At 64.0% G+C, this 55,905-nt stretch carries 56 protein-coding genes and 1 pseudogene (1 of these 57 only partly in view); 32 read left to right on the top strand and 25 right to left on the bottom strand.

Annotated elements, in window-relative coordinates:
- Positions 1–389, top strand: the 3' portion of a protein-coding gene (locus GHK24_RS13690; protein WP_340666188.1) for a pseudouridine synthase. It extends 406 nt beyond the left edge of the window; the window shows 389 of its 795 coding nt (coding positions 407–795); its start codon lies off the left edge, out of view; it ends in the stop codon at positions 387–389.
- Here the strand turns inward: GHK24_RS13690 and GHK24_RS12790 are convergent.
- Both GHK24_RS12790 and pyrF read right to left on the bottom strand, forming a co-directional pair.
- Positions 386–619: a hypothetical protein gene (locus GHK24_RS12790; protein WP_153473273.1), complete on the bottom strand. Its 234-nt coding sequence runs from the start codon at positions 617–619 to the stop codon at positions 386–388. The genes GHK24_RS13690 and GHK24_RS12790 overlap by 4 nt on opposite strands.
- On the bottom strand, positions 616–1,521 hold the full coding sequence (pyrF, locus tag GHK24_RS12785) for an orotidine-5'-phosphate decarboxylase (RefSeq protein WP_153473272.1): 906 nt from the start codon (positions 1,519–1,521) through the stop codon (positions 616–618). Before pyrF ends, GHK24_RS12790 begins: the two co-directional genes overlap by 4 nt.
- A gap of 132 nt (positions 1,522–1,653) precedes the next feature.
- On the opposite strand from pyrF, the gene GHK24_RS12780 reads away from it, so the two are divergent.
- A complete protein-coding gene (locus GHK24_RS12780) occupies positions 1,654–2,823 on the top strand; it encodes a phospholipase A (RefSeq protein ID WP_153473271.1) in 1,170 nt (389 codons plus the stop codon).
- 89 nt (positions 2,824–2,912) lie between these two features.
- Here GHK24_RS12780 and GHK24_RS12775 read toward each other — a convergent pair whose 3' ends face one another.
- Both GHK24_RS12775 and GHK24_RS12770 read right to left on the bottom strand, forming a co-directional pair.
- Complete coding sequence (locus GHK24_RS12775) at positions 2,913–4,082, bottom strand: radical SAM/SPASM domain-containing protein (protein ID WP_153473270.1); 1,170 nt, start codon at positions 4,080–4,082, stop codon at positions 2,913–2,915.
- Between the two features lie 111 nt (positions 4,083–4,193).
- On the bottom strand, positions 4,194–6,074 hold the full coding sequence (locus GHK24_RS12770; RefSeq protein WP_422917826.1) for a glutamine--tRNA ligase/YqeY domain fusion protein: 1,881 nt from the start codon (positions 6,072–6,074) through the stop codon (positions 4,194–4,196).
- 165 nt (positions 6,075–6,239) lie between these two features.
- Here GHK24_RS12770 and GHK24_RS12765 point away from each other — a divergent pair, with 165 nt between their 5' ends.
- The 4 genes from GHK24_RS12765 (at position 6,240) to GHK24_RS12750 (ending at position 13,830) form a co-directional block, all read left to right on the top strand.
- Positions 6,240–7,856 carry a methyl-accepting chemotaxis protein gene (locus tag GHK24_RS12765; RefSeq protein ID WP_153473268.1) on the top strand — a complete coding sequence of 539 codons (1,617 nt, stop codon included), beginning with the start codon at positions 6,240–6,242 and terminating at the stop codon, positions 7,854–7,856.
- Between the two features lie 74 nt (positions 7,857–7,930).
- Positions 7,931–12,265: an ATP-dependent RNA helicase HrpA gene (gene hrpA, locus GHK24_RS13685; protein ID WP_153473267.1), complete on the top strand. Its 4,335-nt coding sequence runs from the start codon at positions 7,931–7,933 to the stop codon at positions 12,263–12,265.
- Positions 12,266–13,051: an EI24 domain-containing protein gene (locus tag GHK24_RS12755; RefSeq protein WP_340666187.1), complete on the top strand. Its 786-nt coding sequence runs from the start codon at positions 12,266–12,268 to the stop codon at positions 13,049–13,051.
- Positions 13,048–13,830, top strand: coding sequence for a competence/damage-inducible protein A (locus GHK24_RS12750; protein WP_153473266.1), 783 nt, complete (start codon positions 13,048–13,050; stop codon positions 13,828–13,830). The genes GHK24_RS12755 and GHK24_RS12750 overlap by 4 nt, the downstream gene beginning before the upstream one ends.
- A gap of 61 nt (positions 13,831–13,891) precedes the next feature.
- Here GHK24_RS12750 and GHK24_RS12745 read toward each other — a convergent pair whose 3' ends face one another.
- The gene (locus GHK24_RS12745) at positions 13,892–14,464 is read right to left on the bottom strand and encodes a phasin family protein (RefSeq protein WP_153473265.1); all 573 of its coding nucleotides are present in this window, start codon (positions 14,462–14,464) and stop codon (positions 13,892–13,894) included.
- A gap of 509 nt (positions 14,465–14,973) precedes the next feature.
- On the opposite strand from GHK24_RS12745, the gene GHK24_RS12740 reads away from it, so the two are divergent.
- Positions 14,974–15,867, top strand: coding sequence for a methyltransferase domain-containing protein (locus tag GHK24_RS12740; protein WP_153473264.1), 894 nt, complete (start codon positions 14,974–14,976; stop codon positions 15,865–15,867).
- A gap of 124 nt (positions 15,868–15,991) precedes the next feature.
- Here the strand turns inward: GHK24_RS12740 and GHK24_RS12735 are convergent, their stop codons facing one another.
- From GHK24_RS12735 to GHK24_RS12715, 5 genes are all read right to left on the bottom strand, one after another.
- Positions 15,992–16,789 carry an enoyl-CoA hydratase gene (locus GHK24_RS12735; RefSeq protein ID WP_153473263.1) on the bottom strand — a complete coding sequence of 266 codons (798 nt, stop codon included), beginning with the start codon at positions 16,787–16,789 and terminating at the stop codon, positions 15,992–15,994.
- Positions 16,790–16,791: 2 nt separating this feature from the next.
- Positions 16,792–17,346 (bottom strand): lipopolysaccharide transport periplasmic protein LptA, encoded by a 555-nt coding sequence (gene lptA / locus GHK24_RS12730; RefSeq protein WP_340642746.1) that lies wholly within the window; start codon positions 17,344–17,346, stop codon positions 16,792–16,794.
- Between the two features lie 115 nt (positions 17,347–17,461).
- A complete protein-coding gene (lptC, locus tag GHK24_RS12725; RefSeq protein WP_153473261.1) occupies positions 17,462–18,046 on the bottom strand; it encodes an LPS export ABC transporter periplasmic protein LptC in 585 nt (194 codons plus the stop codon).
- Entirely contained in the window at positions 18,043–18,588 is a 546-nt protein-coding gene (locus GHK24_RS12720; protein ID WP_153473260.1) for a KdsC family phosphatase, read from the bottom strand. The genes lptC and GHK24_RS12720 overlap by 4 nt, the downstream gene beginning before the upstream one ends.
- Positions 18,588–19,571 carry a KpsF/GutQ family sugar-phosphate isomerase gene (locus GHK24_RS12715; protein ID WP_153473259.1) on the bottom strand — a complete coding sequence of 328 codons (984 nt, stop codon included), beginning with the start codon at positions 19,569–19,571 and terminating at the stop codon, positions 18,588–18,590. Before GHK24_RS12715 ends, GHK24_RS12720 begins: the two co-directional genes overlap by 1 nt.
- Positions 19,572–19,715: 144 nt before the next feature.
- On the opposite strand from GHK24_RS12715, the gene GHK24_RS12710 reads away from it, so the two are divergent.
- Entirely contained in the window at positions 19,716–21,683 is a 1,968-nt protein-coding gene (locus GHK24_RS12710; RefSeq protein ID WP_153473258.1) for a monovalent cation:proton antiporter family protein, read from the top strand.
- Positions 21,684–21,719: 36 nt separating this feature from the next.
- Here the strand turns inward: GHK24_RS12710 and GHK24_RS12705 are convergent, their stop codons facing one another.
- The 11 genes from GHK24_RS12705 to GHK24_RS12655 form a co-directional block, all read right to left on the bottom strand.
- Positions 21,720–22,391 carry a prepilin-type N-terminal cleavage/methylation domain-containing protein gene (locus GHK24_RS12705; protein WP_153473257.1) on the bottom strand — a complete coding sequence of 224 codons (672 nt, stop codon included), beginning with the start codon at positions 22,389–22,391 and terminating at the stop codon, positions 21,720–21,722.
- Positions 22,392–22,446: 55 nt separating this feature from the next.
- Positions 22,447–23,238 (bottom strand): type II secretion system protein, encoded by a 792-nt coding sequence (locus tag GHK24_RS12700; protein WP_153473256.1) that lies wholly within the window; start codon positions 23,236–23,238, stop codon positions 22,447–22,449.
- 3 nt (positions 23,239–23,241) lie between these two features.
- Entirely contained in the window at positions 23,242–25,293 is a 2,052-nt protein-coding gene (locus tag GHK24_RS12695) for an L-type lectin family protein (protein ID WP_153473255.1), read from the bottom strand.
- 4 nt (positions 25,294–25,297) lie between these two features.
- On the bottom strand, positions 25,298–25,858 hold the full coding sequence (locus GHK24_RS12690) for a hypothetical protein (protein ID WP_153473254.1): 561 nt from the start codon (positions 25,856–25,858) through the stop codon (positions 25,298–25,300).
- Entirely contained in the window at positions 25,855–26,466 is a 612-nt protein-coding gene (locus GHK24_RS12685; RefSeq protein WP_153473253.1) for a hypothetical protein, read from the bottom strand. Before GHK24_RS12685 ends, GHK24_RS12690 begins: the two co-directional genes overlap by 4 nt.
- A complete protein-coding gene (locus GHK24_RS12680; protein WP_153473252.1) occupies positions 26,463–28,190 on the bottom strand; it encodes a hypothetical protein in 1,728 nt (575 codons plus the stop codon). Before GHK24_RS12680 ends, GHK24_RS12685 begins: the two co-directional genes overlap by 4 nt.
- Before the next feature lie 3 nt (positions 28,191–28,193).
- Positions 28,194–29,396 carry a type II secretion system F family protein gene (locus tag GHK24_RS12675; RefSeq protein ID WP_153473251.1) on the bottom strand — a complete coding sequence of 401 codons (1,203 nt, stop codon included), beginning with the start codon at positions 29,394–29,396 and terminating at the stop codon, positions 28,194–28,196.
- Between the two features lie 5 nt (positions 29,397–29,401).
- Positions 29,402–31,111 (bottom strand): GspE/PulE family protein, encoded by a 1,710-nt coding sequence (locus GHK24_RS12670; protein WP_153473250.1) that lies wholly within the window; start codon positions 31,109–31,111, stop codon positions 29,402–29,404.
- A gap of 49 nt (positions 31,112–31,160) precedes the next feature.
- On the bottom strand, positions 31,161–32,027 hold the full coding sequence (locus GHK24_RS13935) for a tetratricopeptide repeat protein (RefSeq protein ID WP_153473249.1): 867 nt from the start codon (positions 32,025–32,027) through the stop codon (positions 31,161–31,163).
- Complete coding sequence (locus GHK24_RS12660; protein WP_153473248.1) at positions 32,024–33,856, bottom strand: pilus (MSHA type) biogenesis protein MshL; 1,833 nt, start codon at positions 33,854–33,856, stop codon at positions 32,024–32,026. Before GHK24_RS12660 ends, GHK24_RS13935 begins: the two co-directional genes overlap by 4 nt.
- Before the next feature lie 84 nt (positions 33,857–33,940).
- Entirely contained in the window at positions 33,941–35,344 is a 1,404-nt protein-coding gene (locus GHK24_RS12655) for an AAA family ATPase (protein ID WP_153473247.1), read from the bottom strand.
- Positions 35,345–35,607: 263 nt separating this feature from the next.
- On the opposite strand from GHK24_RS12655, the gene GHK24_RS12650 reads away from it, so the two are divergent.
- The 12 genes from GHK24_RS12650 to hisD all read left to right on the top strand — a co-directional run bounded on the left by GHK24_RS12650 (position 35,608) and on the right by hisD (position 44,635).
- Positions 35,608–36,429 (top strand): ABC transporter ATP-binding protein, encoded by an 822-nt coding sequence (locus GHK24_RS12650; protein ID WP_422917827.1) that lies wholly within the window; start codon positions 35,608–35,610, stop codon positions 36,427–36,429.
- A complete protein-coding gene (gene mlaE, locus GHK24_RS12645) occupies positions 36,426–37,217 on the top strand; it encodes a lipid asymmetry maintenance ABC transporter permease subunit MlaE (protein WP_153473246.1) in 792 nt (263 codons plus the stop codon). Before GHK24_RS12650 ends, mlaE begins: the two co-directional genes overlap by 4 nt.
- Positions 37,217–37,687, top strand: a complete 471-nt coding sequence (gene mlaD / locus GHK24_RS12640) for an outer membrane lipid asymmetry maintenance protein MlaD (protein WP_153473245.1) — start codon at positions 37,217–37,219, stop codon at positions 37,685–37,687. The genes mlaE and mlaD overlap by 1 nt, the downstream gene beginning before the upstream one ends.
- Positions 37,684–38,433: an MlaA family lipoprotein gene (locus GHK24_RS12635; protein WP_228384694.1), complete on the top strand. Its 750-nt coding sequence runs from the start codon at positions 37,684–37,686 to the stop codon at positions 38,431–38,433. Before mlaD ends, GHK24_RS12635 begins: the two co-directional genes overlap by 4 nt.
- An 87-nt stretch (positions 38,434–38,520) precedes the next feature.
- The gene (locus tag GHK24_RS12630) at positions 38,521–39,162 is read left to right on the top strand and encodes an MlaC/ttg2D family ABC transporter substrate-binding protein (protein WP_153473244.1); all 642 of its coding nucleotides are present in this window, start codon (positions 38,521–38,523) and stop codon (positions 39,160–39,162) included.
- On the top strand, positions 39,159–39,440 hold the full coding sequence (locus GHK24_RS12625) for an STAS domain-containing protein (protein WP_153473243.1): 282 nt from the start codon (positions 39,159–39,161) through the stop codon (positions 39,438–39,440). Before GHK24_RS12630 ends, GHK24_RS12625 begins: the two co-directional genes overlap by 4 nt.
- A 99-nt stretch (positions 39,441–39,539) precedes the next feature.
- Positions 39,540–40,385: an ABC transporter ATP-binding protein gene (locus GHK24_RS12620; protein ID WP_422917825.1), complete on the top strand. Its 846-nt coding sequence runs from the start codon at positions 39,540–39,542 to the stop codon at positions 40,383–40,385.
- Complete coding sequence (locus tag GHK24_RS12615) at positions 40,382–41,134, top strand: ABC transporter permease (RefSeq protein WP_153473241.1); 753 nt, start codon at positions 40,382–40,384, stop codon at positions 41,132–41,134. Before GHK24_RS12620 ends, GHK24_RS12615 begins: the two co-directional genes overlap by 4 nt.
- Before the next feature lie 3 nt (positions 41,135–41,137).
- Positions 41,138–41,383 carry a BolA family protein gene (locus GHK24_RS12610; protein ID WP_153473240.1) on the top strand — a complete coding sequence of 82 codons (246 nt, stop codon included), beginning with the start codon at positions 41,138–41,140 and terminating at the stop codon, positions 41,381–41,383.
- On the top strand, positions 41,376–42,629 hold the full coding sequence (gene murA / locus GHK24_RS12605; RefSeq protein ID WP_167681456.1) for a UDP-N-acetylglucosamine 1-carboxyvinyltransferase: 1,254 nt from the start codon (positions 41,376–41,378) through the stop codon (positions 42,627–42,629). The genes GHK24_RS12610 and murA overlap by 8 nt, the downstream gene beginning before the upstream one ends.
- 54 nt (positions 42,630–42,683) lie before the next feature.
- On the top strand, positions 42,684–43,328 hold the full coding sequence (hisG, locus tag GHK24_RS12600; RefSeq protein ID WP_340666185.1) for an ATP phosphoribosyltransferase: 645 nt from the start codon (positions 42,684–42,686) through the stop codon (positions 43,326–43,328).
- Positions 43,325–44,635 (top strand): histidinol dehydrogenase, encoded by a 1,311-nt coding sequence (gene hisD / locus GHK24_RS12595; protein ID WP_153473239.1) that lies wholly within the window; start codon positions 43,325–43,327, stop codon positions 44,633–44,635. Before hisG ends, hisD begins: the two co-directional genes overlap by 4 nt.
- A 72-nt stretch (positions 44,636–44,707) precedes the next feature.
- Here hisD and GHK24_RS12590 read toward each other — a convergent pair whose 3' ends face one another.
- Positions 44,708–45,412 (bottom strand): nitroreductase, encoded by a 705-nt coding sequence (locus tag GHK24_RS12590; protein WP_153473238.1) that lies wholly within the window; start codon positions 45,410–45,412, stop codon positions 44,708–44,710.
- Positions 45,412–46,494 carry a histidinol-phosphate transaminase gene (gene hisC / locus GHK24_RS12585; RefSeq protein ID WP_153473237.1) on the bottom strand — a complete coding sequence of 361 codons (1,083 nt, stop codon included), beginning with the start codon at positions 46,492–46,494 and terminating at the stop codon, positions 45,412–45,414. Before hisC ends, GHK24_RS12590 begins: the two co-directional genes overlap by 1 nt.
- A gap of 74 nt (positions 46,495–46,568) precedes the next feature.
- Here hisC and hisB point away from each other — a divergent pair, with 74 nt between their 5' ends.
- The 10 genes from hisB to tatC all read left to right on the top strand — a co-directional run bounded on the left by hisB (position 46,569) and on the right by tatC (position 52,334).
- Positions 46,569–47,156, top strand: a complete 588-nt coding sequence (gene hisB / locus GHK24_RS12580; RefSeq protein ID WP_153473236.1) for an imidazoleglycerol-phosphate dehydratase HisB — start codon at positions 46,569–46,571, stop codon at positions 47,154–47,156.
- Positions 47,156–47,824 (top strand): imidazole glycerol phosphate synthase subunit HisH, encoded by a 669-nt coding sequence (hisH, locus tag GHK24_RS12575; protein WP_153473235.1) that lies wholly within the window; start codon positions 47,156–47,158, stop codon positions 47,822–47,824. The genes hisB and hisH overlap by 1 nt, the downstream gene beginning before the upstream one ends.
- A 146-nt stretch (positions 47,825–47,970) precedes the next feature.
- Positions 47,971–48,714 carry a 1-(5-phosphoribosyl)-5-[(5-phosphoribosylamino)methylideneamino]imidazole-4-carboxamide isomerase gene (gene hisA / locus GHK24_RS12570; protein ID WP_153473234.1) on the top strand — a complete coding sequence of 248 codons (744 nt, stop codon included), beginning with the start codon at positions 47,971–47,973 and terminating at the stop codon, positions 48,712–48,714.
- Positions 48,715–48,742: 28 nt separating this feature from the next.
- The gene (hisF, locus tag GHK24_RS12565; protein WP_153473233.1) at positions 48,743–49,504 is read left to right on the top strand and encodes an imidazole glycerol phosphate synthase subunit HisF; all 762 of its coding nucleotides are present in this window, start codon (positions 48,743–48,745) and stop codon (positions 49,502–49,504) included.
- A gap of 28 nt (positions 49,505–49,532) precedes the next feature.
- On the top strand, positions 49,533–49,940 hold the full coding sequence (gene hisI, locus GHK24_RS12560) for a phosphoribosyl-AMP cyclohydrolase (protein WP_153473232.1): 408 nt from the start codon (positions 49,533–49,535) through the stop codon (positions 49,938–49,940).
- Positions 49,937–50,257: a phosphoribosyl-ATP diphosphatase gene (locus GHK24_RS12555; RefSeq protein ID WP_153473231.1), complete on the top strand. Its 321-nt coding sequence runs from the start codon at positions 49,937–49,939 to the stop codon at positions 50,255–50,257. The genes hisI and GHK24_RS12555 overlap by 4 nt, the downstream gene beginning before the upstream one ends.
- Positions 50,258–50,260: 3 nt before the next feature.
- Positions 50,261–50,623 carry a histidine triad nucleotide-binding protein gene (locus GHK24_RS12550; RefSeq protein ID WP_153473230.1) on the top strand — a complete coding sequence of 121 codons (363 nt, stop codon included), beginning with the start codon at positions 50,261–50,263 and terminating at the stop codon, positions 50,621–50,623.
- Positions 50,623–50,853 (top strand): Sec-independent protein translocase subunit TatA, encoded by a 231-nt coding sequence (tatA, locus tag GHK24_RS12545; protein ID WP_153473279.1) that lies wholly within the window; start codon positions 50,623–50,625, stop codon positions 50,851–50,853. Before GHK24_RS12550 ends, tatA begins: the two co-directional genes overlap by 1 nt.
- Positions 50,854–50,964: 111 nt before the next feature.
- Positions 50,965–51,423: a Sec-independent protein translocase protein TatB gene (tatB, locus tag GHK24_RS12540; RefSeq protein WP_153473229.1), complete on the top strand. Its 459-nt coding sequence runs from the start codon at positions 50,965–50,967 to the stop codon at positions 51,421–51,423.
- Positions 51,424–51,431: 8 nt separating this feature from the next.
- Positions 51,432–52,334 carry a twin-arginine translocase subunit TatC gene (gene tatC / locus GHK24_RS12535; protein ID WP_153473228.1) on the top strand — a complete coding sequence of 301 codons (903 nt, stop codon included), beginning with the start codon at positions 51,432–51,434 and terminating at the stop codon, positions 52,332–52,334.
- Between the two features lie 31 nt (positions 52,335–52,365).
- On the opposite strand, the gene GHK24_RS12530 is transcribed toward tatC, so the two are convergent.
- The gene (locus tag GHK24_RS12530) at positions 52,366–53,238 is read right to left on the bottom strand and encodes a class II glutamine amidotransferase (protein WP_340666189.1); all 873 of its coding nucleotides are present in this window, start codon (positions 53,236–53,238) and stop codon (positions 52,366–52,368) included.
- A gap of 225 nt (positions 53,239–53,463) precedes the next feature.
- Here GHK24_RS12530 and GHK24_RS14000 point away from each other — a divergent pair, with 225 nt between their 5' ends.
- The gene (locus GHK24_RS14000) at positions 53,464–53,709 is read left to right on the top strand and encodes a recombinase family protein (protein ID WP_153473225.1); all 246 of its coding nucleotides are present in this window, start codon (positions 53,464–53,466) and stop codon (positions 53,707–53,709) included.
- Positions 53,710–54,214: 505 nt separating this feature from the next.
- Complete coding sequence (locus GHK24_RS13930) at positions 54,215–55,210, top strand: FkbM family methyltransferase (protein WP_153473224.1); 996 nt, start codon at positions 54,215–54,217, stop codon at positions 55,208–55,210.
- A 292-nt stretch (positions 55,211–55,502) separates the two neighbouring features.
- On the opposite strand, the pseudogene GHK24_RS12510 reads toward GHK24_RS13930, so the two are convergent.
- Positions 55,503–55,905, bottom strand: a pseudogene (locus GHK24_RS12510) (integrase core domain-containing protein); the annotation flags it as partial.

The following is a 55,905-nucleotide window of genomic DNA, read 5'->3' as shown; positions in this document are numbered from 1 at the left end:
CCGCTGGTCGTCTCGATATTGATTCCACCGGTTTGCTGGTGCTGACGCAGGATGGGCGCGTTGCGCGTGCGCTGATCGGCGACGATTCCAGCGTCGACAAGGAATACCTCGTGCGCGTCGAAGGCACGCTCAGCGACGAGGGCTTGCGCCTGCTGCGCCACGGTTTGTCGCTCGATGGCAAGGAACTGCGTCCGGCTCAGGTGGAGTGGCAGAACGAAGATCAGCTGCGCTTCATCCTGCGCGAAGGGCGCAAACGCCAGATCCGGCGCATGTGCGAGCTTGTCGGCCTGACCGTCGTCGGCCTCAAGCGCGTGCGGATCGGTGGCGTGCGTCTGGGCGACCTGCCGCTCGGACAGTGGCGCTATCTCGGCGACAACGAGAGCTTCTAAGTGTCTGACGACGTATCCGGCGCGTCCGGGCGGAGCCCTTTCGGGGATATCTCCGGAAGGGCGGCGTCGGGCTGGCGCGCGTTTCGCAGACGGGTGTTTTTTTCGTCGTTGAAAAACGCGTAGCGGCCAGCCAGCACGCAGCCTTTCATGCCCGGATCGCAGGCGCGCAGGGCGACCTTGTTGCAGCGGTCATTGACCTCGTGCGGGCAGCCCCAGCCGCCGGCGCTCATGCGGAAGCGCCCGTTGCCGGCGCGCCTTGGCCACGCAGCTGACGGAACTGGTTGATGGCGTCGCGCGTGGCTTGTGCCGCCGTGCGTGCGGCAGCGGCGTATTCGGCGAGACTCGCCCGGCCTTTGCCGGCATAGAGAATGGCGCGCGAGGAGTTGATCATCAGCCCGCCGCCGACGGCGGTTTGTCCGGCGAGCACCGTCGCTTCGATGTCACCGCCCTGCGCGCCAATGCCTGGAACGAGGAGCGGCATGTCGCCAACAAGGGTGCGCACACGGGCGATTTCTGCCGGGAATGTGGCGCCGACCACCAGCGCGAGTTGACCGGTGCTGTTCCACTGCTCTGCGGCGAGCCGTGCGACGCGCTCGAAAAGCCGCTCACCGCCGACATCGAGAAATTGCAGATCGCTACCGCCGGCGTTGGAGGTGCGGCAGAGCAGGATCACCCCGCGCTCGGGCCAGGCCAGATAGGGCTCGACCGAGTCGCGCCCCATGTAGGGATTGACGGTGACGGCGTCAGCGGCGAAGCGCTCGAAGGCTTCGATGGCGTATTGTTCGGCGGTGCTGCCGATATCGCCCCGCTTGGCGTCGAGGATCACCGGGACGCCCGGATGCCGCGTGTGGATGTGGGCGATCAGCGCTTCGAGCTGTTCTTCTGCGCGATGTGCTGCGAAATAGGCGATCTGCGGCTTGAAGGCACAGGCAAGATCGGCGGTGGCGTCGACGATTCCCTTGCAGAATTCAAAGATGGCGTCTGGCCGACCGGCGAGTTCGGCCGGAAAGCGGGCCGGGTCGGGATCAAGGCCCACGCAGAGCAGGGAGTCGCGAGTCGCCCAGGCGGTCGAGAGTTGCTCGATAAAGGTGCGGCGGGGCGCTGCGTGGTCGGGGGCGAGGGGCGTGGTCATGGGCGGTCTCGGTGAACGGCGCGGTGATGCGTGCGCGGGCGTTTCGGTCAGGCTGAAAAAAGAGCGATATTGTAAGCGGCGGCGCGCCGTTTCGCGGTACGCGTACAGTCGGGTTGGCGGATAGGGGGGGACATGCGCAGGATGATGTGTTTCGCGCTGCTTGGCGCGTGCGGGGCGGTGTATGCGGACGATGTGCGGGAGCTGGCTCGCCGCAGCGTGCCGACCTGCGCGGCGCTCGTCGAGGATGCGGCGCGCTTGCGCTGCTTCGATGCGCTGGCGCAGGAGTGGATGCGCGCAGCGGCTTCTGACGCGGCCGCAGCGCCCGTCAGCGCCGCGTTGGCCGGCAGCGGCGCATTGCCGCCGGGCGAAGCGCCATCGCACGGCGCCGGACGGCAGTCTCCCACCTCACTCCCGGCGTCAGGAGAGCCGGGAGCGGCAGCGCTTGCGGCGGGGCGTCTCGGTACGGGTCTCGTTGCCGATCGTTCCTCTGCCGTGCCGTCGCCGCTCGATGAGCGCTGGGAGCTGACGCCGCAAAGCAAGCATGGACTGTGGTCGTTCCGTCCGCACAAGACCAACTACTTTCTCTTCGGGCGCTATAGCGATTCGGTCAATGAACATCCCTACGCCGGCTATCTCAAGTCGGCGTCACCGGAAGCACAGCACCTCGATGCGACCGAGACGAAGTTTCAGCTGAGCTTCAAGACCAAGGTGCAGGAGGATCTCTTCGGGCGTGGCGCGGACCTGTGGTTTGGCTACACGCAGCAGAACAACTGGCAGGTTTTCAACAAAGGCATTTCCGCGCCCTTTCGCGAGGTCAATTACGAGCCGGAGGTCTTCCTCACCGTGCCGACATCGTACGAGTTGCTTGGCCTGCGCGGGCGCTTCGTCAATGTCGGTTTTGTCCACCAGTCGAACGGGCAGACCCGGCCGCTCTCGCGTAGCTGGAATCGTCTCTACGCGCAGGCGGGCTTCGAGGCGGGCGACAATTTCAGCCTGCTGGTGAAGCCCTGGTATCGCCTCAAGGAGCGTGCCGAGGACGACGACAACCCGGATATCAACCGCTACGTCGGCGACTACGAGGTCGAGGCGAGCTATCGTTTTGGCGTGCAGCGCCTGACGCTGATCGGTCGCTCCACCTGGGAGGGCCGGCGCGGCTTTGCGCAGCTCGACTGGACCTTTCCCCTGTACGAGAAGTTACGCGGCTATGTGCAGTTCACCACGGGCTACGGCGAAAGCATGATCGATTTCAACCACCGGCAAAACACGCTCGGCATCGGCATTTTGCTGACCGACTGGATGTAATCCGAAGCGGTCACGCTGATTGCTGCCACGGACACACACCGCCCGGACGGCGCGGGCGAGCGGTGTGATCCCGTCGCCCGCTTCTTCGCTCAGGGCATGATCTCGACGTACTCGTAGACCTCGGCGTCGGCGATCTGCTTCCTGACCGGCAACGACGCCTGCGCGAACCAGGCCTGCGGGTCGTGGCGGTCGATCTCGCGGCCCATGAAGCGGATCAGCTCGCAGATCGGCTCGACGACGCGCTGGCGGTACTCGGCATCCTGCTGCACGTAGCCGCGGTGCAGGTTCTTCATGCAGTTGCGGCGGCACCAGGCGAAGGCCTCGCAGCTCTCGCACGGCATTGCCGGGTGCGGTTGCAGCGGGCTTCTGCGCAGCCAGTTCGACTGGATCTCGCCCATCTGCATCGCCGGGTCGTAGAGCATGTCGGGGCAGGGGAAGATGCGGCCGTCGGGCATCACGTTGAGGATGTGCGTCGACACGCGGCATTGCGTCAGGCCGTGGCACAGCTCGATGACGCGCGAGGGCAGTACCTTGTTGCGCACCATGCCCATCAGCGGGATCAGCGGGTAGAGCTTGTCGGTGCGGTTGAAGAACTTGTCGATCAGGCGAACGAGCACCTCCTTGCGCCGGTCGAGCGAGTCGCCGGCGTACTGCTCGTCGGCGACGAACTGCCAGTAGAGGTAGTCGAAGCTTTCGGCGAGGTCGTCGAGTTCCTCGAAGCTGGTCGTCGGCTTGCCCCAGGTGACGCGCGCGGTGACGGTGCCGCCGATGCGGTCGCGCACGTGCGCGACGTTCTTCTGCACCTGGCGCCAGACGCCGCGGCCGCGGAAGCCGTCGGTCGTCTCTTCGCCGCCGTCGATCGAGACGAGCACGTTGGAAAGCTTGTGCAGCACCCAGTCGGGCAGGTTGTCGAGCAGCGTGCCGTTGGTCTGCAGCTGGTAGCGGAAGCCGGGGAAACGCTGCATCACCTGCTTCATCATCGGCAGGTTGAGCGTCGGCTCGCCGCCGTAGAAGGTGACGTAGATTTCCTTGCCGGCGAGCTGGGCGTCGACGAAAGCGGCCAGCTGATCGATGTCGTACTTGAGCTCGGTCTGCGAACCGAGCATGTCGCCGACGCCGAGCGAGCAGTAGGTGCACTTGAGGTTGCACTTGAGCGTGGTGAGCAGCTGCAGTTCGACGCGGCCGCCGACGATGGCTGGTTCGTTCGTGGTCTGCTGACTGGCGGGGTTCGGGTGATGGATCAGCGGGCTGGCGGTCATGGTCATTTCGCGTGCGATATCGGGGTTTCGTGAAGTTTCAAAGCTTCGGGGCTCCGCTGCGCGCTGGCAGCGGAGCCCCGAAGCGGATCGTGTCGAGCTGTCAGCGGCGGCTCAGCCCTTGCTCCAGGAGTCCTTGAGCGTCACCGCGCGGTTGAACACCGGCGCGCCCGGACGGCTGACGACGCGGTCGGCGACGAAGTAGCCGTGGCGCTCGAACTGGAAGCGTGCCTCGGCCGGCGCGTCGCGCAGCGCCGGTTCGAGCTGCGCCGTGATCGTCTGCCGCGAATTCGGGTTGAGGTCGTCGAGGAAGCTGCGTTCGAGGCCTTCGGCGTCGCCCGCATTTTCGTCGACTCGGCGCGCGCCGGGGGCCGGCACGGCGAACAGGCGGTCGTAGAGGCGCACTTCGGCGGCGAAGCCGTCGGCCGCCGACACCCAGTGCAGGTTGCCCTTGACCTTGACCGAGTCGGCGCCGGGTGTTCCCGACTTCGTTTCCGGCAGGTACTCGCAGAGAACGGCAGTGACATTGCCGTCGGCATCCTTCTCGCAGCCGGTGCAGCGAACGACGTAGGCGTAGCGCAGGCGTGCCTGGTTGCCGGGGAACAGGCGGCGGTAGCCCTTGACCGGGACTTCCATGAAGTCCTCGCGCTCGATCCACAGTTCGCGGCCGAAAGGCAGCGTGCGCGTGCCGAGCTCGGGCTGTTGCGGATGGTTCGGCGCCGAGCACTCCTCGCTCTGGTCTTCCGGGTAGTTGGTGATGATCAGCTTCAACGGGTCGAGCACGGCGATGCGGCGCTCGGCCGATTCGTTGAGCACTTCGCGCTGGCAGTCCTCGAGCAGCGCGAAGTCGATCAGCGAGTCCGACTTGGAGACGCCGATGCGCTCGGCGAAGAGGCGGAAGCCTTCGGGCGAGTAGCCGCGGCGACGCGCGCCGACCAGCGTCGGCAGGCGCGGATCGTCCCAGCCGTCGACGTGGCCTTCCTCGACCAGCTGGATCAGCTTGCGCTTGGAGAGCACGACGTAGGTGAGGTTGAGGCGCGAGAACTCGATCTGCTGCGGCAACGGCCGTTGCAACAGGCCGCCGACGTTACTGCCGTCGGCCAGCGTCGTCGTTTCGGCGAGGCGTTCGAGCAGCCAGTCGTAGAACGGGCGCTGATCCTCGAATTCGAGCGTGCAGATCGAGTGCGTGATGTTCTCGAGCGCGTCCTCGATCGGGTGGGCGAAGGTGTACAGCGGATAGACGCAGTAACGGTCGCCGCTGCGGTGGTGCGTGGCGTGGCGGATGCGGTAGATCAGCGGGTCGCGCAGGTTGATGTTGGGCGAGGCCATGTCGATCTTCGCGCGCAGCACGTGCGTGCCGTCGGCGAATTCGCCGGCCTGCATGCGGCGGAAGAGGTCGAGGTTTTCTTCGCGGCTGCGCGTGCGGAACGGCGAGTCGACGCCGGGCTGCGTCAGCGTGCCGCGGCCGGCGCGAATCTCGTCGGCGCTCTGGCTGTCGACGTAGGCGTTGCCGGTGACGATCAGGTGCTCGGCGAAGGCGAGCATCCAGGCGAAGTAGTCGGAGGCGTGGTAGAGATTGGTCTCATCGCCCTGCTCCCAGGAAAAACCGAGCCAGCGCACGGCGTCGATGATCGAATCGACGTATTCCTGGTCTTCCTTGGCCGGATTGGTATCGTCAAAACGCAGGTGACAGCGGCCGCCGTACTGCTCGGCGAGCCCGAAGTTCAGACAGATCGACTTGGCGTGGCCAAAGTGCAGATAGCCGTTCGGCTCGGGCGGAAAGCGCGTGCGCAGACGCGCCGTGTCGAGCGGGGCTGTCGCCTGTTCGGCTGCCGCGCCCGGCGTACCGCGCCAGCGCCGAGTGGCAAATTTGCCGGCGGCGAGGTCCGTTTCGACGATGGTGCGGATGAAATGACTGGCCGGATGCGCCGTCGGCGAAGCCGGCGCGTCGTGCGCCGCGCCTTGTGCGGGCGGGAAATGCGTGGGTTGGGTCACAGCGGTTCCTCGATTGCGTAAGCCTCGTATTTTAGCAGCAGGGGGCGGGGCTGGCCGCGTCGTCTGCATGCCTTGATTTAAAAGGGACAGAGGCCTCACTCAGGCGCCTATCATTCGTTTTTTGCAGTATCGTTTGTCAATTATTTGCACCTCGCGAGGCGAATCATGAGCATTACTCAACGTCTAGTCCTGACCTTGCTGCTGGCGCTGGCGGCATTGGTTGGTGTCGGCAGCGGTGGCCTCTGGCAGCTGTACTCGGCGCAGCAGCGCGTCGAATATGTCGAGACCAACATCATGCCCAGTCTGACGGTGCTCGATGACGCGATGCTGACCTTCGCCTCCCTGCGCGTCGCGGCGTATCAGCATGCGCTGGTCAGTGATCACGATGGCAAGCATCGTCTGGAAGCGGAAATCGCCGCGTCAGAAAAATCGATCAAGGAAAGCCTCGATCACTACGAGCGCGATCTGATTTCCGACGACGAGGACCGCAAGCTGCTCGGCGATGACCGCGCCGCCTTCCTTGCCTACAGCGACCTTATGGCGACGGCGCTGGAGCGCTCGAATTCCGGCGATATCGAGGGTGCCCGGACGATTCTGACGACAGCGCTGCGGGCGACGTCGCGCGTCGTCAATGGCGCACTGAAAGCGCACGTCGACTACAACCACCAGTTGAGCGACGCCGTGAAGGCGGAAGGCCTGGCCGCGTATAACCGCTCGTTGCAGATCATCGGCGCCACCATCGCCCTCTCCCTTTTGCTGGTGTCGGTGCTCGGTGGCCTGCTCTACCGCAGCATTCGCAACAGCTTGTCGGGCATCGAATCAACGCTCATCTCGGTCAGCTCGACGCTCGATTTCACGCAGACAGCGCCGGTTTTGCGCGATGACGAAGTCGGCCGGACGGCGAAAGCCTTCAACGCCCTGCTGACGACCTTGCGCGGCGGTCTGGGCGAGATTTCCGGCTGTGCGGGCGAAGTCGCCAATGCTTCGCGCGAGCTGACTTCGACGGCGCAGCAAGTGGCGCACGCCGCCGCCGCACAGAGCGAAGCCTCCTCGTCGGTGGCCGCGAGCGTGCAGCAGATGACGGTGAGCATCAACCACGTCGCCGAGCGCACGCGTGACGCGCAGTCGCTGGCTGCCACGTCGAGCGAACTGGCGCTGTCGAGCTCGAAGACCATCGGCGAGACGATTGACGACATCCGCGAGATTTCGTCGGTGGTGCGTAGCGCCGCCAGCTCGATCCGCGATCTGGAAACACAAAGCACGGCGATCGGCAGCGTCGTTCAGGTCATCCGCGAAGTTGCCGAACAGACCAACCTGCTGGCCCTCAACGCGGCCATCGAAGCGGCGCGTGCCGGCGAGCAGGGCCGCGGTTTCGCTGTGGTGGCGGACGAAGTGCGCAAGCTCGCCGAACGCACCGCCGCCTCGACACAGGAAATCGCCGGCACCATCGAAGCAATGCGCGTCGGCTCGCATCACGCGGCCGAGCAGGTGCTGGCCGTCGAGGCGCGGGTTAACGACAGCGTCACGCGCGCGGATAATGCCGACCAGGCCATCCGGCGCATCGGCGAGGCCGCCAGCCAGACCACGGCGACGGTAAACGAAATCGCCGACAGCATTCGCGAACAGGGTCTGGCGAGCAACAGCATTGCCGGTCAGATCGAGCGGATCGCCCAGATGTCCGAAGAATCCAGTGCCGCTGCCGAAGAAACCGCCGCTGCGGCGGGTAGCCTCGACGAGCAGGCGGCGAAACAGCAATCCGTGTTGGGACGGTACAAACTCTGAGTCGGAACGACGCACCCACGGCTGCCAAGGCGGCCGACGACTACCTTGCCGCCGATCATGCGCGCCTGCGTCAGTTGGCGCGCGATCTGCGACACGCCTTCGGTGACAAACGCGAGGCGCTGGCCGCCGAGCATGCGGCCTTGCTCGCCCGCTCACAGGCAGCCGTGGCGCAGCGCCGTCTGCGCCTGCCGCAGCCGGTTTTCGCCGACGATCTGCCGGTCAACGGCCGGCGAGACGAAATCGCCGCCCTCATTGCCGCGCATCAGGTGGTCATCGTCTGTGGTGAGACAGGCTCCGGCAAAACCACGCAGCTACCGAAAATCTGCCTCGCACTGGGGCGGGGTACGCGTGGCCTGATCGGCCACACGCAACCGCGCCGGATTGCCGCCCGCGCCGTCGCCTCGCGTGTCGCACAGGAGCTGTCTAGCGAACCGGGGGCGCTGGTTGGCTACAAGATCCGCTTTGCCGATCGCACCTCGCCCGGCGCCTACATCAAGTTGATGACCGACGGCATTCTGCTCGCCGAGACGCAGGGCGACCCGCAGCTCGCGCAGTACGACACGCTGATCATCGACGAGGCGCATGAGCGCAGCCTCAACATCGATTTCCTGCTCGGCTATCTGCGCCAACTGCTGCCCAAGCGGCCTGACCTGAAGGTGATCATCACCTCGGCGACCATCGATGCCGAGCGTTTCGCCCGCCATTTCGCCCTCGGTGGTTCACCGGCGCCGGTCATCGAGGTGTCGGGTCGCCTGTACCCGGTGGAGACGCGCTATCGTCCCCTGACGGTCGACACGAGCGTTCAGGCGCTCCGCGCCAATTACCTTGGCGGCGAAGCGAGCGCTCGCGAAAGTGCTGCGCCGACGGGTGCCAAGGGCACCGCCGTTCTCGAACGCGATCTCTACGACGCCATCGTCGATGCCTGCGACGAACTGCTGCGTTGCGGCCCCGGCGACGTGCTCGTTTTCCTGCCCGGCGAGCGTGAAATCCGCGACGCCGCCGAAGCGCTGCGCAAGCACGCCTTCACCGGCGCTGCCGCGCACGCCGACATCCTGCCGCTCTTCGCGCGCCTCTCGGCCGAGGAGCAGTCGCGCATCTTCCGCCCGCATGGCGGCCTGCGCATCGTGCTGGCGACCAACGTCGCCGAAACCTCGCTCACCGTTCCGGGCATTCGCTACGTCGTCGATACGGGGTTGGCACGCGTCAAACGTTACTCGTACCGCAACAAGGTCGAGCAGTTGCGTGTCGAGAAGATTGCCCAGTCAGCCGCCAACCAGCGCGCCGGGCGTTGCGGCCGTGTCGCCGCCGGCGTCTGCATCCGTCTCTACGACGAGGCCGACTTTGCCGCACGGCCGGCTTTTGGCGATCCGGAAATCCTGCGTTCCTCGCTGGCTGGCGTCATCCTGCGCATGAAAGCGCTGCGCTTGGGCGATATCGAAGATTTCCCCTTCATCGACGCGCCGCCGAGCAAGGCAATCAGCGATGGCTATCAGCTGTTGACCGAACTGGGCGCCGTGACGGACGAACGGGCGCTGACAGATGTCGGCCGCACGCTCGCCGCCTTGCCGCTCGATCCGCGCATCGCGCGCATGATTGTCGCCGCGCGCGACGAGGGCTGCCTCGACGAGATGCTCGTCATTGCCGCCGCGCTGACCGTGCAGGACCCGCGCGAGCGTCCGCAGGAGCGCCAAGGGTCTGCCGATGCGGCGCATCGCCGCTTCGCCGACGAGAAGTCGGAGTTCCTTTCCTGGCTCAAGCTCTGGCAGTGGTATCAGAGCGAATTGGCGCACAAGAAGTCGCAGCGCAAGCTGGCGCAGGCCTGTCAGGAGAATTTTCTCGCGCCGCAGCGCATGCGCGAATGGCACGATGTGCACGCGCAGCTGCATGCCGTCGCGGCCGAACACGGCTGGCTGCATGCCGACGCGCCGCCGGCGCGTCCGGCCAGCGGGAAAAAGGCCGGCGCAGCGGCGGCTCCCGCCGCGACTCGCGCCTTGCCTGCCGTTTCCGCTACATCGTCCGCAACGGCGCAGCAAGTAGCAGTGCCCGCTGCGCCTCTTTCGCCCATTCCCCCTCTGTCGCCTGCCGCCGAGGCGGCGCGTTATACGGCGATTCACCGTTCGCTGCTCGCGGGCCTGCTCGGCAATGTCGGTTCGCGTGCCGAGGATGCGCCGCATTATCTTGGCGCACGCGGCATTCGCTTCTTTGTGCATCCGTCTTCGCCCTTGCAGAAAAAAGCGGGCAAATGGATCGCGGCGGCCGAGATCGCCGAAACCAGCCGTCTCTACGCGCGCTGTATCGCCCGCATCGATCCCGATTGGCTGGAGCAGGTGGGCGCTCACCTGATTCGCCGCAGTCACGCCGATCCGCATTGGGAAAAGAAGGCGATGCAGGCCGTCGCCTTCGAGCGCAGTACGCTCTACGGGATGGTCGTTACCCCGCGCCGCCGGGTGGCCTGGGCGCCGCTCGATCCGGCCGGCGCGCGGGAATTGTTCATCCGCCAGGGCTTGGTTGGCGGCGAAGTGAGCGAGGACTACGCGCGGCGCTGGGCGTTCTACCGTCACAATCGGGCGTTGATCGACGAGATCGAGGCGCTCGAACACAAATCGCGCCGCCCGGACGTGCTGGTCGACGACGAACTGATTTTCGCCTTCTACGATCGCGTCATTCCCGCCGCGGTGGTCGATGGCGCTTCCTTCGAGCGCTGGCGGCGCGACGCCGAGCGCGCCACGCCGCGTCTACTGCATCTCGAGCGCGACGAATTGATGCGCCACGAAGCCGCTGGCATTACCAGCGAGGCGTTCCCTTCGCGCCTTAACGTTGGTCTGGGCGCGGCAGCGTTTTCCTTGCCGCTGACGTATCACTTCGACCCCGGCAACGCGCGCGATGGCGTCACCCTGATCGTGCCGCTGGCGCAGCTCAATCGCCTGCCGGCGGTGCGTTGCGAGTGGCTGGTGCCTGGCCTGCTCAAGGAAAAAGTCGTCCAGCTCTTGAAAACGCTGCCGCAACGCATTCGCAGCAAGCTCGTTCCCTTGCCGGAGTTCGCCGAATCCTTCGTCGCCGAGGTGACGCCGGGCGAGCAGTCTCTGGTCTCGGCGCTGATTGCCTACATTCACGAAACGCGCGGCATCAATGCGCGAGGCTGGGCGCTGACGCCGGATGCTTTCCGTCCGGATGCCTTGCCCGCGCATTTGCTGATGAATTTCCGTCTCGTCGAATCGCTCACCGAGACGCCGCCCGTCTCCTCTGGCTGGCGATCGTCGGCCGTGAGCAGCGGCGTGACGAACGGTCCGTCGGCGCCGGCGCCGATCGAGGGCCGCTTGCTGGCGACGAGCCGCAGTCTGGCGGAGTTACGCGCCGACTGGGGACGCGAGGCGCGAGCGGAGTTCGCCGCCGCGGCGGCTGCGAGTGTGTCGGTGGCTGATTTCAGGGGGGTGGCGTCTGCCACAGAGCCTAACGGCGCCAAGGCCTCCGCCGATTCTTCTCGCCTGCCATTGACCGCCGACACCCGTGCCGAGGCGGCAGACGCTGCGCCGACGCTGACGGGGCTGACGACATGGAGCATCGGCGAGTTGCCCGAATTGATGGAGGTCCCGGCCGGTGGCCAGACGGCCATTGGCTATCCGGCCTTGCACGACGATGGCGACAGCGTGTCGGTGCGCGTCTTCGACTCGCCCGATGAGGCCAGGCGCATCCATCGGCGCGGTTTGCTGCGGCTTTTCATGCTGCATTTTCGCGAGCAGGCGAAGTACTTCGAGAAGAATCTGCCGAACCTGACGCGCATGGGCATGCTGTATCTGCCACTTGGCGCGCTCGAAGATCTGCGCCGCCAACTGATCGAGACGGCGTTCGCCCGCGCCTGCCTTGCTGAGCCCTGGCCCGGCAGCGCCGAGACTTTCAGCGCGCGCTGCGTCGAAGCCAAGTCCCGTCTGGGTCTGCTGGCGCAGGAAATCTGTCGGCTGGTTGAGCAGATCCTCACCGATTGGCAGGCGCTGCAAAAGAAGCTGCCGGCGTTTCGTGCCCATGCCAGTGCGCTGGGCGATATCGAACGGCAGGTGGGTCGCCTCATTCACAAGAAGTTCGTCGTCGACACGCCCTTCGAGCGTTTACAGCATCTGCCCCGTTATCTGCAAGCGGCGGCGCTGCGTCTCGACAAGCTGCGCAAGAACGGCGACGATGGCGCGGCGCGCGATGCCCGTGCGCAGGCCGAGGTGGCCGATCTGTGGACGCACTACGAGCGGCGGGCCATCGCACTGGCCAGGCAGGGCGTCGCCGAGCCGGCGCTGGAGCAGTTCCGCTGGTTGCTCGAAGAATTGCGCGTGCAGCTTTTTGCACAGGAGTTGCGTACGCCGGCGCCGGTGTCGGTCAAACGCTTGCAGAAAATGTGGGACAGCATCGGCCGGGGAGGGTGAGTGGGCGCTTCAGTGAGTGAGGTGGCGCAGGAGAGTGCCGGCTGGAGGATGCCGGAAGTCGTCGTCGCCCTTGCGCGTGCCTTGCGCAGCATGGCCCGGCCGCGCCTCTGGGGCTATGTGCTGGCGCCGGCGCTGTTGGCCTTTGCGGCGTGGATCATCCTCGCGCTTCTGGTGCTGGATCGGCTGGTCGCCCGTTTACTCGACGAAGCGCCGCTGATCTGGATCACCGGACTGGGCGCTGTCTGGTTGGCCAAACTCTTGGCTGTGTTGGGCGCCTGGGCCTTTGTCCTCGCTGCCGCGACCGTCAGCGCGACGGTGCTGGCGGCGCTCTTCGTACTCCCGCTCGTGCTGCGCCGCGTTTCCGCGCGCGAATACGCCGACCTCTCCGCCGCCGGCCGTGACAGCACGGCGGCGTCGACGTGGAATAGCGTGTCGGCGGTGTTGCTGTTTGCTTTGGGCTGGTTGGTGAGTCTGCCGCTCTGGCTGATTCCTGGCGGCGGCCTGCTGGTGCCGGTGTTCTGGCTGGCGTGGTTCAACCGCCGCACCTTCGCTTTCGATGCCCTGGCGGTGCACGCCAGCGACGCCGAGCGGCGCGCCCTGTTGCGCCAGCATCGGCTGCCGCTGCTGGCCTTGGGGGGCGTGCTGGCGCTCCTCGCGCACATACCGCTTCTTGGCCTGCTGGTGCCGACGCTGGCCGTGCTCGCGTACATTCACTATTGCCTCGAAGCCTTGCGGCGCACGCGGCGCGAGGCGCGTCTGACCATCATCGTGGAGGAAGATCAATGAACTTCGGCGCGTTCATCATTGGCGACGAAATCCTGTCGGGAAAACGGGCGGACAAGCATTTCGCCAAGCTCGCCGAGTTGCTGGCGGCACGCGGTCTGCGCCTGACGTGGGTCGACTATCTGGGGGACGAGCGCGCGCGACTGGCGGCGGCTTTCCGGCGCAGCTTTGCGTCGGGCGACGTTGTTTTCAGCTTCGGCGGCATCGGCAACACGCCGGATGACCATACGCGGCAGGCGGTAGCCGAGGCGCTCGACGTCGATCTCGTCCTGCACCCCGATGCCGAGCGCGAGATTCGCGCGCGCTTTGCCGACGTGCAAGCGCCGCCGGGAGCGCCGGCGTGGCCTTCGCCGGAGCATTTTCAGCTGGGAACCTTCCCGCGTGGCGTCGATATCGTGCCGAATCCGTTCAACCGCATTCCCGGCTTTCGCGTGCGCGACCACCATTTCCTGCCGGGCTTCCCACAGATGTCGCATCCGATGGCGGCGTGGGCGCTCGACACGTTTTATTCGCACCTTTTCAATCGCCGGCCGCCGGTCGATCGTGCCCTGTTGCTTACCGGCCCACTCGCCTACGAAAGCGCGCTGCTCGATCTGATGGAGCGCATCGTCGCCGCCTATCCGACGCTGCGTCTCTTCAGCTTGCCGTCCATCGGTGAGGACGGACAGCGTCGGCACCTTGAGTTGGGGGTTGAAGGCGATCCGGCCCTGGTGGATAAGGCGCTGGGTGAGATTCGCGCTGAGGTTGAGGCGCGCGGCATCGCCTGGACGGAACGCCCCTGAACGGGCAATAAAAAGCCCGACCATCGGTCGGGCTGGATGGTGCAGAAAGCGGTCGCCGGGATCAGGCGGCCGCTTTTTTCTTCGTCGCGCCCGTCGCGGCGGCAGTCGCCGAGACGGCCTTGACCGTTGCGTTGGTGGCGGCGGCAACGTTGGCTTCGGTAATCTCGGCGACTTGCTTGGCTGCCTTGTTCAGGCTGTCGAAGGCCGAATTGGCAGCGGCAAAGGCCGATTTCACGGCGGCGACGGCGACGTCGGAACCTGCCGGCGCGGTTTTCGTCGCTTGGTCGAGCAGGCCGGCGACGGTCTTTTGAAACTCTCCGTACTGCGCTTCAAGCAGCTTGGCGATTTCTTCCTGCGACTGCGCGGAGATTTCGTAGAAGCTGCGCGAATAGGAGACGACCTTTTCGACGCTCGGCTGGGCCAGCGAGGCCTGCACCGCCAGCGCTTCTTGCACGTCCTTCGCGCCGAGCAGCGCCTTGGTGTTGGTGACGCTGTCTTCGAGCAGCGCGCGCGCGGTGTTGAGGTTGAGGGCTGCGACGCGTTCGGCTCCCGCCAGCGCCGAATTGGCGAGGCTGAGCAGGGCTTCGACGGAGGCTTTGTTAGCGGCGGTGAATTGTTCGGTGGCGTTCGTCATGGCGATTCTCCTGGGTAGATGAGGTCGATTCTGCACAAAGCTCGGCCCGTGCTCTCGTAACGACCACCCGGAATCGGTGGCATGCGCGTAACGGACTGGCCGGTGGTGTGGCGTCAATTGCTGCGCTGCACCATGAGGCGGATTATAGTCGCGAAAATGCCTACGTCAAGCAGAAATGCTGCGCTGCCGCAATCGCGCAGGTGTCTGGCAGAAAGGCGTTTTTTGACGGCGAGAGAGCTTGTTTTTCGCGGGTTTTGCGAGCGGGGCCGGCGCTGAGTGGCGCGTACGCCGGGCGCTCATTGGGTGAGGCGATTTGGCTGCGGTAGATGATGGATTTTCTGCCGAGTCGCCGGCCGGCCTCGCGCCCGAACGCTTGCCCGACTTGCTTGCCCCATTGGCGAGTCAGTCGTCATGCCTCCTCGTGATACCCTGCGGCAGGGGTTTGTGGTGTGCGTGGCGCGACGTAAAACTGCGGCCGGGCGATTCGAATTGGCAACGGGAGGACAGGGGTGGCGATCGATCTTTCTCTCATGGGCGAGCTGGTCAGACGGGCGGCAACGGAGCTGGCAGATATACGTTATCTTCGCCCTCTGCTCAGGGACATCATTGCGAAAGATGAAAGAGTCCTTGAAATTGGCGCCGGCGATGCGCCGCTTTTCCAGAAGGGCAGCCACGAAAACTACAAGGTGCTGGACTATTACTCCACCGAGGAGATAGCGAGGCATTTCGAAGTCGATTATGGAATCGAGCGTGCAAAGTTCGCCAACTTCGCGGCGGTGGATTTTGTCTGCAAGGATGGCGCGCTGTCCCGGGCGGTCGCTGGGGCGACCTTTGACGTTGTCTATAGCTCGCACGCGGTCGAGCATCAGCCGTGTCTCGTTCGCCACCTACAGGAGATCGAGAAGATTCTGGCGCCCGATGCGGTGGTCGTGATGATCGTGCCGGATAAGGAACACACCTTTGACGCGCTGCGCCAACTGTCGACGACCGGCGACGTTCTCTATGCATTTCATTCGGGCGGTGAAAAACCGCGCGGCGCCGAGGTCTTCGAGTTTTACGCGCGCCACATCAACATAAACCCTGATCGAAAGGTATTGGCGCACGAAGCCTTCGCCTTCAGCAATAGCCTCTTTGACGCCTACGATAAGTTCAAGCAGTCCATTGCCGCCGATCCGGCATATTTCGATATCCATAACTGGGCGTTTACGCCCAACAGCTTCGTTCTTATCGTTCTTGAGCTTTACCTGCTGGGCCTTACCCGCCTGTTCCCGCAGATCATTTCCGGCGTGAACGGCAATGAATTCATGTGCGTGATGAACGTGCAGAATCCTCCGCAGGCAGAGGAATTGCCCGCGCTCAACGAGTTCCGCTTGCAGCTGTGCCGCGAGTTGAGTTTTTCCTAGCGGCGCTTCGGTAGGGCACTCGCCGTCGCTTAGTGCGCGACGGGAGGTTTCGCGCGAAGAACACCACGGCGGTGTTGCGTGCGGCAGGCATGCGTCGTGCGCCGCCTGCCCCTGTGTTTGCGTTTCAGCGGTGCCGGAAGACGGGCGGGCGTTTCTCTAGGAAAGCGCTCATGCCTTCCTTCTGGTCTTCGAGGCCGAAGCTGGCGTGGAAGGTGCGCCGCTCGAAAAGCAGACCGTCCTGCAGGCCGCTCTCGAAGGCGCGATTGACGGCTTCCTTGATCATCATTGCCACCGGCAACGAATTGGCAGCGATCTTGGTGGCGACGGCGATGGCTTCTTCGACTAGGCCGTCGGCGGGAACGACGCGGGCGACGAGGCCGGCGCGTTCGGCTTCTTCGGCGCCCATCAGGCGACCGGTCAGGCACATTTCCATCGCCTTGGCTTTGCCGATGGCGCGCGGCAGGCGTTGCGTGCCGCCGGCGCCGGGCAGCGTGCCGAGCTTGATTTCCGGCTGGCCGAACTGGGCTGTGTCTGCTGCCAGAATGAAATCGCACATCATCGCCAGCTCACAGCCTCCCCCGAGCGCGTAGCCTGCGACGGCGGCGATGACCGGCTTGCGGCAGGTTTTCACCCGCTCCCAGTTTCGCGTGATGAAATCGCCGCGATAAGCGTCGATGTACGACAGCGCTTGCATCGCCGCGATATCGGCACCGGCAGCGAAGGCCTTCGCCGAGCCGGTAATGACAATGGCGCCAATCGAATCGTCGGCCTCGAACGCATCAAGGGCGGCGCCGATTTCGCTGACCAGCTCGTCGCAAAGCGCGTTGAGCTGCTGCGGCCGGTTGAGCGTGATGAGCCCCACCCTTGCCCGGCGATCAACGATAACGAAACGATAGGTGGGCAAATCGGCGGGCGTGCTCATCGTTAGTCTCCTCGGGGTTGAACGCTGGGTGTGGCTTTGAGCGGAAGCGGCGCGCCGGTGGCCGGCGCCGTCTCGCCGTCATGCGGGCGGGGTTGCAGGATGGCGCGTACGCGGCCGGCAGGAACGCCCGGTGTCTTGGCCGGCGAACCATTGGCGTTCACGCCATTGGTGACGAGGTATTTCTCGCTCAGCGAGTCATAAACGACGTAATGGCCGCGCACCTCGTCCTGCCCGTTTTTCACCCAGGCACGGACGAAAAACTCGGTTTTTTCGCTGCGCGCGTCGTATTCGATCCGCTCGCCTTCGCCTTCGATGAAATCGTCCTTGCCCTCGCGCTTCTGGCGGAAGTGGGCGAGGCCCTTGGCGCCGCCGATGGCGGTGCCGCGCTGGAAGCCGTCGGCGTCCTGCGTGACGATCAGACGGTCCGTGCGGATCTGCAGGGTGCCTTGCGTCAGGACGACCGCTCCTTCGTAGATCTGCACTTTCTTGATGTCGTCGACGCTGATGCGGTCGGCTTCAAGGTTGATCGGCTTGTCACGGTCGGCCCGTTCGGCCAAGGCCGGCGTCGTTGCGCCGCAAACGGCAAGAAGTAGCGAGCACGTGGCAAGCCAGTGCGGCGCGCACGGAGTGCGCCGGGTGTGTCGGGGGGGGGGCTGGCGTGGCTTCATGGGCTTAGTGCTTTTTCGCGTTGGGGCTTTCGAATTGGCCGACGGCGCGCGATTCGAGAACGTAGTTCTCGGTCACGCTATCGATGCGCATGCCCACGCCGGTCAGCCAGGAGGCGCCTTCGGTGATGCGCACCGGACTCGCGGTGAACGCCTTTTCGTCGTCAGGCAGTACCGTCAGCTGCGGCATGGTCGCGACCATGGTGTCGCGTTTGCCGCTGGCCGCGCGCTCGACACGGACGTTGTCGTAGAGATCGACCCGCTCGCCGTCCTGCGACAGATGCGCGCGATCCGATGACATGCGCGTCGTTGGCCGTCCCGGTGCTACGTGCACGAGGAGCGGCTTCTTCAGGTCGGTGGTGTCGTCGTCGGGGAAGTGGCGGATTTCGTCGCTGGTCAGCGTGTATTGCAGGCGACCGTTGTTGTCGAACTTGCGCAGTTCCGACTGGCTGACGATGTAGTCAGGGTCGTGGCGGGTCTTGCCGTCGTGCTTCTCTTCGGGCAACTCGACAGCGCCGCGCAGCCACCAGCTCAACGCGGCCAGCGCGAGCAGCACGGTCAGCGGAAAAAGGGCGCTGGATAGACGCTTCATGGCGTCGGCGTCGGTAGCCAGTGGGCCAGTATGTCGTCGAGCCGGTCTTGCGCGTCGAGGATGAACTCGCACACTTCACGGACCGCGCCGTGGCCGCCATGCCGCTGCGTGACCAGGGTCGCCTGTCGTTGTGCCAGCGGATGCGCATCGCCCGGTGCGGCAGAAAAACCGCAGGCGGCCATGACGCGCAGGTCGACGATGTCGTCGCCCATGTAGCCAGCGTGCGCGGCGTCGATGCCGTGTTCAGCGAGAAAGGCAGCGAGCGTGGCGCGCTTGTCTTCGATGCCTTGAAAGAGGTGCTCGATGCCGAGGTTCTCGGCGCGTCGCGCCACGCAGGGCGAGCGTCGGCCAGTGATGATGGCAACGATAATTCCCGCCTGTTGCAGGAGCTTGATGCCGAGGCCGTCGAGCGTGTTGAAGGCTTTCAGTTCGGTGCCTTCGTCGGTGAAAAAGAGCGTGCCGTCGGTCATCACACCGTCGATGTCGAAAGCCATGACGCGTAGCGGGCGCGCACAGTCGCGGGCGTGGCGGTGGGCTTGCATCAGATGACCTTGGCCTGGAAGAGATCGTGCATGTTGAGTGCGCCCACCAGCGTTCCGGCGTCGTCGACGACCGGTAACTGATTAATCTTGAAGTGTTCCATCATTTCGACCGCTTCGACGGCGAGGCGGTCGGGAGCCAGCGTGCGGGGGCGCGGTGTCATGACGTCGGCGAGCCGTGCGCGACGCAGGTCGATGTCCTGCGCGAAGGCGCGACGCAGGTCGCCGTCAGTGAAAACACCCACCACCCGACGTTCCGCCGAGACGACGACGGTCATGCCGATGCCGCCGCGCGAGATTTCGAGAATCGCCTCGGCGACGCTGGCTTCGGGCGTCACGCTTGGCACATCGTCGCCGCTACGCATGACGTCGCGCACATGCGTCAGCAGACGTCGTCCGAGCGTGCCGCCGGGGTGCGAACGGGCGAAGTCGTTGGCTGAAAAGCCGCGGGCATCGAGCAGGGCGACGGCGAGCGCGTCGCCGAGAGCCAGTGCCGCCGTCGTACTCGCCGTCGGCGCCAGATTGAGCGGACAGGCTTCCTGCGTGACGCCGGCGTCGAGGTGTACGTCGGCTTCCCTGGCCAGCGACGAGGCGGCGTTGCCGGTCATGGCGATGAGCTTGGCGCCCTGACGCTTGATGATCGGCACGATGGTCAGTAACTCGGCGCTTTCGCCGGAGTTGGATAGCGCGATCAGCGCGTCATCGCGCTGGATCATGCCCAGATCGCCGTGGATCGCTTCGGCGGGATGAACGAAATACGCGGGGGTGCCGGTCGAGGCCAGCGTCGAGGCGATCTTGCGGCCGATGTGCCCCGATTTGCCGATGCCGCTGACGATGACGCGTCCGCGCCGTGCCAGGATGAGGGCGACGGCTTCGTCGAAGGCGCCGTCGAGCCGGTCGGCGAGTGCGGCGACCGCGTCGGCTTCGACGCGCAGAACGTGCCGCGCCAGGGTCAGAGCCTTCGATGATGACTGAGTTTGGTCCATCGGTAGGGAACGGTTATTATTTGGCCGAGTATAGCAGAAGCGACCTTCGCCCCTCTGCTGCACGCCGGGCCTCGCGCCGATGTCCGAGCCTGCTCCGCCGCCGATTTTTCTGCCTCTCCGAGGCGCCGCAGCCAAGCCGACTCTATGGATACCTTGCCGATTGTTTTGATGTTGCTCGGCGCCTCGGTGGCGGCGGTCATCGTTTTCCGCCGCCTTAACCTGCCGCCAGTGCTGGGCTACCTGTTCGTCGGTGCCCTGATCGGTCCGCACGCTTTCAATCTGATTCATCGCGTCTCGGCGGCGCAGCATCTGGCCGAATTCGGCGTCGTTTTCCTGATGTTCTCCATCGGCCTCGAGTTTTCGTTACCGAAGCTCTACGCCATGAAGCGCATCGTCTTCGGTCTCGGTTTCTTGCAGGTTGCCGCGAGCCTGCTGGTGACGACGGCGGTCGTCATGCTCTGCGGTCTCTCCTGGCAGGCCGGTGTCGCCTTGGGCGGCGCCTTGTCGCTGAGTTCGACGGCGGTGCTGACAAAGCTGCTGACAGATCGCCTCGAACTGGATTCGCCGCACGGCCGCGAAGTCATGGGCGTGCTGCTGTTTCAGGATCTGGCCGTGGTGCCGCTGCTCATCCTGATCCCCTCGTTTTCGCGCCCGCCGGAAGAGATGGCGGTGATGATGGCCGTCGCCCTCCTGAAGGCGGCCGTGGTGTTGTCGGTCGTCCTGTTCCTCGGCCAGCGGCTGATGAGCAAGTGGTTTTTCATCGTGGCGCGCGGCAAGTCGGCAGAGCTTTTCATGCTCAACGTGTTGCTGATCACGCTGGGTCTGGCGCAACTGACCGAGTTTGCCGGTTTGTCGATGGCGCTGGGGGCTTTCGTCGCCGGTATGTTGATCTCGGAAACCGAATACCGGCATCGCGTGGAAGAGGACATCAAACCTTTCCGTGACGTGCTGATGGGGCTCTTTTTCGTCACCATCGGCATGCTGCTCGACATGCCTCTGGTGCTGCGCAACCTGCCGCTGGTGTTGGCGGTGCTGGTGGCGTTGCTGTTCCTGAAATTCGCGCTGGTCGCCGGGTTGTCGCGCCTGTTCGGTTCGCCGACCGCGACCGCCTTGCGTTCCGGCCTCTGGCTGTGCGCTGGTGGCGAATTCGGTTTTGTCTTGCTGGCGGAGATCAAGAAGCTGCACTTCGCGCCATCGCCAGCCTTGCAGGCGGTGCTGGCGGCGCTGGTGCTATCGATGCTGCTGGCGCCAATCGTCGTGCATTACAGCGACAAGCTGGTGCTGCGCTTCGCCGCCAGCGAATGGATGTTGCGCTCGATGGCGCTGACGACCATCGCCGCGCAGTCGATGGGCGCCGAGAAGCACGCGGTGATTTGCGGTTTCGGGCGCAATGGTCAGTATCTGGCGCGTTTTTTGGGGCAGGAGGGGGTCAGTTACGTCGCGCTCGACCTTGACCCGGAACGCGTGCGCGAGGCCGCTGCCGCCGGCGAAACCGTCGTCTACGGCGACGCGACGCGGCGGGAGACGCTCGCTGCCGCCGGCGTGGCGCGTGCCAGCGTGATGATCGTCTCGTTCGCCGATGTGCATTCCACCGAACGCGCGCTGGCGCACGCCCGCGACCTCAACCCCGCCTTACCGGTGGTGGTGCGCTCGCACGACGAGAAAGACTTCGAGCGCCTGCTTGCTGCAGGTGCCGCCGAAGTGGTGCCGGAGGCGCTGGAAGCGAGCATGACGCTGGCCTCGCACGCGCTGATCCACGCCGGCGTGCCGATCAATCGCGTCTTGAAACGCGTGCGCCACACGCGTCTGGCGCGTTACCGTACCTTGCGCGGCTTCTTCCGCGGCGGCAGCGACCGTGACGACGAGGTGCGCGAGACCGAGCAGACGCGGCTGCATTCCCTGCCACTGACGGTCGGCGCCTGGGCGGTCGGGCGCACACTCGGCGAGGCGGCCGTTGCCGGGTTCGACGTCGAGGTGACTGCCGTGCGGCGGCGCAATATCCGCGCTCTGGAGCCGAGTGACGACACCCGTTTTGAAATTGGCGACGTGCTCGTCCTGCTCGGGTCGCCTGCCGCGCTGGCGCTGGCCGAGGCGCGCTTGCTCAAGGGCTAGGCAGGACGAACCCCTGCGCGCCTTCCGGCAAACGCCTCAGTAGCTCATGCAGACGGTAAAGCGCGTCCCTTCGCTGTAGCTACGGCTGGCGGCCTTGCTGCCATCGGCTTGCGTTGCCCCGCCGCTCTGGGCGATGGCCTGCACGGCGCCGCTGTCGGGTTTGCCGTCGTCGATCTGGGTGTCGAGCAGCACCGCGTATTTGCCATCGAGACTATCGGAGCAGGCGTAGAAGCTGCCGCTGCTCATGCTGCTGATCGGACGCAGACCACTGACACCGAAACGTCCGCCCTCGGTGTTGGTCGGCAGTGATTTTTTCGCCGCGGCTTGCGAGCCAAAGTCGGTGGCGCCGGCACCGAGATTGGCGCGGCGCAGGTGTTCCCAGACGAGCACGCTCTCATTGCCGGTGGCGGCCGGATCGTCGGCGTTCCAGAGCCCTTGAATGACGCCGTTGCCATTGCCCTGATGGGCGATGTCGAGCGCCGGGGTGAAGCGCGCGGCGGCTGCGTCGTCGTCGCCCGGCAATTTGCGGAATTTGTCCTGATAGCCGTAGATCATGACCGGCAGATTCTGGAAGTCGCTGGCCATGTTCTTGACCTTGGCGCTGTTGATCAGCTCCTGCCCCTTCAGTACGCCGCCGAGGAGCAGGCCGATGATGACGAGAACGATGGCGATTTCGACCAGCGTGAAGCCGGACTGGTGTGTTTTCATGCGCGAAGTCTCCTGGAAGTGTGAAAGGTAAAGGGCAAGCGGGATCCAACCGGTGTCACGGCAGCTGGCCGGCGGCGATCATGCGGTTGAAGAGGAGGTTCAGCGACAGCCAGGTGATCGGGTCGTCGGCGTCTTGCTGCATTTGCGCGACAAACACCGCGTCGTCGCTGCCGCCGCGCGCTTCGTCGGTGCCGTTTTTGCCCGTCGAATAGACAACGGCGGCCGCACGCGTGGTGATCGCCGGCGCGGCGCCGCAGGAGGTGGCTGTGATGCCGCTGGCGCTGGCGCATATGGTTAGCATGGTTTGTGCGGCGATCGCCGGCATTCCCTTGTTTTTGATGCCGTTCGGCGTGGTCAGCGTGTTGTTGCCGTCGTTGAAGACGGCGTAGCGAATGGCGTTGCCCCAGGCGTCGACGGCATAGCCCTGGGCGTTGCCCGGCGCGAGCCCCAGGGTATTGGCGGGCAGGTAGCCGCTGGCCGGGTAGCTGCAGACGCCGGGGGCACTCGCCGCTTCCGTGCCGCCGGCCGGCGGCGGAGCGGCCGGGCAGGGCAGACGGCCGTTGGCGGCGGCGAAACCGAGTAGCGCGTCGTGGATGTCGGCCAGTCGCTGCGCCGTTTCGCGTTGTTGGCTACCGTCGCGTTGCGTGCTCAGCGCGCTCAGCGTGCCGGCGCAGAGAAGACCGATGACGACGAGGACTATGGCCATCTCCAGCAAGCTGAAGCCTGCGCAGCGAGCATTCGACGTCGCATGGTGTGCGGCCATGCGGCTGCGCGTGATCATGCTCGTGCGCGTCGTGCGTGTGCTCCGCAGGGTGTGGTTGGTGCAGGGGCGCGGGGACGAACGCATCGCCTACTCGCTCCGCAGGATGAAATTGGCGAGCGTGACGCCCTGCGCTGTGTTTTGCCCGACGAGAAAGCCGGTGGTGAAACCTGCGATGACCGTGTTGAGCCGCGAATCGAGTCGTTGGCAGCGCGAGAGCGTCGGTGGTGTCGGCGTGCGCGGCAGATCGACGGAGGTATCGGCGCAGGCGGTGCAATCAACCCAGACGCTGATGCGCGCATAGTCGTTGGGCGGGCTGTGCCGCGCCGGCTGGCAGTTGCCGCAGGTGGCGTCACATCCGGTATGGATTTCGAGGCGCTGGCGGTGCGTCAACGGGGTCGGCGATTCTTCGAAGATGTTGGCCGGGCGGTGTCGGCAGCCACTGCTGCTGCCATTGCAGACGAGACTCAGCGTGCCGAACTTGGCGTGCTCGGTGAGCCCGTTGATCATGATGGCGGTGTGGTTCTCCATGGGGTCGTCGTCGGCGCGCTGCGGGCGCACGTCGGTCTCGATCAGCAGCGAGCTCAGCCAGCCATCGCTGGGGCGTAGGGCGCCCATGTGTGCGCTTTGTCCGCAGCCGGGAAGGCCGCTGTCGGCGGGCAGCAATTGCAGGGCGAAGCCGTTGCCACGGCCGTCGTTGTTGTCGGGCGTCGTGGCGAGCGCGCTGGTGTCGGCAAACCGGAAGCGAAAATCGTAATAGCCGCGCAGGGTCTTGCCGGCGAGTGGAATCGGTGTGGCAAGCCAGAGGCAGCTGCCGCGTCCGCTCGCTGCGCCGACAAGGCTGACGCTGGCTGTGGCGCCGTCAAGGCGCGTGCCGGCCGTCTCTCCGCTGCTGGCAAAACGTTCGAGGTCGCTGGCGAAACTGAATTGCGTGGCAGCGACCGGCAGGCCGGTGACGCAGCGCACGAGGTCGTTGGCGGGCGCGGCCGGATCGTAGTCGCTGGCGGCAACAAAGGGGCCGCCCGCCTGCCACTGCGCGAGATGTTCGTCGTCGAGGTAGTTGCTGGCGTCGCGCCGCTGCGCAAGGGTCTCGCGCAGTTGTCCGCGCCGCCGCTCACCGCCAAAAAACAGCACGCCGCGACAGCCGGCGATGCCGTTGACGCTCGTTGCCTGCGCCGGCCTGGCGTAGAGCAGGTTGTCCCGCCAGTTGGCGAGCAGTGCGGCCTTGAGCGGGCTGCTGCCGGGGCAAAGGGCAAGCACGGCGTCCATGCCCTTGTTGTCGGGCGAAGCCGCCGGCAAGGCAGCCGGAGGCAATTTGTTCAGGCAGGCGGCAAGCTCGTTGAGCATGCTCGCGATGTCCTGCCGAAAATCGGCGCGGGCTTTGATGCGGGTGAAGAGCTCCGCGTTGCCGAGCGCGAGGCCGCGGTCGTTGTTGCTCTCATGCGAGCGACGTGCGGCGCGGGCGACGGTGATCGTGACGGGGGCGGCGCCGCTGCCGGGCGGCAGAGGTGTTGCGGGAAACGTAGCGCCTTCGAGGTAATCGCCGGCGCTGTTGTTGCCGCCGCAGGCGCTCGCCGGCGGCGCAGAAACTGGCGTGCGCGCCTGCCCGGGCATGGCCGCGTCCGGCGCGAGGATGACCGCTACGGCGCGTGCGTCGTCGCTGGCGCCGGCGAGGAGAGTCTGGTCGACGTCGCGGACGATGAATTGTCCGGAGGTATCCCAGTTCATGCTGGACGTCTTGGGCGCGTCCTTGCTGCTGCCGGAGACGGCGTACCAGAGGCATTCGCCGTTGCCGTCGCGCAGAGGGGCGATACCGAGCGTCTTCCACGGCAGGCGCCCGAGCAACGGCGTGTCGGTCGTGCCGCAACTGTCGGCGATGCCGTCGTTGTCGCTATCCGGGCAGGGCAGATAGCCGAAGACCTGATCCGGGTGCGTGTCGCGGTAGGTGGCGGCAAAGCCGATGAGTGCCTCCTTGGCCTGGCGCAGGGCAATCTGGCTGATGTCGTCACGGCTGAGTGGCCGACTCGCGCCAGCGCTCTGCATGAGCAGGCTGCCGGCGATGATGCCGACCAACAGCAGGGCCAGGATCAGGAGCGCGCTGCCGCGCTGCGTCCGGCGAAACGGGAAGTCGCGCCGCGCCATGCGTTCAGCGTTCGCGCGGCCGGTTGATGCGCAGCGTGCCCTCGTCGAGCAATGGCGCGACGCTGCCGCTGTTGCGCCGAACGCTATCGCCGATGCGCGCTTCGCTGTGGGGGCGTCCGCCCGTATCGAGGTGGACGAGGCCGGTCGCGGTGAGGCGGAAGGTGGCGGCCCGCTCGCGGGCACCGTCGTCGGTATTGCCTTCCCCTCCTCGGATAGTGTGGGTGGCGCTGCGGCGTGAGGTTGTCATTGCGGGCGTTGCCGGCGCGGGAGCGGAATGTGCGCTGCCGTTGATCCAGAGCGTGCTGGGGCCGGCACTGCGCGACACCAGTCCGTCGAGGCGAAGGTGCGAGACGTCGTCGCCGGGGCGCTCGCGGCGAGCGGCGTCTTGTCGTTCTTGGTCAATGGCCTGACGTTCGACCGGGCTGAAGAAGAGCCGGCCGAGCGGTTCCTCGGCGCAGAGCGTCGCGCCCGGCAAGGCGGCAAAGAGAACTCCCCAGACAAGGGCGGTATGGGCATGGCGACGCGGAGGCCATGCGCAGTACGTGGGCGGGTGGCGAGCGTTCATGGCGTAGCGGTGGGCTGCGGTCGGGCGAGGGTGATCCAGTCGATTTCGCAGTCGGCGGTGAGGGCGGAGGTTTCCGTCTGTGGATCGGACTGCCGGGCGAAGCCGCATTGTCGATAGCGGATCAGTGCGGGGGCCCGGCGGCGCACTGTGTCGAGCCAGTGCAGGGCGTCTTCTTCGTGTGGCACGACGAGATGCAGCGTCATCTGCGTGCTGCGCAAGGTCGCTGGCATTGGCGATGTTGTCGGTGTGGCGTTATTTGCCTGTGCCGGCGCAGCGAATTCGTACTGGATGTCGAGCACGGGCAGGGTTTCGCGCAGCTCGTCGAGCAGCTCGATCCAGTCGAGGCGGTGTGTTTCGGCGAGGACACCTCGCGCTTCGAGTGCGGCGATCAGGGCGGCGTCCTGCGGCTGGTTTTTTGCGTCGGTGTCGCGCTGCTGCCAGCGCGCGTGGGCGCGGTCGCGCTCGGCTACGGCCTCTTCACGCGCCAGCGCGCTGGCCTGGCGCCATTCCGCTGAGCACAGGGCGCCTGTGAGAGCGACGGCAGCAGCTACGAGCGCCATGAGGGCGTTTGCGCGCAGGTGGCGCAGGGTATCGAGCGAGAGCCTCATGTCTTTTGCCGCAGAGTGAGGTCAATGACGAAGTGGCGGGATGCTTCTCTGTCGTACGAGCCGCCGGTGCGCTCGCCGCTGAAGGGGGATTGCCAGATGGCGACGTCCAGATCCGGCGCGCGGCGCAAGGCGGCAATGAATTCGTCGAAGCGGGCAAGGGCCGTGCGTGGCGCGAGTGTCGCGGCGGCGTCGACCACGCCGCGCAGGCTGACGCGGGCAGGCCCTGGCGCTCCGGCCGCTGCCGACTGGAGGATGGCCGGCGTGTCCGCAGCGTGCCAGTCAAGCGCGCGCAGTTCGATCAGGGGGGCGCTGTCGAGTGCCGCGCTGATCGGGCGCAGGAGTGCGCGCGGCGAGTTGTCAGGGGCGTCGATCACTGATTGCACCTCGGCGATCCGGCGCAGCGTGGCGTGATCGATGGGGAGGGGCTGGCGGGGGCGCGCTGTTGTCGCCGCTTCGGTGGGGCTCGCGCTCGGCGCGTCGGCAAGGGTCGCCGCTGGCGGGTCGGATCGCGCTTCTGCGCCGATTTCGGCCTGGGGCTCCGCCCGAACCTCCGCCCGAATCGCTGCGGCGTCCCGGAGGTTCTGTTCGCGAAGAACGAGGTTGCTTGCCGTGGCCAGGCTGCCCGCCGCGAGGCAGGCGATGGCGATACGGCGCAGGGCGGTGTTGGCCCGGTGGTGTTGATACGTCCGGCGTCGGGAGGCGTCGGCGAACTGTGTCGGCGGCGGTGAGGTGGCGAGGAGGTGCAGGGCGATATCGCTCGCCGTCACTTCAGTGCCTTGGCACTGCAATCCGCAGCGTTCCGCTACGTCGTCGTTAGCGAAGATACTGAAGTGCAGCGCGTCACCATCGACGCAGCGTGCGCTGACGGCCTCCCGCTCTTGGCTGTCGACCAGAACGCAGACGCGGATCGGCGCTTCGCGCGGCAGCATGCGCTGGCTGCGCAGGTACTGTAGCAGGGTGGTGGCGTGATTGATGAGGGCGTCGGCGAGTGTTGCGCCAGGCGTGTCGGCCGCGCGGGCGGCGTCTTGTTCTCCCGCGGTCAAGGAGGCTTCCACGGCCAAGGGCGACAGGCGCGAAAAGCTCAATTGGCCGCGCACGCAGTAGCTTTGCCGAACGTAGTTGCCGTGTGTCGTCAGGAGCAGGCAGTGTTCGTCGATGATGCGCAGACGTCGCAGCAGTGCGCCGCCGAGCTGCGCTTCTGCGTGAATGCTACGGAGCAGGCTGCCGGACTCCTGCAGCGCCGTCAGCCAGGCGGCGAGTGATGGGGTCGGCGTCAGCGCGCAGAGCAGCAGCTTTTCTTCGCGCGGGGCTGCCGTGTTCTTGCTGAGCGACAGGGCGGCGGTCAGCGGCGCCGCTGGTGCCGCGGGCGCTGTAGCAAACGTTGCCGTTGCGGGCGGGCGCATCGAGGCAGCGCGGAAGCTTGTTGGGTCTGCGGCAGCCGTGGTAAACGCTGGAGAAGCGAAACGTTGCGCGAGGCGGCGCTGGATGAGTTTGGCACGGTCTGCGCGGCCAAGGCGCGGGATGGTGTCGGCGATGTAGCTTTCTTCGGCGACGTTCACGAGCAGCGACAGCGGGGTGCTGGCGTGTCGGACGAGATAGGCCGAAAACTCGGCGATACCGGCGTCGGTCGCCGCGAAACAGGCTTCTTCCGTCAGCGTCGAGGCACGCCAGCCGTACGCACTCAGGCGTCCGGGACGGGCGTAAAGGAGGCGGCGTTCCGGCATGGTTCAGAGTTTGAGCTGGCTGATGATGTCGTACACCGGGCCGAGTACCGACAGCATCACCCAGCCGAGCAGTGCGCCGAGCAGTACGGTCAACACCGGTTCGAGCAGTTGCTGCATTTTGTCGACCGACTCGCGCACGTCTCGGCTATAGAAATAGTGGATGTTGTGCAGCGCGTGTTCGAGTGTGCCCGTCGCTTCGCCGATGCGCAGCATGCGGATGACCAGCGGCGGGAAGAGCGTCGCGCTCTGCAAGGCGAGGCTGAGACTGCTGCCTTCGCCGATCTGTTGGCTAGCGCGCGTCAGCGCGGCGCGGATGGCGCGGTTGCCAATCGTTTCACCGCCGAGGCGCAGGGCGTCGGTGATGGGAATGCCGGCGCCGTACAGGACGGCGAAGGTGCTGGCAAAGCGCGCCAGCGCGAGTTTTCGCAGGAGTTCACCGAGACGGGGGAGACGCAGGAGCAACGCATCGGCGCGTGTGCGGGCGGCGGCGTTGCGGGCGAGTGCCAGACGGATCGTCAGCGCGCCGAGCAGCAGCAGTGCGCCGGCGATTGCGCCATAACGGCCGACGGCGTCAGCCAGAAAGAAAAGGACACGCGTGTGCATCGGCAGCGTGTGCCCCATGTTGAGGACGAACTGCTTGAGCGGCGGCACGAGATAGAGCATCAGGAAGGCCGTTGCCGCCAGCGTGACGATGGCGACGAAGGCTGGATACAGCAGGGCTTTTCGCGTCTGTGCGGCGAGTTCGTCCTCCCATTTTTGCGTCTCGCCGAGTGTGTGCAGGATGTCGGGCAGCGTTCCCGAGTGTTCGCCGGCGCGGATCAGGCTGATAACGACCGGGGAAAAATCGCGCGGGTGGGCCGCCATCGCTTGCGACAGCGTTCGTCCGCCTTCGACGGACTCGATCAGGCTGGCGATGAGGGCGCGTACGCGCGTCTCTTCGATGCTGTCGCGCAAATCGGTGAGTCCGTCGACGAGCGGAACGCCGGCGCGGGTGAGTTGCTCGAGATGGAAGCAGAGCTGTATGAGCTCGCGGCGTGGCAGTCGCGCGCCGTGCCAGAGCGGGGAGGCTCGCCACGGTTGCCCGTCGATGAGTTCGAGGCCGCGCCGGCGCAGGCGGCTTTCGAGATCGAGAAGGTTGCCGGCATCTGCGCGGCCACGGCTTTTGCGCCCGCGATGATCGACGGCCCGGTAGCTGTAGAGCGGCATGCGGCTTACCTTCGTGCGCCGAGATCGACGACGCGGGCGAGTTCTTCGAGGGAGGTCGAGCCGTCGAGCACGCGTCGCCGTCCGTCGTCGGCGAGCGAACGGAAGCCCTGCGCCAGGGCCGTGCGCCGCAAGTCCCCGGTGCTGGCGCGTTGGGCGACGAGATCATCGAGCGTGTCGTTCAGCGGCAGGATTTCCATGATCGCCAGCCGTCCGCGATAGCCGTGCTGGCCACATTGCGCGCAGCCCGTGGCGCGATGGAGCGTTGGTGCCGGCGCGTCGTCCGGTAGTGCCAGTCGTTGCCGCTCGTGCGCGGTGGCGACGTAGGGCGCGCGGCAGTGAGGGCACAGGCGGCGCAGCAGGCGCTGGGCGACGATGCCGACGATGTTGCCGGCGAGGATGTCAGGGCGGATGCCGATATCGAGGAGGCGAGGGATGGCGCCGATGGCGGAGTTGCTGTGCAGCGTCGTCAGCACGAGGTGGCCGGTCATCGCGGCACGCAAGGCCATTTCGGCGGTGTCGGTGTCGCGGATTTCGCCAACGAGAATGACGTCCGGGTCCTGTCGCATCAGCGAACGGATGCCGTTGGCGAAATCAAGCCGCGAAGCGTCGCTGACGGAGGTCTGCCGCACCATCGCCATCGGGTATTCCACCGGGTCTTCGAGCGTCATGATGTTCACGCGCTCGCTGTTGATCTGGCGCAGGAGTGAGTAGAGCGTCGTTGTTTTGCCGCTGCCGGTTGGCCCGGTCAAGAGGATCAGCCCTTCCGGGCGGTTGATCATGGCCTCGAGTTGCGCACGCTGCTCGCTGTGAAGACCGAGTTCGTCGAGCGTGACAATGCCTTTTTGCCGGTCGAGGACGCGCAGGACGATGTTTTCGCCGTGCAGCGTCGGTTGCACGGCGACTCGGAAGTCGATGGGGCGGGCGCCGATGCTGAGCGAGAATCGGCCATCCTGCGGCGCGCGGGTTTCGGCGATGTCGAGCGCCGCCAGCACCTTCAGCCGCACCGCCATGGCCGGCCAGTGCGAGTGGTGCAGTGCGCGAATCTGCCTGAGCGTGCCGTCGATACGGTAGCGGATGCGCAGGAAGTTGGCTTCCGGCTCGAAGTGAATGTCGGAGGCCCGCTGTTTGACGGCGTCGCCGAGCACGGCATCGATCAGCCGTACGACAGGCTGGCGGTAGTCCTCCACCGAAAAACGCAGGCTGTTCGCGTCGACTTCGCCGGTGTCGATTTCGTGCAGCAGGCCGTCGATCGACAGATCGTGGCCGTAGTTCTGATCGATGGCGTGATCGATCGCCGTCTCGCTGGCAAGTTGCAGATCGAGGCTTACGTCGTGGTCGAGCAGGACGCGCACCCTGTCGAGGGCGACGATGTCGTCGACGTCGGCGATGGCGAGTGTCAGTCGCTTCGCCGTGGCGTCAAAGCTGAGTGGCAGCAGACGGTGGCGCTTGGCGAGTTCGTGCGGTACGAAGCGGAGCGCGTCGGCATCGATGGCCGTGTGTTCGAGGTCGACGCACGGGCGGCCGAGCATTTCGGCCAACGCATGGCGCAGGGTGGCTTCGGAGATGAAGCCGAGGGCGACGAGCAGTTTGCCGATGGGGGCGTGAATCTGCTGCTGTTCGCGCAGGGCGATGCGTAGTTGGTCCTCGTTGACATGTCCCCGACGGAGGAGCATCTGCCCAAGCGGTTCGGCGCAGGAGAGGGTTGGCGCGTTCATCGGTATGTCGTGTTGAAAGGTGGCTCTGGTGTGGTGGCGGGCGGGAGCGTCACGAGGAGGCGAGTTCGGCCAGACGCTGCTCGACGGCTCGCCGGTCAAAGGTGGCCGGACTTTTGCCGGCCAGATCCATGGCGCGGCGATAGTGCTGGGCGGCGAGTTGGCTTTGGCGCAGGTGGTCGAGACAGACGGCGAGGTTGAAGAGAATGTCGGCGTTGTCGGGGATGAGCGTCAGTGCCCGGAAATAGGCCTGTTGTGCTTCGTGCCAGCGCTGCTGCTCTGCCATCAGCCCGCCCAGTGCGAGGTGCAGCGATGCCGAGGTCGGGCTGCTGTCGAGCGCGCTTTTCAGACGGCTTTCGGCCTGTGCGGGATCGATTGGGCCCTGTAGTGCGGTCAGCCCGGCGAGCGCGTCGGCATCGCCGGGGTCGCTCTCCAGCGCCCGACCGTAGAGGGTGGCTGCGTGCTCGTTGTCGCCGCGACGTGTAGCGATGTGGGCGAGCCCCAGCAGGGCGTCGAGATCGTGCGGGTCGCGCGCAAGTGCGCTGCGGTAGTCGGGAGCGGCTGCGTCGAGTTGGCCGTCTTGCAGCGCGCGATAGGCTCGCAGCAGGAGCGGCGGTGCTTGCGGCGCGTTGCGTTGCAGGTGGATGGCGGTGTCGGCGTGGCGCGGGGCGCTTTGACGAGTGTCGCGCGGCGGTGCTGGGCGCGGGATGGCGGGCGCGGCTGTCGTCGCTGTCGTCGTTGTCGCTGCGGCCGACGCTTGTGCCGATATGCCTTGGGCGTTAGCGCCGAGGAGCGGCAGACAGCCGAGCAGGCTGGCGGCCAGTGTGGCGATTGAGTGCCTGGGGAAGGCGCGGATTAGGCGCCGGGATAGCGGTTGGGATGGAGGCCAGGGACACGTCGGGCGAGAGGAGTGGCTCACGGTTGCTTCCTCGCGTCGTCATTGAAGAAGTCGCGCGCGGGAAGGAGCGGACGCAGCGAGGCGAGATCGCCGTCAATGCTGGCGGTGCGCAGGACGATGGGGCGCAGGAAAACGACCAGTTCGGTCTTGCTGGCACGGTCGCGGCGCTGTTTGAAGAGTTCGCCGACGATGGGCGCGCGCGATAGGCCCGGCACAGTGTTGTCGATGTATTCGAGCTTGTCTTCGATCAGGCCGCCCATGACGGCGATGTTGCCGTTGTCGACGCGAAGCACGGACTCCATCTCGCGGGTACGCACGACCGGGATATGGCTTTGCACGGCGGCGATCTTGCAGTCGCTGACGCCAAAGCCGCAGGGGTTGGTCAGTGAAGGGTTCGGGTCGGGAACGGTGCGGATGATGCTGGAAATGCTCGGGCGGATATTGAGCATGACGGAGTCGCCGTCGCCGACTTGCGGCGTCACGTTCATGACGAAACCGACCGGCACCGATTGCAGGGTGGTGGTGAAGGTCGTCGTCGTGGTGTTGGTATTAGCCGTGGTGTCGGCGCGCAGCGTGAAATAGATTTCGTTGTCGACGACCTTGAGTACCGCCGTCTGGTTGTTCATGACCGACAGCTTCGGGCTGGAGAGGACTTTGACGGTGCCGAAAGCTTCAAGCAGACTGATCGCCGCCTTGAAGCCGCCTAGGCGCGAGGCGTCATTTTTGTACGAAAGTTGCAGCAGGCTGTCGGGTGGAGCAGTGATGTTCTTGCTGCCTTGCGCGACCCCCTGGACGACGGAAAAACCCGCGCGGCCGAGCGGCAAGGCACTCCAGTCGATGCCTTGCTGGTAATCGTTGGCCAGTTGCACTTCGGCAATCGTCGCTTCGATCAGCACTTGCCGCTTGGCGCTGGCCATCACCCGGTCGATGAATTCGCGCACCTTGTCGTGCTGGCGGGACGTGGCGCGGACGGTGGCGACGCCCGATTCGGCATTGACGATGACTGAGGCGGCTTCGCGAAAGGTCGAGTGGCGGACGACGGTGGTGCCGTTGTTTTGCAGCGTTGCCGGGTTTGGGCTGGTGGCGAGCGTTGGCGCGGCGGTGACTTTGCCGCGGGTGTTCGGCGCGGCGGCGGTGGCGCCGGTGCCGGTGGTGCTCTGCGCCGAGCTTTGCTCGACGACGGTTTCGTTGGTGCCTTCCGGCAGTATCTTGTCGGTTTCGCGCAGGATGTCCTTGATGTTCTGTTCGAGCTTGTCCCAGAAGCGGTTTTGCGCCTTGTTTTCAATGCGGGTGATCGAATTGTTGGTGCTGGCGACGCCAACGCTGGCGGTGCCGCTTGCGTTACTGCCGGGCGCGCCGGAGGCGACCTGCGTGCTGACAGCGACCGTTCCGGCGGTGTCGCGGCTCATGTTCACGTAGTCGATCTGGTAAGTCTTGAGATAGGGCGTGTCGGGCATCACCGACAGATTGGTGCCGTCGATCTCGAAACGCATGTCAATCTGGCGGGCGATGCGGGCGAGGAGTTGCGGCAGTGTCTGGTCGATGGCGTTGAGCGTCACCGTGCCGCTCAGGCCCGGATGAATATCGACATTGAGGCGTGCATCGCGTGCCAGTGCAAAGAGGAGATCGTGCGCCTTGACGCCATTGACGATGACGCTATACGTCTCGGCCTTGCTTCTGGCTCGGGGCGGCGGCAGCGAGAGCGGGGCTTTTACCAGTGCGGGGATATTGCCGGGGCGCGTATCGACGTTATCGTGGCTCAGATGGGCGGTCAGCGGAGTGCGGACGCTCGGTGCGGCGCAGGCCGAGAGAAGCAGTGAGGCTGTCAGGGCAAAGAGTTGCGAGCGCATATCCAAATGGAATAATTAAATGCCATAAGGATGCTACCGTTAACGAATTGTTACAGCAATATGAAAATGCGCTTGGCGTAAATGTCAGCGCAGTTTGCGAACTTGCCGGAGGTAGGGGGTCTTCTCGCGGATGGCCGGCGGCAGCTGCGCCAGCGCGGCTTCGCCGAGGGCGGGGGTGGCGTAGTCGCCGTAAATGATGCCGATGCGGTCGCGCCCGCTGAGTGCCGAGCGATAGGCTCTCACTTGTTGCGGATCGAGCAGCTTGAGCGCTTCGTCGAGGTGGCGCTCGGCGGTGGCGCGGTCGGCGGCGTCGCTGGCCGATAGCTGGATGAAATAGTGCGTGGCGGGCGTCTTGCGCAGCCAGTCGGCGGTCTCAGTGATGCGCTCGTCGAGGTTGGGCGCAGCATCGGAGGTGCGATCCGGGATGCCCGCCGACGGCGGCGGGATGTCGGTCGCGTTGGCATTCTGCGCGGCAGACGTTGCTGGCGAGCCGGCGGGCGTTGCGGTGGCGGCATCGGCCGCCGGAATGGCCGCCACCGTAGTATTGCTGTCCGCTACGGCGACGGGAGGCGCCGGCGGATTCAGCGGCAGCAGCCAGTAGCCGGCGGCGGCGAGAACGACGGCCGTGGCGAGACTGATCCCCAGGCGCGTCGCCCAGGGCGGCGCGGCCACTTTGGGCATGGGGCCGAATTGGGCTTCAGTGATGGCGGCGCGCGCCTGACGGTTGTCGACGAGATGGCCGCCGTCGTTGAAGGCGCTTTGCAGGGCCTTGTCGGCGAGGATGTTGATGCGCCGCGTCAGACCTTCCGAGGCATCGCTGATGAGTTGCAGGGCGACGGGCGTGAAGAGGTCCGGCCCGCGGTAGCCAGCGGCTCGCAGGCGGAACATCAGGTAGGCGCCGACGTCGTCGCGCCGTAGCGGTTCAAGCGCGAAGTTGTGGGTGATGCGCTCGCGCAACTGGCGTAGCGTCGGGTCGGAGAGGCGGGCATTCAGCTCGGGCTGGCCAAACAGGACGATTTTGGCGAGTTTGTGCCCGTTGGCTTCCAGATTGGAGAGAAGTCGGATTTCTTCAAGGGTTTCCTGCGGTGCGGCGTGGGCTTCGTCGACCATGACGACGACGTCGCGACCGGCGGCGTGGATTTCGCGCAGTCGTTCCTCAAGCGCGCCGAGCAGCAGCCGCGTCCGCTCCTCTGGAAGGGGCGCCTTCAGTTCGCTGGCGATGGCAAAGAGCAGGTCTTCGCGCGAGAGCGACGGATTGGCGAGGAACACCGTCTCGACACTGGCGGGCAGCTTTTCGATGAGCATGCGGCACAGCATGGTTTTGCCGCTACCGACTTCGCCGCTGACCTTGACGATTCCTTCGTCATGCGTGATGGCGTAAGCGAGGGCGTCGAGTGTTGCGCCGCGCTTGGCGCCGGCGAAGAAGAATCCGGAATGCGGCGTGATGCGGAACGGGGCTTCGCGCAGACCGAAATGTTCAAGATACATTGCTGCTGCTCCTTCGCCTGAGGTGCGATGGTTTATAGAGCACTTTCGTAAGAGAGTAGTTCGGCCGCGCGACCTGCAAACAAGGCGGCCAGTTCGGCATGTTTCTGCTATCTGGCATAAGGCGTGCGTCGGCGTGACCGTCGTCAGCGCGAATGATAGCGGGAGCCGGCCGCGCGTGCGCGCTTTGCGTATGTCCGAGTCAGAAATACGGGTGGGCGGGGCGGTGGCTTCGGCTATAATCGCCCCCTTGATTTTTTGATGGAATCTTCCCGGTGTCAGATAGCGGCAGCCTGGTCAAGATCAGCGGCCTCAATTTCTCGTACGACGAGCGTCCGGTGCTGCGCGGCATCGACATGGACATCCCGCGTGGCAAGGTCATCGCCATCATGGGGGGGTCCGGCTGCGGCAAGACGACGCTGCTGCGTTTGATCGGTGGCCAGTTGAAGCCAACGCATGGCGAGGTGCAGGTGGCCGGGCACGCGGTCGACCGCATGGGGCATGACGAGTTGTATGCCTTGCGTCGCCGCATGGGGATGTTGTTCCAGTTCGGCGCGCTGTTTACGGACATGTCCGTGTTCGATAACGTCGCTTATCCGCTGCGTGAGCATACGAGCCTGTCGGAGGAGTTGATCCGCGACATCACCCTGATGAAGCTCTCTGCGGTCGGGCTGCGCGGTGCTGAGGCCTTGATGCCCGGCGCGCTGTCCGGTGGCATGGCGCGGCGCGTGGCGCTGGCACGGGCGATTGCGCTGGACCCGCTGTTGATCATGTACGACGAGCCGTTCACGGGGCTGGACCCGATTTCGCTGGGCGTCATCGGTCAGTTGATCCGCCGTCTCAACGACGCGCTGGGGGCAACGTCGATCATGGTGACTCACGACATCCATGAGTCGCTGGCCATCGTCGATTACATCTACTTCATGTCGGGCGGTCGTGTCGTCGCACAGGGGACGCCCGACGAGATCCGTGCGTCGAAGGATCCCTTCGTGCATCAGTTTGTTTACGCCGAGGCCGATGGCCCGGTGCCTTTCCATTACCCCGCGCCGCCGTTCGGCAAGGAATTGCTGGGCAAGGGGGCGGTATGACGCGAGTGACCGAGTGGGTGTCCGGGTTGGGGCATGTCGTGAACGAAAAGATTGCGCGATTGGGCTTTGCTGCGCGTTTCTTCGTGATGTTGTTGGTGTACTCCGGGCAGTCGTTCCGGCGCTTTCCGCTGACGATCCGCGAGATCTACTTTTCGGGCGTTCTATCGCTGCTCATCATTCTTGTGTCGGGTCTGTTCGTCGGGCTGGTGCTCGGCTTGCAGGGTTACGAGACGCTCCAGCGCTACGGTTCGGCCGACGCCCTTGGCGTGCTGGTTGCCCTGTCGCTGACGCGCGAACTCGGTCCCGTTGTCGCTGCACTGCTGTTCGCCTCGCGCGCCGGTTCGTCGGTGACGGCGGAAATCGGCTTGATGAAGGCGACCGAGCAACTGACCGCGATGGACATGATGGCGGTCAATCCGATGGCCCGCGTCGTCGCGCCGCGTTTCTGGGGCGGTGTCATTTCGATGCCCCTCCTGGCGGCGATGTTCTCTGCCATGGGGGTGTTTGGCGGCTATCTGATCGGGGTGGTCTTCATCGGTGTCGATGACGGCGCTTTCTGGTCGCAGATGCAGTCGTCGGTGGATTTCCGCCAGGACATCATCAATGGCGTCATCAAGAGCTTTGTTTTCGGCGTGGCGGTTTCCTTGATCGCCGTTTTTGAAGGGTATGACTCGACACCCACCGCCGAGGGTGTCTCGCGTGCCATTACACGCACGGTCGTCACGTCGGCGCTCGCCATTCTGGCGCTCGACTTCGTGCTGACCTCGTTCATGTTCCGGGGGCTTTGATGAATCGTAAGTTGCTCGACCTGTGGGTCGGTTTTTTTGTCGCCTTTGGCATTGCCGCCTTGCTGTTTCTGGCGCTCAAGGTAGGCAATCTCTCCTCGGCCAACTTCTCCGAGACCTACGCCCTGCAAGCCAAGTTTGATAACATCGGCGGCCTGAAAGTGCGCGCGCCGGTGAAGAGCGCCGGGGTGGCGGTAGGACGTGTCGGCGAGATTCGCTTCGACCCGCAGACCTACGAAGCCGTGGTAACGATCAACGTCGACGCTCGCTACCACTTCCCGAAAGACACCTTTGCCTCGATCCTTACGTCCGGTCTGCTGGGCGAACAATACGTCGGTCTCGATGTCGGAGGGGATGAAAAGCTGTTGCAGGCGGGCGATGTCATCGCCAAGACGCAGTCGGCGGTGGTGCTCGAGAAGCTGATCAGCCAGTTCCTGTTCAGCAAGGCCTCGGACGGTCCTGATAAAAAATGATGATCGGAAAGGGTGGTTTCGTGAAACAGCAGATTGCGCAACGACTCCGTCGTTTCGTTCCCGTCGCTTCGGCGCTCGCGCTCTGCTGTGTTGCCAGCGCGCAGGCAGTGGAAACGCAGGACCCGTTTGAAGGCTTCAATCGCGCCATGTTCTCGGTCAACGAGGGCATCGACACCGTCGTCAAACCGGTCGCCAAGGGCTACGACGAAGCTGCGCCCCTGCCGGTCAAGGCAGCGGTTGGCAATTTCTTCGGCAACCTGTACGACGCCTGGACGGCCGTGAATGACCTGCTGCAAGGCAAGCCGAGCGATGCGGCGAGCGATGCCGGTCGTTTCCTCGTGAATACCGTCGTCGGTATCGGTGGTGTCTTCGACGTCGCCAGTGAAATGGGGATGACCAAGCATTCCGAAGACTTCGGCCAGACGCTCGGCACCTGGGGGGTCGGCGAAGGGCCGTATTTCTATTGGCCGATCATCGGGCCGCGCACGACGCGCGACACCTTTGGCTGGGCGGTCGATTCGTGGGCCGATCCGGTGTGGGATCTCAACGACGTGCCGGTGCGCAACACGCTCGTCGGCGTACGTTTCATCGACATGCGCGCCAGCCTGCTGCCGGCTGATCGCGTCGTCGAAGAAGCCGCCTTCGACAAGTACAGCTACATCCGCAATGCTTACCTGCAATACCGGCGCAGCCAGATTCGCGACGGCGCGCCGCTGCCGGCCGACGACGCCGATTCGGCGGAATAGTCGCCGCGCACACCGTTCATTGTTGCTACGCGCGATCTCCCCGGTGTTTTCGGGGGCGCATGTCTTTACGTTTTTCGGAAGCCGCTCATGAAGTCGCTACTCGCTAAATTCTCTGCCCTCTGTCTCGGGCTCTCTTTCCTTGTGGCTGGTTCTGTCTTGGCGCAGGAATCGTCGCCGGACGCCATGATCAAGCGTGTGACCGATGAAGTGCTGACCATCGTGCGCGCCGATCGCGATATCCAGAACGGCAACACCAAGAAGGCCATCGATCTCGTCGAAAACAAGGTGCTGCCGTATTTCAACTTTCAGCGCATGACCGCGCTGGCGGTCGGCCGCGACTGGAACAAGGCGACGCCGGAGCAGAAAAAGCGCCTTTCCGACGAATTCCGCACCTTGCTCGTGCGCACCTACTCCAACGCGCTGACCTCGTATCGCAACCAGACCGTCTCCTACAAGCCGTTCAAGGGGCAGGACAGCGATACGGACGTCATCGTCAAGACCGAAATCCTGCAGCCGGGCAGCAAGCCGGTACAGCTCGACTACGCCGTCGAGAAGCATTCTGACGGCTGGAAGGTGTACGACGTCATCGTTGGTGGCATCAGTCTGGTGACGAACTATCGCGACACTTTCCGTCAGGAAGTCAGCACCTCCGGCATCGACGGCCTCATCCAGATGCTCGTCACCAAAAATCGCCAGCTCGAATCCGGCAAGGCCGCGGATCGCAAATGATCGACACGGCGGGCGATTGCCAGCGCGTGACCGTGCCGATGGTGTTCGGTAACGCGCAGACCTTGATGGAAGAGGGCGCGACGCGGCTGGGCGACGGCGTGACGCTGTTCGATCTTGGCGCCGTGAGTGAATCCGACTCTTCCGCGTTGGCCGTCATTTTCGCATGGGCGCGCCGTGCGGCGGCGCGCGGTGGCAGCGTGCGCATCGCCAATACGCCAGCCAGCCTGCTCAGTCTCGCCGATCTCTACGGCGTCTCCGAATTCCTCCCGCTCGCCTGAGCGACGGGTATCAAAGCCTTAGGAGAGGGCGTCATCGACGTCGCAGTTTCCATTCAGCAGGTTGAAAAGAGGTTTGGCGCCCTGAGCGCACTCGCCGGGGTGTCGCTCGACATTCGCGCCGGTGAGTTTTTCGGTCTGCTCGGCCCTAATGGCGCCGGCAAGACAACGCTGATTTCCTGTCTGGCCGGTCTGGCTCGCCCGGATGCCGGGCATCTTCGCGTCATGGGCCACGATGTCGTCAGCGATGCCGGTGCGGCGCGTCGAGTGCTCGGCGTCGTGCCGCAGGAACTGGTTTTCGACCCCTTCTTCACCGTGCGCGAAACCCTGCGTATCCAGTCCGGCTATTTCGGCATCCGCAACAACGACGACTGGATCGACGAAATCCTCGCCGAGCTCGATCTCACCGCCAAGGCCGATACGAACATGCGGCGCCTCTCCGGTGGCATGAAGCGGCGCGTCTTGGTCGCGCAGGCCTTGGTGCACAAGCCGCCCGTCATCGTCCTCGACGAGCCGACCGCCGGTGTGGACGTCGAACTGCGGCAGGGCTTGTGGCAGTTCGTCAGCCGCCTCAATCGCGAAGGCCAGACGGTGATTCTGACCACGCATTACCTCGACGAGGCGCAGGCGCTGTGTGGCCGCATCGCGATGCTCAAGGAGGGGCGCGTGGTGGCACTCGACACGACGGCGAATCTTCTGGCGCGGCATTCCAGTCACGCTCTGGTGGTCCGTCTGGCGGCGGGCGATACGCTGCCAGATGCCTTGCGCGAGCGTGCTGTTGCCGAGGATGGCGCTTGGCGTTTTCGTCTGGCAACGCCAACCGACATCGAGCCCTTGCTGGCGACCTTGCGCGTCGCCGGCTGTCGTCTCGCCGACGTGCAGTTGTTGCAGGGCGACCTCGAAGATGTCTTCCTCGACATCATGCATGCCGGCGGAGCGGGCGCATGAGCGGCGCCGTCACCCTCTTTCGCAAGGAAGTGCAGCGTTTCTGGAAGGTCGGCTTCCAGACCATCGCGGCGCCCGTACTGACGGCGATCCTTTATCTGCTGATTTTCGCGCACGTGCTTGATGAGCATGTGCGGGTGCACGAGGTGGCGTACACCGCCTTCCTGATTCCCGGCCTCGTCATGATGTCGGTGCTGCAAAACGCCTTCGCCAACAGCTCGTCGAGTCTGATCCAGTCGAAGGTGACGGGCAGCATCGTCTTTATCCTGCTGCCGCCGATCTCCTGGGCCGAGCTGTTCCTTGCCTTTGTCGGCGCCGCCGTCGTACGTGGCATGGTGGTCGGCGCGGCGGTACTGGCGGCGACAGCGTTCTTCACGCCCATGACGTTTTACTCGCCGCTGTGGATCGTTCTCTTCGCGCTGCTCGGCGGCGGCATCATGGGTGCGCTCGGCGTCATCGGCGGCATCTGGGCCGAAAAATTCGACCAGCTGGCCGCCTTCCAGAATTTCCTGATTCTGCCGCTGACCATGCTCTCCGGCGTTTTCTACTCGATTGCGACGCTGCCTCCAGTGTGGCGGCAGGTTTCGCACTTCAATCCCGTTTTTTATATGATCGACGGCTTCCGCTACGGCTTCTTCGGCGTCTCCGATGCGCCGCCCGAAACCAGCCTCGCCGTCGTCGGCGCTTGCTTTGTCGTCGTCGCGCTGGCGACGCTGGCCTTGCTGCGTAGTGGTTACAAGCTAAGGAACTGATTCATGATGCAACCGGAAAAACTTCAGCAACTGATCGCCGCGGGCATCGCCTGCACGCATGTCGAGGTGACGGGGGACGGGCAGCATTTCGAGGCGCGGATCGTCAGCGACGATTTTGTCGGCAAGAGTCGCGTCGCCCGCCAGCAGCACGTCAATGGCGTGTTGCGTGCCTATTTCGACAGCAGCGAGCTGCATGCCCTGTCGATGCAGACGCTGACGACGGCGGAATGGAGTGCGGCACGTGGATAAGTTGCTGATTCAGGGCGGGGTGCCGCTCGCGGGTGAAGTCGTGATTTCCGGGGCCAAGAACGCCGCGCTGCCGATCCTCTGCGCCAGCCTGCTGTCGTCAGAAACGCTCAACCTCACGAACCTGCCGCATCTGAACGATGTGTCGACCATGCTGCGCCTGATCGCGCAGATGGGCGTCGGCGTGACGCTGGAGGGCGCCGACGGCCTGTCGCTCGATAGCCGCAGCATCACGCAGCCGCTGGCGCCGTACGACATGGTGAAGACCATGCGCGCCTCGATTCTCGTCCTCGGGCCGCTTCTGGCGCGTTGCGGCGAAGCCAAGGTGTCGCTGCCCGGCGGCTGCGCCATCGGCGCCCGTCCGGTCGACCAGCACATCAAGGGATTGCAGGCGATGGGGGCGGACATCCGCGTCGAAAACGGCTACGTCATCGCGCGGGCCAGTCGTCTGAAAGGGGCGCGCATCGTCACCGACATGGTGACGGTGACGGGCACCGAAAACCTGATGATGGCGGCAACGCTGGCTGAAGGCGAGACGATCATTGAGAACGCCGCACGCGAGCCGGAAGTCGTCGATCTCGCCAATTGCCTGTCGGCGATGGGCGCGCAGATTTCCGGCGCGGGCTCCGGCGTCATCCGCATTCAGGGGGTTGAGCGTCTGCACGGCGCGACGCACTCGATCATGCCCGACCGTATTGAAACCGGCACTTACCTGTGCGCGGCTGCCGCGACGGGGGGCGAGGTGCGCCTGACGCGGACTTCCTCGGCTTATCTCGATGTGGTCATCGACAAACTGCTCGATGCCGGCTGCGACATCGATATCGAGCGTGACGCGATCACCCTCAAGGCGCCGCCGCGTCTGAAGGCAGTGAGCTTGCGCACGGCGCCGTATCCGGCCTTTCCCACCGACATGCAGGCGCAGTTCATGGCGCTCAACTGTGCGGCGGAAGGCTCGGCGATCATCCGCGAGACGATTTTCGAGAATCGCTTCATGCACGCCGTCGAGCTGATCCGTCTCGGTGCCGACATCCGCATCGATGGCAGCAACGCCGTCGTCACCGGTGTGCCGCATCTGAACGGCGCGACCGTCATGGCGACCGATCTGCGTGCTTCTGCCAGTCTTGTCATTGCCGGCCTGGCGGCGCAGGGTGAAACGCTGATCGAGCGTATCTACCACCTGGATCGTGGCTACGAGCGGATCGAAGAGAAACTCTCGCGTCTGGGCGCGCGGGTTCGTCGCGTTCCCTGAGGCGGTGGGGCGGCGATGCGGTAAAATCGCCGCTTTAACGAGCAGGATGACGCCGTGAACGGCATTACCATCGCCCTCTCGAAGGGTCGTATCTTCGAGGAAACGCTGCCGCTCCTGGCGGCGGCCGGAATCGTCCCGGACGAAAATCCCGATACCTCGCGTAAGCTCATCATCCAGACCAGCCGCCCCGACGTGCGCGTCGTCGTCGTGCGGGCGTCCGACGTGCCGACCTACGTGCAGCATGGCGCGGCAGATCTGGGCGTTGCCGGGCGTGATGTGCTGATCGAACATGGCGGCGCGGGGCTCTACCAACCGCTCGACCTGAACATTGCCCGCTGCCGGATGATGGTCGCCGTGCCGGAGGGCTTTGATTACGCGCATGCCGTGCGCCAGGGCGCGCGTCTCAAGGTGGCGACGAAATACCTGCGCATCGCCCGCGAGCACTTCGCGGCCAAGGGCGTACACGTCGATCTGATCAAACTCTACGGCTCGATGGAGCTGGCACCGCTCGCCGGATTGGCCGACGCCATCGTCGACCTCGTGTCGACTGGCAGCACGCTGAAGGCCAACCGCCTCGTCGCGGTCGAGCACGTCCTCGATATTTCCTCGCGTCTGATCGTGAACCAGGCGGCGCTGAAGCTCAAACGCGAGTCGCTGGCGCCGATCCTCGACGCCTTTACGGCAGCGGTGCGCCCATGATCGCCATCAAACGTCTCTCCTCGACCGACGCCGATTTTGCGGCGCGTCTAAATGCCCTGCTGGCCTTCGAAGGGGCGCAGGATGAGTCCGTCGACCGCACGGTGGCGGCGATTCTGGCTGACGTTAAGACCCGTGGCGACGCGGCTGTCGTCGAATACACGCAGCGCTTCGACCGTCTGGCGGTCAGCGACATGGCGCAACTGGCATTGCCGGCCGCTGAGTTGCAGGCGGCACTCGAAGGTTTGCCGGCGGCGCAACGCAGCGCGCTGGAAGCCGCCGCTGCCCGCGTTCGCGCCTACCACGAGCATCAACCATTGCGTGGCTGGCAGTACGAGGAAGCGGACGGCACCCTGCTCGGGCAACAGGTGACGCCGCTCGACCGCGTTGGCTTGTACGTTCCGGGGGGTAAGGCCGCCTATCCGTCATCGGTGCTGATGAACGCCATTCCGGCTCGTGTCGCGGGCGTCGGTGAGCTGATCATGGTGGTGCCGACGCCGGGCGGCGAGAAAAACGCGCTGGTGCTCGCTGCTGCTGCGCTCGCCGGCGTTGATCGCGTATTCACCATTGGTGGCGCGCAGGCGATTGGCGCGCTGGCCTACGGTACACAGACTGTTCCGCAGGTCGACAAGATCGTTGGTCCGGGCAATGCCTATGTCGCCGCCGCCAAGCGGCGCGTCTTCGGCGTCGTTGGCATCGACATGGTGGCCGGGCCGTCGGAAATCCTCGTCGTCTGCGACGGGCAGACCGATCCTGACTGGGTGGCGATGGACCTCTTCTCGCAGGCGGAACACGACGAGCTGGCGCAGTCGATCCTGCTCTGTCCGGACGCTGATTATCTTGCGCGCGTTGCCGCCGCCATCGAGCGTCTGCTGCCGACGATGCCGCGCCGCGAGGTCATCCGCGCGGCGCTGGAAAACCGTGGTGCCCTGATTCAGGTGCGCGATCTCGACGAGGCGTGTGCGCTGGCCAACCAGATCGCGCCTGAGCACCTCGAATTGTCGGTTGCCGACGCGCAGGCCTGGCTGCTGAAAATCCGCCACGCGGGGGCGATCTTCATCGGTCGCTATACCTCGGAAGCGCTGGGCGACTACTGTGCTGGGCCGAACCACGTGCTGCCGACCTCGGGCAGTGCGCGCTTCTCATCGCCGCTGGGCGTTTACGACTTCCAGAAGCGCAGCAGCCTGATCCGCGTCTCGCAGGCCGGGGCGCAAACGCTCGGTCGCATCGCCGCGACGCTGGCGGAGGGTGAAGGCTTGCCGGCGCACGCACGCTCCGCTGAATACCGGCTCGACCCGCCGGCACGCTGAGTCTTATGTCGTCGCGCGAGCTTCTGCTCTTCGCGGCGGCGGCCTCTTCGCTACCGTCCGCCGTGAGGTCGCTTAGGGAAAGCCGCGCAGGCTGCTGAAGCCGGCGACGGGTTCGCGTTCCGAGCGTAGCGTGTTTTCGATGGCGTCAGGGTCGGCGTAGCCCAGCGCCATGCCGCAGACGACGACTTCGTCGTCAGGGATGTCGAGAACTTCGCGAATCGTCACGTGATAGTCGGCAAACGCCGCCTGTGCACAGGTGTCGAGTCCGCGGGCGCGGGCAGCGGTCATCAGGTTGGCCATGAACATGCCGTAGTCGATGAACATGCCTTGCCCAAGCCGCCGGTCAATGGTGAAGATGAGGCCAACCGGCGCGTCGAAGAAGAGGTAATTGCGCGCCGTCTGCTGCTTCATGGCCGCTTTGTCTTCCTTACCGATGCCGAGCAGTCCGTAGAGCGCGAAGCCAACCTTGCGCCGCCGTCCGAGCCAGGGCTCGACCCATTGCTTCGGGTAGTAGTCGAACTCGCGGCCGTCCATGCCGGTGCTGTTGAATTTGTCGATGATGGCGGACGACAGGCGGGTTTTTTCGTCGCCAGCGAGCGCGTAGACCTTCCACGGCTGGACGTTGGTGCCGGACGGCGCGCAGGCCGCCAGCGCCAGCAGCTCTTCAACGACCTCACGCGCCACCGGTGTCGGCAGGAAGCGGCGGATCGAGTGCCGGGTGCGGATCGCCTCATCAACGGCGGCAACGGCGTCAGGGCGCGGCGGTGTCTGGCTCATCAGAGAATCTCCCTCAGGGCGGCAAGCAGGTCGACACACTGCGCGTCGGTGCCGATGGTGATGCGCAGGTACTGATCGATGCGCGGCAGCCGGAAGTGGCGAACGATGATGGCACGCTCGCGCAGGGCGGCGGCGAGCGTCGCGGCGTCGTGCTGTGGATGCCGGATGAAGATGAAGTTGGCGGCGGATGGCACACAGTCGAAGCCGAGGCGCTGCAAATCGGCGACAAGTTCCTCGCGGCTACGCATGACGGCGCGCCGGGTCGTGTCGAAATGGGCGCGGTCCAGCAGCGCGGCGACCGAGGCCGTGATCGCGAGCCGGTCGAGCGGGTAAGAGTTGAAGCTGTTTTTGACGCGGTCGAGCGCTTCGATCAGGTCGCGGTGGCCGATGGCGAAGCCGACGCGCAAGCCGGCGAGGGAACGCGACTTCGACAGCGTCTGGACGACCAGCAGATTCGGGTAGCGCGACACCAGAGCGACGGCCGTCGGTACGTCTTCCGCCGCGAAGTCGATATAGGCTTCGTCGATGACGACCACCGAGTCCGGGTTGCCGGCGACGATGCGCTCGATGTCTTGCAGCGGCAGCAGGCGGCCGGTCGGCGCGTTCGGATTCGGGAAGATGATGCCGCCGTTCGGGCGCAGGTAATCGGCGCTGTCGATGGCGAAGTCTTCGTCGAGAGGAACGGTCTCGAAGTCGATGTCGTAGAGTCCGCAATACACCGGATAGAAGCTGTAGGTGATGTCGGGAAAAAGCACCGGCCTGTCGTGCTTGAGCAACGCCTGGAAGACATGCGCCAGCACTTCGTCCGAGCCGTTGCCGACGAAGACATTTGCCGCGCCGATGCCGGCGTCGGCAAAGAAGTGGGCGATGGCTGACTTCAGGCGATCCGCGTTGGGGTCGGGATAGAGACGCAGGCTGGCCGCGTCGTCGCCGAGTTCGCCCTGCATGGCCGCGAGAACGTTCGGGCTGGGCGGGTAAGGATTTTCGTTGGTGTTGAGTTTGACGAGGCGGCTCAGCTTGGGCTGTTCGCCGGGGACGTAGGGGGTCAGGCGGCGTGTAACGTCACTCCAGTATCGGCTCATGCGCTTCTCGGGGCTCGGACAATGGTCGGAATGGTATCATGCCCCTTCCGTTCCAATCCCTTGTGGCGCTTACGATGCGGCGAGCTGAAATTACACGCAATACTCTGGAAACGCAGGTTTCCGTAGCCCTCGATCTTGACGGTGCCGGCGTTGGCCGTCTGGCCAGTGGCGTGCCCTTTCTCGATCACATGCTCGACCAGATCGCCCGCCACGGCGGCATCGATCTCGAGGTGGCGGCCAAGGGCGATTTGCACATCGACGCGCACCACACGGTCGAGGATATCGGCATCACGCTTGGTCAGGCGCTGGCTCGCGCGCTTGGCGACAAGAAGGGGCTGCGCCGCTACGGCCACGCCTACGTGCCGCTCGACGAGGCGCTGTCGCGCGTCGTCGTCGATCTTTCCGGGCGTCCGGGCCTGAGTTTCAACGTCGAGTTCACACGCGCGCAGATCGGTGTCTTCGATGTCGACCTGGTGCGCGAGTTTTTCCAGGCGCTGGTCAATCACGCGCAGATCACGCTGCATATCGACACGTTGCGCGGTGACAACGCGCATCACCAGGCCGAGAGCGTCTTCAAGGCCTTTGGCCGGGCGCTGCGCATGGCCTGCGAGGTCGATCCGCGTGCCGCCGGCAGCATTCCTTCGACCAAGGGAGCCTTGTAATGTCGGCTTCCGGCACGGTCGCCGTCATCGATTACGGCATGGGTAACTTACGCTCGGTCTGGCAGGCGCTGGCTCAGGTGGCGGGTGAGTCGAAAGTCGTCGTGACGGCCGACCCGGCCGTCGTCGCGGCAGCGGATCGTGTGGTCTTTCCGGGACAAGGCGCCATGCCCGACTGTATGCGGGAAGTCGACGCGCGCGGCTTGCGCGGTGCACTTGTCGACGCGGCCCGCAACAAGCCTTTTCTGGGGATTTGCATCGGTTTGCAGATGCTGTTCGAGCACAGCGAAGAAGGCGATGTGGCCGGGCTCGGAATCTTTGCCGGTCGTGTGCGTCGTTTTCCAGCGTCGCAGATGGTCGATCCGGCGGGTCTGCGCCTGAAAGTGCCGCACATGGGCTGGAACCGCGTACAGCAAGCGGCCGGCAGCGGCTGCCGTACGGCAGCGCATCCCCTGTGGGCGAATATCGCCGACGAAGAGCGTTTTTATTTCGTGCACAGCTACTACGTCGACCCGGCGGATTCGACCGTCGTTGCTGGCACGACCGGCTATGGCATCCCCTTTACCAGCGCAGTGGCGCGGGATAATATCTTCGCCGTCCAGTGCCACCCGGAGAAGAGTGCGCGAGCGGGCCTGACCCTCTTGGCGAATTTCATCGGTTGGAAGCCCTGACGGCCGTCAGGGCCGCAGTCTGCGGTCGTTTTACCTCTTTTATCGACTCTCCGGCGTGCCGGTCTGCCGACGTAAGCATCCCTGATGGACACTTCGCAGATTTCGCGCCGCCTCCTTCCTGATTCCTCTTCTCTCCGTTTTGCCAAATGCTGATCATTCCTGCAATTGACCTGAAGGGCGGCCAGTGTGTCCGCCTCAAGCAAGGCCTGATGGACGATGCCACCGTTTTTTCGGTTTCCCCGGGCGAACAGGCGAAGCACTGGCTCGATCAGGGCGCGCGTCGTTTGCACGTAGTCGATCTCGATGGCGCGTTTGCCGGGCAGCCGAAGAACGCAGCGGCGATCAAGAAGATCGTCGAGGCTGTCGGCGACGACATTCCGGTGCAGCTCGGCGGCGGCATCCGCGACCTCGACACCATCGAGCGCGTGCTCGATGCCGGTATCAGTTACGTCATCATCGGCACCGCGGCAGTGAAGAATCCGGGCTTCCTGCACGACGCCTGCGGCGCCTTTCCGGGGCACGTCATCGTCGGTCTGGACGCGCGCGATGGCAAGGTGGCGGTCGACGGCTGGTCGAAATTGACGCGCCACGATGTCATTGATCTGGCGAAGAAATTCGAGGATTACGGCGTCGAGGGCATCATCTATACCGACATCGGCCGCGATGGCATGCTCTCCGGCTTCAACATCGAGGCGACCGTCAAGCTGGCGCAGGCACTGCGTATTCCGGTGTATGCCAGTGGCGGTCTCTCTTCTCTGGACGACATCGGCGCCCTGTGTGCGATCGAGGGCGAAGGCGTTGTCGGTGCCATCGCTGGTCGGGCCATTTACGACGGTTCGCTCGATTTCGCGGCGGCGCAGGCGGAAGCCGATCGTCTCGGCGCGGGCTGAGCCGGGAAAGGACTCACGGGTTTCAATCTTGGCGCTAGCCAAACGTATCATTCCCTGTCTCGACGTGACGGCAGGGCGCGTCGTCAAAGGGACCAACTTCGTCAATCTGCGCGACGCCGGCGATCCGGTGGAAATCGCGCGCCGGTACGATGAGCAGGGCGCTGACGAGGTTACTTTCCTCGACATCACGGCGTCGTCGGATCAGCGCGGCATCATCCTGTCGATCATCGAAGCGTGTGCGTCGCAGGTGTTCATCCCCCTCACCGTTGGCGGTGGTGTGCGTGAGATCGGCGATGTGCGCCGCCTGCTCAATGCCGGCGCCGACAAGGTCAGCATCAACACCTCGGCGGTGCAAAACCCCGATTTGGTGGCTGAGGCGTCGGCCAAGGTCGGTTCGCAGTGCATCGTTGTCGCCATCGACGCCAAAGAGGTGGCGCCCGGAGCGTGGGAAGTCTTCACGCACGGCGGGCGAACGCGTACCGGGCTCGATGCGGTTGCCTGGGCGCGTCGCGTGCAGGAACTCGGCGCCGGCGAAATCCTGCTCACCAGCATGGATCGCGATGGCGCGCGCAGCGGCTTCGATCTGGCGCTGACGCGCGCGGTCTCCGATGCTGTCGATATTCCGGTGATCGCCAGCGGCGGCGTCGGCTCGTTGCAGCACCTTGCGGACGGCGTGAGCGAAGGTCGCGCCGACGCGGTCTTGGCGGCGAGCATCTTCCATTTCGGCGAATTCACGATCCGCGAGGCCAAGGAATACATGGCCGCACGCGGCATCGAGGTGCGCCTGTGAGCGCCCTGCGTCGCGGGAGCGGGTGGCGATGAGCGTCGATCTCGATCCTTCCCTGCCGTGGCTCGACGCCCTTACGTGGGATGCCGACGGGCTGATCCCGGCTATTGCGCAGGATGCCCATAGCGGGTGCGTGCTCATGCTTGCCTGGATGAACCGCGAAGCGCTGGCAGAAACGGTGCGCGAAGGCTTCGCGGTATACTGGTCCCGCTCACGTCAGCGTTTCTGGCGCAAGGGCGAAGAATCGGGCCATGTGCAGCGGGTGCGCGCCATCCGGACGGATTGCGATGGCGATGCGATATTGCTGGCTGTGGAGCAGGAAGGCGGCATCGCCTGCCACACTGGTCGCCAAAGCTGCTTCTTTTATCAGACGGACGGGGCGCACTGGCAGGTGGTTGATCCTGTGCTGAAGAACCCCGGAGAAATCTACAAAAAATGAACATCGATCTGTTGCATCGTCTCTCGGAAACCTTGGCGGAACGGCGCAATGCCGACCCGCAGACCTCGTACACCGCCCAGTTGATGGCCAAAGGGCCGGATGCCATTCTCAAGAAGATCGGCGAGGAATGTGCCGAACTGATCATGGCGGGCAAGGAAGGCGACCGCCTGAACGTCGTCTGGGAGTCGACCGACGTTCTTTTTCACGTGATGGTCTTGCTGGCCTTTTATGGCCTTTCCATCGAGGATGTCCTGCAGGAACTGCGCCGGCGCGAAGGCATCTCCGGCGTCGATGAGAAGAAGTCACGGAGCGCGTAAACCATGGAGAACTGCATCTTCTGCCGCATCGTCCGGGGCGAGATTCCCTCGCGCAAGGTCTATGAGGACGACGAGGTGTTCGCTTTCCACGATATCAACCCGCTGCGCCCGGTACATATTCTGGTCATCCCGAAGCGGCACATTAGCTCGCTGGCCGAGGTGGGGGCCGACGATGCTCCGACGTTGGGCCACCTGCTCGTCGTCGCCAGGCGGCTGGCAGTGGAGAACGGCAGTCCCGATGGTTTCCGGCTGGTGATCAATACCGGCCGGATCGGTCAGCAGGAAGTCCAGCATCTTCACGCACATATCATCGGCGGATCGGCGCCTGTCGGACCGATGCTTGCCCGCCTTCAAGGAGACGAATGATGGGTTCGTTCAGTATCTGGCACTGGTTGATTGTTCTCGTCATCATCCTGCTCATTTTTGGCACCAAGAAGCTGCGTAACGTCGGGCAGGACCTCGGCGGCGCGGTCAAGGGCTTCAAGGAAGGCATGAAAGACGCGACCGACGAGAAGCCGGCCGAGCCGGTGGCGCCGCCGCAGGCGGCGACCGGGCAGACGATCGAAGGCGAAATTCGCGAAAAAACCCGCTCGTGAGCGCTCCTAGTGCGTGATCGCGTCAGTCCGGCGATGTCGCAGGCCCTCCGTCGCGGTTTGCGGCTGTCCGTCGCTACGCCTTTCTGACGCGCTTCCGGGCTTTCCTCCGCCATGTTTGACGTTGCTTTTTCCGAACTGCTGATCATCGGCGTCGTCGCGCTGATCGTCATCGGCCCGCGCCGCTTGCCGACGGTCGCGCGCACGCTGGGCGTCATGCTCGGTCGTTTGCAGCGCTATGTCGCCAACGTCAAGGCCGACATCAACCGCGAAATGCAACTCGATGAACTGCGCAAGCTGCAGGCCGAGCTGGCCGAAACCGCCCGCAAGCTCGAAAGCGGGATGGCCACCGGCGTCGCCAACGCGCAGCAGGCGCTCGACGATGCGGCGCAGACGCTCCGCGCCACCGTGAGCGATACGTCTCCGCCTGTTCCGCCAGAGACGGTGGCTTCCGCCTCGTCGGTGCCTGCGGACACCCTCTCTCAGACGCCCGTAGCTTCCCCAGCGGCTCCCGTTTCGCCGCTACCGGCTTCGCCCGCGCCAGCGATTAGCGCCGCAGAGCGCAAGGACTGAGTTTTCCTATGGTCGACGGTGAAGAGTCTTTTTTCAGCCACCTCGTAGAACTGCGCAATCGGCTGATTCGTGCCCTGCTGGCGATTGCCATCGTTTTCGTCGCCCTCTTTCCGTGGTCGAAGGAAATCTACACGCTGTTTGCGCAGCCTCTGCTCGTCGCCTTGCCGGCAGGCGGGCAAATGATCGCGACGGACGTCATCGGTGTCTTTCTGGTGCCGATGAAAGTCACGCTGATGGTGGCCCTGGTGATCGCGCTGCCCTTCGTGCTCTATCAGGTCTGGGCCTTCGTTGCGCCGGGCCTCTACAAGCACGAGAAGCGGCTGGCCTTGCCGCTTGTCGTCGCCAGCGTCGTGCTGTTCTTCATCGGTATGTCGTTTGCCTACTTCCTGGTCTTTCCGACGGTGTTCGGATTCATGGCCCGCGTTGCGCCGCAGGGCGTCGCGTGGATGACCGATATCGACAAGTATCTGTCGTTCGTCTTGACGACTTTCCTTGCCTTTGGCTCGGCTTTTGAAGTGCCGGTTGTTGTGGTGGTTCTCGTGCGGACCTGTGTGGTCTCCATCGAGAAGCTGAAGGCTTGGCGGCCGTACGTCATCGTCGGCGCTTTCGTCGTCGGGGCGGTGTTTACGCCGCCGGACATCGTCTCGCAGATCATGCTGGCGGTGCCGCTCTGCCTGTTGTTCGAGTTGGGCCTCATCCTCGCGCGTGTCATCGGTAAGCGCAGTGCGGCTGCCGATGATTTGCCCGCCGAGGTGTCGCCGGGCCCGACGTATCCGCCGGCGGCACACGCCGCCTCTGCGCAAGGCGAAGGGTCGGGGTCGGTAAGGACGACAGTGGAAACGGCGGCGCTGCCTCCGGCTGCTGAGCCAGCCTCCACGGGCACAGACGCAGGCGAACCGCCGTTGCGCTAGCCCGCCGCCTTGTACGACACCTGCCAGGCCGTCAGGGCGTGCAGGTGTCGGTGCAACCCGGCAGCGGTGTGGTGGTGCGTGGCGGAGCAGCGACAGTGGCCGCCTGCGCGACGGGTTCGCCTTCCTCAAAGAGCCACAGACTGCCGGCCGGCATGGTCGTCCATTGCTCGTTGTCGGTCAGCGGCGTCGTGGCAATGACGGCAACGCGGTCAGCGGCCGTCGTCAGCTCCGAGAAATCGACACTGAGGTCTTCGTCGGCGAGGTGTGCCACGTCAAACGGTGCCTTGCGCACGACGAAAGCCAGTTTCGTCGAGCAATGTGCGAAGAGCCAGTCACCGTTCGAGAGCAGGTAATTGAATTCGCCGCGTGCGCCCAATTCGAGCGTCAGCGCCTGCAAGGTCGAGAACAGGTCGTCGCGGGCGGGCGGCGTGGCGCCGAAGCGTTGCCGCAGCTGGCGCAGTATCCAGCAGAAGGCCGCTTCGCTATCGGTGGTGCCGACCGGCTGAAAGCCGCTTTCGGTGGCTTCGTCGTGCGTCGCTGACGCCTCCGTGGGCGGAGCGAGATTCTCGGGGAGCGCGCCGTTGTGGGCGAAGATCCAGTAGCGCCCCCATAGCTCGCGCATGAACGGATGCGTGTTTTCCAGCGCGACACGGCCATGCGTCGCCTTGCGAATATGGGCGATGACGTTCTTCGAGTGGATCGGGTAGTTGCGGACGAGTTCCGCCACGGGCGACTTGCACGAGGGCTGCGGGTCGAGGAAAAGACGCGCGCCGCGTCCCTCGAAAAAGGCGATTCCCCAGCCGTCGGCGTGAACGTCCGTCGCTCCGCCACGGCGTTGAAAGCCGGCGAACGAAAAGCAGATGTCCGTCGGCGTGTTGCAGTTCATTCCTAATAATTGGCAAATTTTACATTCCTCCGCTTGCAATGATAGCATGGACATAATGCCTGCCACTGCGTATTCATATGTCCGTTTCTCGATACCTCAGCAACTAAAGGGTGATTCGCTTCGTCGCCAACTTGAGGCCTCTGAGCGATATGTGGCTGAACATGGGCTGGTTCTCGATAAGACGCTGAATCTGCGTGATCTTGGTATCTCAGCATTTCGTGGAAAGAATGTCGAGCGCGGGGGGTGTTCATTGAGGCGATAAAAACAGGTAAAGTCAAGATTGGCTCTTATCTAATCGTCGAGTCTTTAGACCGAATTTCGAGAACAGAAGTTATCGATGTCTTCGAGATATTACTGAAAATAATCCGTGCCGGTATAAATATCGTCACGCTCACGGATAGTCATGTTTACAGCAAAGATTCAATAAGGGTGAATTTTACTAAATTGATCATCTCGATCTCGGTGATGTCCCGTGCCCACGAAGTCTGAGATGTCTTGAAAATGTTTCAAAATTTCCGTTTATGGAAAGATGTAAATACGTTTGCCTGAAGCAAAGACAGAAAATTGATATCAAGGAAAAATACTAGAATAGCAAAATCAGAAACGAGAGCGGCCTAGATTAACCGCCAATGATTTTGGTGCTAATAAGGTATTACGTGCCAGTTATATTTTAATCACTTACTCTGATATTGAAATGAGCGCAAATGAATAGTGCATTAAAAAAAATCAGCGAAAAACTTTCTAAATACAAAAAGGCAATATCTTTTTCAGAGGCGATATTTGAGGGGGGGCCGAGGTTGCGACATCTTCCCGGTCAGACATATTTATTTTTGGGGCCGGGGAACTGGGGCAACAATTTGCTAAGGCATTTAAACACTCTGGCATACGCGTTTCTGGTTTTGTTGATAATGACCAAAACAAACATGGCTGTATTTTTGAAGAGCTGCAATGTAATGCGGTCAGTTACATTAAAACTCGCCTTGAGTCGGTGCATGTGGTAATCGCGGTTTCTTTAGGAAGCGAAGTTGCTAATGCGCAACTTCTATCGATGGGATTAAATGCTAAGCAGATTTATTTTGCAGAGCAGCAAAGAGAAAAATATGGCAAACGGGTACGTTACTATCTTAGTAACTGCTTATGCGGATTGATGGCATGGCAAGACAAAAATCAATCGTCGCACATCATTGAAAGAGATGCGGACTTGATTGAGTTTGTTTACGACCGGCTGGCCGATGATAGGTCTCGTGATATTTTTGTGTCCAGAATTGCGCTTTGTTTGGTCGGGGAAAGCTATGGCGCGCTAAATGAATTTTTGGATGAGTACAGTGATACGGTCATAGAGAATACAAAGAAATTTGGTCTATCTTGGTCGTCTCCAATGGCAGAAACGGAGTACAAATATTATTTCAATCAGGATTTCATTGAGTACAACGACAATGAAGTTTTCGTAGATGTCGGTGCGGAAAACGGGAATACCGTAATCCCGTTTATTGAACATCTTTATCAGAAGAATCTAAAGCCAAAGCATATATACGCATTTGAGCCCGATCCAGATACGTTCCGTTTTTTGAAGCAGAATGTGGGAGGGGTCGAATATGTTTCCGTTGAAAACAGTGGCGTCGGTTCAAAAAACGGAGAGCTGAGATTCAGAAAGTCATCCATGTTTGGCGCATATCGTTATTGCGGTCACATTAGTCCAGATGGTGACATTTCGGTCAACATTCACACGATCGACAGTTACTTCATCGATACGCCAGTTTCGTTCTTGAAATTCGATCCTAGCGGAGATGCGATTATCGCCGGGTTAGAGGGCGCTTCGGGGATTATTTCGCAGCGTAAGCCAAAAATTATTGCAGGCGCTTACCATCAAATAGAAAACCTATACAGAATACCTAAAATGCTACTCGAATTGGATTCGAATTATCGTGTCTATCTTAGACACTTGGCATTTCATGCGAATGAGACCCATGCGTTTGCGATACCCGCCTAAGCATAGAAAGTCCTTAATATGGATAATGCGATTTCCTGATGCTAGAAATGTCGGTCAAGAAATCGCCTACTAAAGCCTCCTGCGGGCCTGTAGGTGGACAATCCGGTTGCCTACTGTCCTGTCGTCAGTTTCTCGCTTCAGCGAAATCTGTTGCGTTTGAACAACAGACTTAAAACGGCTTTGGGTTGGCGGGAAAAGGAGCTGGCGAAAGAAACTTTGTTTCACTCCCCAAGCTTCGGATATTTCGGTTTTCTTTAAAAATCATGACCTGCCTGAATTCTTCGGACCACGTATTCTTGGAGAACGGCCTCCGGTTGGGGGGGGATAGACGGGTTTTCTTGAACGCCGCTGGCGTCTGGTTACCCAGGCTCGAATGCGGGCGAACCTCATTGTAGTGCTGACGCCATTGCTCGATGAGGCCCTTGGCCTCGAACCGATGGCGGAACCACTCCATCGACAGGCACTCATCCCGAAATTTGCCGTTGAAGCTCTCGGTCGTCCCGTTTTGCCAAGGCTTGCCCGGATCAATCAGCGCCATGTCGAGATTCTGGCTGGCCGCCCAACGCAGTAGCGCGCAGGACACGAACTCAGGCCCGTTGTCCGACCGCAAGACCTGCGGTGAGGCTACACCGAAATTTCGTACCAATTTGAGCTGGAATTTTCGGCACAATTTTCGTGATGTTGAAAGGAGATTG

Origin of the sequence: Rhodocyclus gracilis, assembly GCF_009617575.1 — a bacterium.
GTDB classification, from domain to species: Bacteria; Pseudomonadota; Gammaproteobacteria; order Burkholderiales; family Rhodocyclaceae; genus Rhodocyclus; species Rhodocyclus gracilis.
The sequence above is the reverse complement of the archived record's forward strand: the minus strand, read 5'-3'. Positions and strand labels throughout refer to the sequence as shown.

Coding starts and splice junctions, on each gene's coding strand:
- GHK24_RS12790 (WP_153473273.1), bottom strand. CDS start 619: ATGAGCGCCGGCGGCTGGGGCTGCCCGCACGAGGTCAATGACCGCTGC.
- pyrF (WP_153473272.1), bottom strand. CDS start 1,521: ATGACCACGCCCCTCGCCCCCGACCACGCAGCGCCCCGCCGCACCTTT.
- GHK24_RS12780 (WP_153473271.1), top strand. CDS start 1,654: ATGCGCAGGATGATGTGTTTCGCGCTGCTTGGCGCGTGCGGGGCGGTG.
- GHK24_RS12775 (WP_153473270.1), bottom strand. CDS start 4,082: ATGACCGCCAGCCCGCTGATCCATCACCCGAACCCCGCCAGTCAGCAG.
- GHK24_RS12765 (WP_153473268.1), top strand. CDS start 6,240: ATGAGCATTACTCAACGTCTAGTCCTGACCTTGCTGCTGGCGCTGGCG.
- GHK24_RS12750 (WP_153473266.1), top strand. CDS start 13,048: ATGAACTTCGGCGCGTTCATCATTGGCGACGAAATCCTGTCGGGAAAA.
- GHK24_RS12745 (WP_153473265.1), bottom strand. CDS start 14,464: ATGACGAACGCCACCGAACAATTCACCGCCGCTAACAAAGCCTCCGTC.
- GHK24_RS12735 (WP_153473263.1), bottom strand. CDS start 16,789: ATGAGCACGCCCGCCGATTTGCCCACCTATCGTTTCGTTATCGTTGAT.
- lptC (WP_153473261.1), bottom strand. CDS start 18,046: ATGAAGCGTCTATCCAGCGCCCTTTTTCCGCTGACCGTGCTGCTCGCG.
- GHK24_RS12720 (WP_153473260.1), bottom strand. CDS start 18,588: ATGCAAGCCCACCGCCACGCCCGCGACTGTGCGCGCCCGCTACGCGTC.
- GHK24_RS12715 (WP_153473259.1), bottom strand. CDS start 19,571: ATGGACCAAACTCAGTCATCATCGAAGGCTCTGACCCTGGCGCGGCAC.
- GHK24_RS12710 (WP_153473258.1), top strand. CDS start 19,716: ATGGATACCTTGCCGATTGTTTTGATGTTGCTCGGCGCCTCGGTGGCG.
- GHK24_RS12705 (WP_153473257.1), bottom strand. CDS start 22,391: ATGAAAACACACCAGTCCGGCTTCACGCTGGTCGAAATCGCCATCGTT.
- GHK24_RS12700 (WP_153473256.1), bottom strand. CDS start 23,238: ATGCGTTCGTCCCCGCGCCCCTGCACCAACCACACCCTGCGGAGCACA.
- GHK24_RS12695 (WP_153473255.1), bottom strand. CDS start 25,293: ATGGCGCGGCGCGACTTCCCGTTTCGCCGGACGCAGCGCGGCAGCGCG.
- GHK24_RS12690 (WP_153473254.1), bottom strand. CDS start 25,858: ATGAACGCTCGCCACCCGCCCACGTACTGCGCATGGCCTCCGCGTCGC.
- GHK24_RS12685 (WP_153473253.1), bottom strand. CDS start 26,466: ATGAGGCTCTCGCTCGATACCCTGCGCCACCTGCGCGCAAACGCCCTC.
- GHK24_RS12680 (WP_153473252.1), bottom strand. CDS start 28,190: ATGCCGGAACGCCGCCTCCTTTACGCCCGTCCCGGACGCCTGAGTGCG.
- GHK24_RS12675 (WP_153473251.1), bottom strand. CDS start 29,396: ATGCCGCTCTACAGCTACCGGGCCGTCGATCATCGCGGGCGCAAAAGC.
- GHK24_RS12670 (WP_153473250.1), bottom strand. CDS start 31,111: ATGAACGCGCCAACCCTCTCCTGCGCCGAACCGCTTGGGCAGATGCTC.
- GHK24_RS12660 (WP_153473248.1), bottom strand. CDS start 33,856: ATGCGCTCGCAACTCTTTGCCCTGACAGCCTCACTGCTTCTCTCGGCC.
- GHK24_RS12655 (WP_153473247.1), bottom strand. CDS start 35,344: ATGTATCTTGAACATTTCGGTCTGCGCGAAGCCCCGTTCCGCATCACG.
- mlaE (WP_153473246.1), top strand. CDS start 36,426: ATGACGCGAGTGACCGAGTGGGTGTCCGGGTTGGGGCATGTCGTGAAC.
- mlaD (WP_153473245.1), top strand. CDS start 37,217: ATGAATCGTAAGTTGCTCGACCTGTGGGTCGGTTTTTTTGTCGCCTTT.
- GHK24_RS12635 (WP_228384694.1), top strand. CDS start 37,684: ATGATGATCGGAAAGGGTGGTTTCGTGAAACAGCAGATTGCGCAACGA.
- GHK24_RS12630 (WP_153473244.1), top strand. CDS start 38,521: ATGAAGTCGCTACTCGCTAAATTCTCTGCCCTCTGTCTCGGGCTCTCT.
- GHK24_RS12625 (WP_153473243.1), top strand. CDS start 39,159: ATGATCGACACGGCGGGCGATTGCCAGCGCGTGACCGTGCCGATGGTG.
- GHK24_RS12615 (WP_153473241.1), top strand. CDS start 40,382: ATGAGCGGCGCCGTCACCCTCTTTCGCAAGGAAGTGCAGCGTTTCTGG.
- GHK24_RS12610 (WP_153473240.1), top strand. CDS start 41,138: ATGATGCAACCGGAAAAACTTCAGCAACTGATCGCCGCGGGCATCGCC.
- hisD (WP_153473239.1), top strand. CDS start 43,325: ATGATCGCCATCAAACGTCTCTCCTCGACCGACGCCGATTTTGCGGCG.
- GHK24_RS12590 (WP_153473238.1), bottom strand. CDS start 45,412: ATGAGCCAGACACCGCCGCGCCCTGACGCCGTTGCCGCCGTTGATGAG.
- hisC (WP_153473237.1), bottom strand. CDS start 46,494: ATGAGCCGATACTGGAGTGACGTTACACGCCGCCTGACCCCCTACGTC.
- hisB (WP_153473236.1), top strand. CDS start 46,569: ATGCGGCGAGCTGAAATTACACGCAATACTCTGGAAACGCAGGTTTCC.
- hisH (WP_153473235.1), top strand. CDS start 47,156: ATGTCGGCTTCCGGCACGGTCGCCGTCATCGATTACGGCATGGGTAAC.
- hisA (WP_153473234.1), top strand. CDS start 47,971: ATGCTGATCATTCCTGCAATTGACCTGAAGGGCGGCCAGTGTGTCCGC.
- hisI (WP_153473232.1), top strand. CDS start 49,533: ATGAGCGTCGATCTCGATCCTTCCCTGCCGTGGCTCGACGCCCTTACG.
- GHK24_RS12555 (WP_153473231.1), top strand. CDS start 49,937: ATGAACATCGATCTGTTGCATCGTCTCTCGGAAACCTTGGCGGAACGG.
- GHK24_RS12550 (WP_153473230.1), top strand. CDS start 50,261: ATGGAGAACTGCATCTTCTGCCGCATCGTCCGGGGCGAGATTCCCTCG.
- tatA (WP_153473279.1), top strand. CDS start 50,623: ATGGGTTCGTTCAGTATCTGGCACTGGTTGATTGTTCTCGTCATCATC.
- tatB (WP_153473229.1), top strand. CDS start 50,965: ATGTTTGACGTTGCTTTTTCCGAACTGCTGATCATCGGCGTCGTCGCG.
- tatC (WP_153473228.1), top strand. CDS start 51,432: ATGGTCGACGGTGAAGAGTCTTTTTTCAGCCACCTCGTAGAACTGCGC.